This is a genomic window from Gracilibacillus oryzae (assembly GCF_009498735.1).
Classification (GTDB): Bacteria; Bacillota; Bacilli; order Bacillales; family Amphibacillaceae; genus Gracilibacillus; species Gracilibacillus oryzae.
Genome location: NZ_ML762439.1, coordinates 1 through 57671, shown reverse-complemented (window position 1 = coordinate 57671; position 57671 = coordinate 1). Strand labels below are relative to the sequence as shown.

53 protein-coding genes, 1 tRNA gene and 1 pseudogene (1 of these 55 running past the window's edge) are annotated in these 57671 nt (G+C 36.6%); 39 read left to right on the top strand and 16 right to left on the bottom strand.

What is annotated here, in order from left to right; all coding sequences use genetic code 11:
• From F9U64_RS16480 to F9U64_RS16460, 5 genes are all read right to left on the bottom strand, one after another.
• On the bottom strand, positions 1-274 hold the 5' portion of the coding sequence (locus F9U64_RS16480; protein WP_153406009.1) for a DUF2269 family protein. The gene continues 182 nt to the left of window position 1, outside the view; 274 of the gene's 456 nt are visible here — the first part of the coding sequence; the start codon lies at positions 272-274; the stop codon falls past the left edge of the window.
• Between the two features lie 142 nt (positions 275-416).
• Positions 417-860: a flavodoxin domain-containing protein gene (locus F9U64_RS16475; RefSeq protein ID WP_153406008.1), complete on the bottom strand. Its 444-nt coding sequence runs from the start codon at positions 858-860 to the stop codon at positions 417-419.
• Between the two features lie 109 nt (positions 861-969).
• Positions 970-2019, bottom strand: a complete 1050-nt coding sequence (locus F9U64_RS16470) for a ribonucleotide-diphosphate reductase subunit beta (protein WP_153406007.1) — start codon at positions 2017-2019, stop codon at positions 970-972.
• An 81-nt stretch (positions 2020-2100) separates the two neighbouring features.
• Positions 2101-4389 carry a ribonucleoside-diphosphate reductase subunit alpha gene (locus F9U64_RS16465; protein ID WP_153406006.1) on the bottom strand — a complete coding sequence of 763 codons (2289 nt, stop codon included), beginning with the start codon at positions 4387-4389 and terminating at the stop codon, positions 2101-2103.
• A 332-nt stretch (positions 4390-4721) separates the two neighbouring features.
• On the bottom strand, positions 4722-6437 hold the full coding sequence (locus tag F9U64_RS16460) for an ABC transporter ATP-binding protein (protein WP_153406005.1): 1716 nt from the start codon (positions 6435-6437) through the stop codon (positions 4722-4724).
• Between the two features lie 173 nt (positions 6438-6610).
• Here F9U64_RS16460 and F9U64_RS16455 point away from each other — a divergent pair, with 173 nt between their 5' ends.
• The 3 genes from F9U64_RS16455 (at position 6611) to F9U64_RS16445 (ending at position 10588) form a co-directional block, all read left to right on the top strand.
• Positions 6611-7597 (top strand): LacI family DNA-binding transcriptional regulator, encoded by a 987-nt coding sequence (locus F9U64_RS16455; RefSeq protein ID WP_153406004.1) that lies wholly within the window; start codon positions 6611-6613, stop codon positions 7595-7597.
• A 180-nt stretch (positions 7598-7777) separates the two neighbouring features.
• Positions 7778-9169, top strand: coding sequence for a sucrose-specific PTS transporter subunit IIBC (locus tag F9U64_RS16450; RefSeq protein WP_153406003.1), 1392 nt, complete (start codon positions 7778-7780; stop codon positions 9167-9169).
• 24 nt (positions 9170-9193) lie between these two features.
• On the top strand, positions 9194-10588 hold the full coding sequence (locus F9U64_RS16445) for a glycoside hydrolase family 32 protein (protein ID WP_153406002.1): 1395 nt from the start codon (positions 9194-9196) through the stop codon (positions 10586-10588).
• 30 nt (positions 10589-10618) lie between these two features.
• Here F9U64_RS16445 and F9U64_RS16440 read toward each other — a convergent pair whose 3' ends face one another.
• A complete protein-coding gene (locus tag F9U64_RS16440) occupies positions 10619-10915 on the bottom strand; it encodes a hypothetical protein (protein ID WP_153406001.1) in 297 nt (98 codons plus the stop codon).
• A 143-nt stretch (positions 10916-11058) separates the two neighbouring features.
• Between F9U64_RS16440 and F9U64_RS16435 the strand changes: the two genes are divergently transcribed.
• The 3 genes from F9U64_RS16435 (at position 11059) to F9U64_RS16425 (ending at position 13828) form a co-directional block, all read left to right on the top strand.
• Positions 11059-11928 (top strand): ROK family protein, encoded by an 870-nt coding sequence (locus F9U64_RS16435; protein WP_153406000.1) that lies wholly within the window; start codon positions 11059-11061, stop codon positions 11926-11928.
• Between the two features lie 164 nt (positions 11929-12092).
• Positions 12093-13010 carry an aldo/keto reductase gene (locus tag F9U64_RS16430; RefSeq protein ID WP_153405999.1) on the top strand — a complete coding sequence of 306 codons (918 nt, stop codon included), beginning with the start codon at positions 12093-12095 and terminating at the stop codon, positions 13008-13010.
• 146 nt (positions 13011-13156) lie between these two features.
• Complete coding sequence (locus tag F9U64_RS16425) at positions 13157-13828, top strand: NAD(P)H-dependent oxidoreductase (RefSeq protein WP_153405998.1); 672 nt, start codon at positions 13157-13159, stop codon at positions 13826-13828.
• A gap of 61 nt (positions 13829-13889) precedes the next feature.
• Here the strand turns inward: F9U64_RS16425 and F9U64_RS16420 are convergent, their stop codons facing one another.
• The gene (locus F9U64_RS16420; RefSeq protein ID WP_153405997.1) at positions 13890-15080 is read right to left on the bottom strand and encodes a M14 family metallopeptidase; all 1191 of its coding nucleotides are present in this window, start codon (positions 15078-15080) and stop codon (positions 13890-13892) included.
• Positions 15081-15222: 142 nt separating this feature from the next.
• Here F9U64_RS16420 and map point away from each other — a divergent pair, with 142 nt between their 5' ends.
• The gene (gene map / locus F9U64_RS16415) at positions 15223-15963 is read left to right on the top strand and encodes a type I methionyl aminopeptidase (RefSeq protein ID WP_153405996.1); all 741 of its coding nucleotides are present in this window, start codon (positions 15223-15225) and stop codon (positions 15961-15963) included.
• Positions 15964-16027: 64 nt separating this feature from the next.
• On the opposite strand, the gene F9U64_RS16410 is transcribed toward map, so the two are convergent.
• Both F9U64_RS16410 and F9U64_RS16405 read right to left on the bottom strand, forming a co-directional pair.
• On the bottom strand, positions 16028-16636 hold the full coding sequence (locus F9U64_RS16410) for a TetR/AcrR family transcriptional regulator (protein ID WP_194287414.1): 609 nt from the start codon (positions 16634-16636) through the stop codon (positions 16028-16030).
• A 9-nt stretch (positions 16637-16645) separates the two neighbouring features.
• Positions 16646-17380: a GTP pyrophosphokinase gene (locus F9U64_RS16405; RefSeq protein WP_153405994.1), complete on the bottom strand. Its 735-nt coding sequence runs from the start codon at positions 17378-17380 to the stop codon at positions 16646-16648.
• Positions 17381-17541: 161 nt separating this feature from the next.
• Between F9U64_RS16405 and F9U64_RS16400 the strand changes: the two genes are divergently transcribed.
• Both F9U64_RS16400 and gndA read left to right on the top strand, forming a co-directional pair.
• Entirely contained in the window at positions 17542-18237 is a 696-nt protein-coding gene (locus F9U64_RS16400; protein WP_228275768.1) for a carboxylesterase family protein, read from the top strand.
• A gap of 151 nt (positions 18238-18388) precedes the next feature.
• Positions 18389-19798, top strand: coding sequence for an NADP-dependent phosphogluconate dehydrogenase (gndA, locus tag F9U64_RS16395; protein ID WP_153405992.1), 1410 nt, complete (start codon positions 18389-18391; stop codon positions 19796-19798).
• A gap of 377 nt (positions 19799-20175) precedes the next feature.
• Here gndA and F9U64_RS16390 read toward each other — a convergent pair whose 3' ends face one another.
• On the bottom strand, positions 20176-21396 hold the full coding sequence (locus F9U64_RS16390; protein ID WP_228275767.1) for an ROK family transcriptional regulator: 1221 nt from the start codon (positions 21394-21396) through the stop codon (positions 20176-20178).
• A 281-nt stretch (positions 21397-21677) separates the two neighbouring features.
• Here F9U64_RS16390 and F9U64_RS16385 point away from each other — a divergent pair, with 281 nt between their 5' ends.
• The 9 genes from F9U64_RS16385 (at position 21678) to zupT (ending at position 31215) form a co-directional block, all read left to right on the top strand.
• Complete coding sequence (locus tag F9U64_RS16385) at positions 21678-22601, top strand: AEC family transporter (protein ID WP_153405991.1); 924 nt, start codon at positions 21678-21680, stop codon at positions 22599-22601.
• A gap of 70 nt (positions 22602-22671) precedes the next feature.
• The gene (locus tag F9U64_RS16380; protein WP_153405990.1) at positions 22672-23940 is read left to right on the top strand and encodes a nickel pincer cofactor-dependent isomerase, group 22; all 1269 of its coding nucleotides are present in this window, start codon (positions 22672-22674) and stop codon (positions 23938-23940) included.
• Positions 23941-23959: 19 nt separating this feature from the next.
• Entirely contained in the window at positions 23960-24730 is a 771-nt protein-coding gene (locus tag F9U64_RS16375) for a glucose 1-dehydrogenase (protein WP_153405989.1), read from the top strand.
• Between the two features lie 36 nt (positions 24731-24766).
• Positions 24767-25576: an ATP-dependent sacrificial sulfur transferase LarE gene (larE, locus tag F9U64_RS16370; RefSeq protein ID WP_153405988.1), complete on the top strand. Its 810-nt coding sequence runs from the start codon at positions 24767-24769 to the stop codon at positions 25574-25576.
• 90 nt (positions 25577-25666) lie between these two features.
• Positions 25667-27130: a gluconokinase gene (locus F9U64_RS16365; protein WP_153405987.1), complete on the top strand. Its 1464-nt coding sequence runs from the start codon at positions 25667-25669 to the stop codon at positions 27128-27130.
• A gap of 16 nt (positions 27131-27146) precedes the next feature.
• Positions 27147-27893, top strand: coding sequence for a nickel pincer cofactor biosynthesis protein LarB (gene larB, locus F9U64_RS16360; protein ID WP_153405986.1), 747 nt, complete (start codon positions 27147-27149; stop codon positions 27891-27893).
• A gap of 341 nt (positions 27894-28234) precedes the next feature.
• On the top strand, positions 28235-28717 hold the full coding sequence (locus F9U64_RS16355) for a PH domain-containing protein (RefSeq protein ID WP_153405985.1): 483 nt from the start codon (positions 28235-28237) through the stop codon (positions 28715-28717).
• Entirely contained in the window at positions 28710-30155 is a 1446-nt protein-coding gene (locus tag F9U64_RS16350; protein ID WP_228275766.1) for a PH domain-containing protein, read from the top strand. Before F9U64_RS16355 ends, F9U64_RS16350 begins: the two co-directional genes overlap by 8 nt.
• Positions 30156-30399: 244 nt before the next feature.
• Entirely contained in the window at positions 30400-31215 is an 816-nt protein-coding gene (zupT, locus tag F9U64_RS16345; protein ID WP_153405983.1) for a zinc transporter ZupT, read from the top strand.
• Positions 31216-31243: 28 nt separating this feature from the next.
• Here the strand turns inward: zupT and F9U64_RS16340 are convergent, their stop codons facing one another.
• On the bottom strand, positions 31244-31378 hold the full coding sequence (locus F9U64_RS16340) for a lmo0937 family membrane protein (protein ID WP_153405982.1): 135 nt from the start codon (positions 31376-31378) through the stop codon (positions 31244-31246).
• Positions 31379-31671: 293 nt separating this feature from the next.
• Between F9U64_RS16340 and F9U64_RS16335 the strand changes: the two genes are divergently transcribed.
• From F9U64_RS16335 to F9U64_RS16320, 4 genes are all read left to right on the top strand, one after another.
• Positions 31672-31745 (top strand) — tRNA-Gly (locus F9U64_RS16335).
• 118 nt (positions 31746-31863) lie between these two features.
• Positions 31864-33567, top strand: coding sequence for an ABC-ATPase domain-containing protein (locus tag F9U64_RS16330; RefSeq protein WP_153405981.1), 1704 nt, complete (start codon positions 31864-31866; stop codon positions 33565-33567).
• 14 nt (positions 33568-33581) lie between these two features.
• Complete coding sequence (gene queG / locus F9U64_RS16325) at positions 33582-34724, top strand: tRNA epoxyqueuosine(34) reductase QueG (RefSeq protein ID WP_153405980.1); 1143 nt, start codon at positions 33582-33584, stop codon at positions 34722-34724.
• Positions 34725-35237, top strand: a complete 513-nt coding sequence (locus tag F9U64_RS16320; RefSeq protein WP_228275765.1) for a methylated-DNA--[protein]-cysteine S-methyltransferase — start codon at positions 34725-34727, stop codon at positions 35235-35237.
• 40 nt (positions 35238-35277) lie between these two features.
• Here F9U64_RS16320 and F9U64_RS22660 read toward each other — a convergent pair whose 3' ends face one another.
• Together F9U64_RS22660 and F9U64_RS16315 are read right to left on the bottom strand one after the other, a co-directional pair.
• On the bottom strand, positions 35278-35433 hold the full coding sequence (locus F9U64_RS22660) for a hypothetical protein (RefSeq protein ID WP_194287413.1): 156 nt from the start codon (positions 35431-35433) through the stop codon (positions 35278-35280).
• A 142-nt stretch (positions 35434-35575) separates the two neighbouring features.
• Positions 35576-35923 carry an ICP22 family protein gene (locus tag F9U64_RS16315; RefSeq protein WP_228275764.1) on the bottom strand — a complete coding sequence of 116 codons (348 nt, stop codon included), beginning with the start codon at positions 35921-35923 and terminating at the stop codon, positions 35576-35578.
• A gap of 204 nt (positions 35924-36127) precedes the next feature.
• Here F9U64_RS16315 and F9U64_RS16310 point away from each other — a divergent pair, with 204 nt between their 5' ends.
• From F9U64_RS16310 to F9U64_RS16295, 4 genes are all read left to right on the top strand, one after another.
• Positions 36128-36970: an amidase domain-containing protein gene (locus tag F9U64_RS16310; protein ID WP_153405979.1), complete on the top strand. Its 843-nt coding sequence runs from the start codon at positions 36128-36130 to the stop codon at positions 36968-36970.
• Between the two features lie 98 nt (positions 36971-37068).
• Positions 37069-37542 (top strand): tRNA (uridine(34)/cytosine(34)/5-carboxymethylaminomethyluridine(34)-2'-O)-methyltransferase TrmL, encoded by a 474-nt coding sequence (gene trmL, locus F9U64_RS16305; protein WP_153405978.1) that lies wholly within the window; start codon positions 37069-37071, stop codon positions 37540-37542.
• Between the two features lie 279 nt (positions 37543-37821).
• Entirely contained in the window at positions 37822-38898 is a 1077-nt protein-coding gene (locus tag F9U64_RS16300) for a Gfo/Idh/MocA family protein (RefSeq protein WP_153405977.1), read from the top strand.
• A gap of 112 nt (positions 38899-39010) precedes the next feature.
• A complete protein-coding gene (locus tag F9U64_RS16295) occupies positions 39011-39604 on the top strand; it encodes a hypothetical protein (RefSeq protein ID WP_153405976.1) in 594 nt (197 codons plus the stop codon).
• A 202-nt stretch (positions 39605-39806) separates the two neighbouring features.
• On the opposite strand, the gene F9U64_RS16290 is transcribed toward F9U64_RS16295, so the two are convergent.
• On the bottom strand, positions 39807-40529 hold the full coding sequence (locus F9U64_RS16290; RefSeq protein WP_153405975.1) for a metallophosphoesterase family protein: 723 nt from the start codon (positions 40527-40529) through the stop codon (positions 39807-39809).
• A gap of 125 nt (positions 40530-40654) precedes the next feature.
• Between F9U64_RS16290 and F9U64_RS16285 the strand changes: the two are divergent.
• The 5 genes and pseudogenes from F9U64_RS16285 (at position 40655) to F9U64_RS16265 (ending at position 44723) form a co-directional block, all read left to right on the top strand.
• Positions 40655-41131, top strand: a pseudogene (locus F9U64_RS16285) (DUF5392 family protein).
• Positions 41132-41329: 198 nt separating this feature from the next.
• Positions 41330-42448 (top strand): glycosyltransferase, encoded by a 1119-nt coding sequence (locus F9U64_RS16280; RefSeq protein WP_153405974.1) that lies wholly within the window; start codon positions 41330-41332, stop codon positions 42446-42448.
• 52 nt (positions 42449-42500) lie between these two features.
• The gene (locus F9U64_RS16275; RefSeq protein WP_153405973.1) at positions 42501-42860 is read left to right on the top strand and encodes a helix-turn-helix domain-containing protein; all 360 of its coding nucleotides are present in this window, start codon (positions 42501-42503) and stop codon (positions 42858-42860) included.
• Entirely contained in the window at positions 42853-43875 is a 1023-nt protein-coding gene (locus F9U64_RS16270) for a hypothetical protein (protein ID WP_153405972.1), read from the top strand. The genes F9U64_RS16275 and F9U64_RS16270 overlap by 8 nt, the downstream gene beginning before the upstream one ends.
• Before the next feature lie 170 nt (positions 43876-44045).
• On the top strand, positions 44046-44723 hold the full coding sequence (locus F9U64_RS16265) for a response regulator transcription factor (RefSeq protein WP_153405971.1): 678 nt from the start codon (positions 44046-44048) through the stop codon (positions 44721-44723).
• A gap of 6 nt (positions 44724-44729) precedes the next feature.
• Here F9U64_RS16265 and F9U64_RS16260 read toward each other — a convergent pair whose 3' ends face one another.
• A complete protein-coding gene (locus tag F9U64_RS16260) occupies positions 44730-45494 on the bottom strand; it encodes a helix-turn-helix domain-containing protein (RefSeq protein ID WP_153405970.1) in 765 nt (254 codons plus the stop codon).
• A 689-nt stretch (positions 45495-46183) separates the two neighbouring features.
• Between F9U64_RS16260 and F9U64_RS16255 the strand changes: the two genes are divergently transcribed.
• From F9U64_RS16255 to F9U64_RS16230, 6 genes are all read left to right on the top strand, one after another.
• On the top strand, positions 46184-46903 hold the full coding sequence (locus F9U64_RS16255; RefSeq protein WP_153405969.1) for a ThuA domain-containing protein: 720 nt from the start codon (positions 46184-46186) through the stop codon (positions 46901-46903).
• Between the two features lie 15 nt (positions 46904-46918).
• Entirely contained in the window at positions 46919-47944 is a 1026-nt protein-coding gene (locus F9U64_RS16250; protein WP_153405968.1) for a Gfo/Idh/MocA family protein, read from the top strand.
• Positions 47945-47956: 12 nt separating this feature from the next.
• Complete coding sequence (locus F9U64_RS16245; RefSeq protein ID WP_153405967.1) at positions 47957-48925, top strand: sugar phosphate isomerase/epimerase family protein; 969 nt, start codon at positions 47957-47959, stop codon at positions 48923-48925.
• Between the two features lie 15 nt (positions 48926-48940).
• Positions 48941-49981: a Gfo/Idh/MocA family protein gene (locus tag F9U64_RS16240; protein WP_153405966.1), complete on the top strand. Its 1041-nt coding sequence runs from the start codon at positions 48941-48943 to the stop codon at positions 49979-49981.
• Between the two features lie 19 nt (positions 49982-50000).
• Entirely contained in the window at positions 50001-50771 is a 771-nt protein-coding gene (locus tag F9U64_RS16235; RefSeq protein WP_153405965.1) for a sugar phosphate isomerase/epimerase family protein, read from the top strand.
• Between the two features lie 84 nt (positions 50772-50855).
• Positions 50856-51347, top strand: coding sequence for a PTS sugar transporter subunit IIA (locus F9U64_RS16230; protein ID WP_153405964.1), 492 nt, complete (start codon positions 50856-50858; stop codon positions 51345-51347).
• A 74-nt stretch (positions 51348-51421) separates the two neighbouring features.
• On the opposite strand, the gene F9U64_RS16225 is transcribed toward F9U64_RS16230, so the two are convergent.
• Positions 51422-53647, bottom strand: a complete 2226-nt coding sequence (locus tag F9U64_RS16225) for an alpha-galactosidase (RefSeq protein WP_153405963.1) — start codon at positions 53645-53647, stop codon at positions 51422-51424.
• Positions 53648-53823: 176 nt separating this feature from the next.
• On the opposite strand from F9U64_RS16225, the gene F9U64_RS16220 reads away from it, so the two are divergent.
• A complete protein-coding gene (locus tag F9U64_RS16220; protein ID WP_153405962.1) occupies positions 53824-55626 on the top strand; it encodes an ABC transporter ATP-binding protein in 1803 nt (600 codons plus the stop codon).
• A 135-nt stretch (positions 55627-55761) separates the two neighbouring features.
• Positions 55762-57543: a methyl-accepting chemotaxis protein gene (locus tag F9U64_RS16215; RefSeq protein ID WP_153405961.1), complete on the top strand. Its 1782-nt coding sequence runs from the start codon at positions 55762-55764 to the stop codon at positions 57541-57543.
• Positions 57544-57671: the final 128 nt, after the last annotated feature.

Genomic DNA, 57671 nt, shown 5'->3' with positions numbered 1-57671 from the left:
TCAGTGCTGTTAAGTAGATGATCATACTTGTAATGTACCAGCCTTGCTGAAACAGATATGGTCTAATGAGTCCCATGGAAAGACCTGTAATGAGAACTAAGATTCCGCCGATCATGGCAAACAGGTGGACTTTTTTCTTTAATGCAAAGGCATGGCGGATTTCATCAATGGTGTGTGATGATTTAACAATCGTTGTTAGAATAAATCCAGGTCCAATACCAACAATTGCGGAAAAGATATGAATCACTACTAAGAAAGTATAGAGTGATTGCATGATATCACCTTCTAGTTTTTATTATTGTTACCTAGTATTCTTTATTTCTATCATTATAATATACTGTAAAAGTTTTAACCAACTATAAAAAAAGAATGATGCACAAAGTCTACTATGCATCATTCTTTCTCTTTATAGTCCATTAAGACATTACTGCAACTTGATGGATTAATCTATCACAGAACTTTTCACATTTAGCGATATCCTCATCTTGCGGTGTTAATTCTACTTTTAGAGTGACAGCCAGATTAGTGTGCACAAAGAGCATATCACGAAATAAATCAACAGCTCCGCAAAAATATGGATAAAAGCTGTCTCCTGTTCCGAAAACACCTGTTGATAAATGCTTTACATTTTCTGTTTCAAATGCTTCATATACATCTTCCATTTCAAGCGGAATTTCACCATTATCCCACGAATACGTCCCAACAGTCACAATATCATAATCGTACAGATCATGATTCTGAAATTCATCAACAGGAATAAGGTCTGTCTCGATTCCTTTTGCCTCCATATTGTCATGAATAACTTCAGCTAGTAAAGATGTATTTCCAGTAATCGATGTATAGATAATGGCTGCTTTCATCACTTGAACCTCCAATGTATTTTATCGCGTTGTAATTACAACTGATCAAGACTCACTTTATAACAGACTAGGCACCCTGATAAGTTTCGCTAATGATCCGTGGGGAACTTTATAATTCGTCAAATCCATTTGATGATGATACTTTTGTGTAGGTACGTGACTTTTGCTCAAAGAAGTCTGATTTTGTTTCATTCATCATTTCGTCACTGAATACATGAATCCATGCCATTGGATTTTCACGTTCAGGGTAGTAATTGTCCATTCCAATCTGGCGGAAGCGTTTATTTGCTAAATACTCTACATAACCATGGAATTCTTCCAAGTCGATTCCATCAATATCTTTCAGAATATAATCTGCCCATTCTTTTTCTAATTGGACCGCATGATCAATCGTTTTATATGCATATTGAATATTTTCTTCTGTATTTAATTCCGGATTTTCTGTTAATAAAATACGGACAAATTGTGATACGAAATATGCATGCTGCATCTCGTCACGTTGAATATAGCTGATCATTGTACTGGTTTTCACCATTTTTTGCTGACGAGCCAAATGATAGAAAAAGGCAAACCCTGCATAGAAGTAGATTCCTTCTAAGTTAATCGAATTGATTGCTAATTCAAATAAACGCTGAGGTGTTGGATTCTCACGGAATGCTTCATAGCTGTCGAGAATTAACTGATTACGTTTGCGGACAATTGGATCATCTTTTGCCTGGTCAAAACGCTCATTTTGTTCACGTAATGGGACAAGTGAGCTTAAAATATAGGAATAAGACTCATTATGGACTGCTTCCTGCTGGGCAATAACCGCAAATATGGCTTTAAAGCTCGAATCTGTCACATAATCCATGACATGTGTCAGTGTTGGTGTCTGCAGACTGTCTAATGACGCTAATTGTGTATTGATTCTTAAGAAGACATCTTTTTCTGTTTCTGTTAAGTCATCCCATTGTTTTATATCATCCTGCATATTGATCTCTTGGGCTTTCCAGAAATTCGCAAGCAATGTTTGATATAAATCATACATTTGCGGATAAGCAATATCATTCCAGTTTAATAGCCCGGATGACTGTCCATTAATAAGACCTGTTGCTTTATTAGGATAAGTTGGATTTAATAATTTTATTTTTGAGAGCGGTTGGTTGATACCTGACATAATTGTTTCCTCCTTGACTTGATCTTCGTGAAAAATGTAGGCAGATGATCTGTTATCATAGGAAACGCAATGCCATAACAATTAGCTATGGCATGCTTCACATTCTTCAATCTCGGTTTGTGATGTACTGCGAACATAATAAGTTGTTTTTAAACGATTCTCCCATGCAGCAAAGTGCAGGTTAAGCAGATCCTTCGCCTTAATATCATGGCGAACATAAAAGTTAAAGCTGATTGCCTGATCTATATGACGTTGTCTTTTCGCGTTCTGTTTGATACTCCATACCTGATCAAGCTCGTGACGGGCACGGCGGTAATAGTTATACGTAACATGGTCTAAGTCTGGTGCGGTAACTTTGAATTTAAAGTTTTTCTTTTCTTCTGCAAATTCAACTGCATATAACGGATCAATACCATCAGTTGAACCACCAATTTTCGCAGTTGATGAGTTTGGTGCAACAGCCATTAACCAGCCATTACGTATACCGCTAGTTTTTACTTCTTCTTTCAGATCATTCCATCGATCAGTTGTGTAGTCTCTGCGTTCAAAGTACTTTCCTGTTTGCCATTCTGATCCTTCGAATTCAGAATAAGCACCTTTTTCTTTGGCAAGTTCCATTGATGCTTTAATTGTATAATAAGCAATATCCTCATATACTTTGTCAGCAAATTCAACTGCTTCTTCTGATTCCCAATGGATGCTTTCCAGGGCTAATAGGTGATGCCAGCCGAATGTACCTAAACCAACTGCACGATATTTTTTGTTGGTAATCTGCGCTTGTCCAACACTAATTGTATTAAGGTCAATAACATTATCAAGCATACGTACCTGAATGCTGATCAGACGATCTAATACTTCGGCACGAACTGCATTTGGCAGGTTAATAGATGATAGATTACAAACAACAAAATCACCTGGTTTACGGACGATTATAATATTGCCATCTTCATCTTGGTATTCTTTTGAAATCGTTGTTGGTGACATATTTTGAGCAATCTCCGTACATAAGTTACTGCAATAAATCGATGTTTTTCCGATTCCGCGTTTGTGCTTATTCGGGTTTTGGCGGTTAACTTCATCACGGTAGAACATATAAGGTGTGCCTGTTTCTAACTGGGCAATCATAATACGTGCCATAACATCCATTGCACGGTATGTTTTTCTAGGAAGTAATGGATGATTTACAGCTTCCCAATATTTTTCTGTGAAGTATTTCTCATTTTCTTCATCGTAGAAGTCTTCTAAACCTAATGGATTGCCAGCTTCATCTGTCCAGCCCATCATTTGCTTCACTTGGTGTGGACAGAATGTATGCCATTCTCCAATGCTCTTTCCGCTTGCATCCGTTTCTTTCAATTGCTCCATAAACAAGTCAGGGATAGAAACCCCAGTGAAAATATCATGAGCTTTACGACGCTCATCACCATTATTTGTTTTTAAATCAAGGAATCCGTTCATAATGTCTTTATGGAAGACATCCAGATAAATGGCAACAGCCCCTTGGCGCTGACCAAGCTGATCAACACTTACAGCTGTATCATTAATTAAACGGATCCATGGTACAACTCCAGATGAGTTTCCTTTAAATTTCTTAATATCTGAGCCTAGTGCGCGGACTTTTCCGTAGTAGATTCCAATACCGCCACCGTCTTTGCTTAATCTTGCTATATCCCAGTTATTTAAGTATATTCCATCTAATGAGTCATCTACTGTATCGATGAAACATGATGATAATTGACCATAACTTTTTCCGGAATTTGATAAGGTAGGTGTAGCAACAGTCATATATAAATGGCTTAATGCCCAATAAGCTTCTGTAACAAGCTCTACTCGTTTTTCTTTCGTTTCATTCTGCATTAAGGTCATTGCGATAATCATAAAACGCTCTTGAGGTAATTCATATAAGTTGCGGTCATGATCTCGCGCAAGGTATCTGTCTGCAAGCAGGAACAGTCCAATGTAGTTAAATAGTTCATCACGTTCAGGTGCAATGACTTTTTCCAGTTGATCAATTTCTTCTTTTGAATAATTTGCTAAAAGGTCAGTACTGTAGATCCCTTTTTCTGTCAGGGTATGAAGTAATTGATATAAGTTACCATATTTATTATTTGCGTCATAGTTGCGATTCTTCGCTGCTTCTTCGTAAAGTTGTGTTAAGTGGAAGTGAGCTGCAACGAATGTCCATTTTGGCTGGTCCATGGAGATACGATTAAGTGCATAAAATAATGCTTCCTGTGTTGCTTCATTTTGTGCTTTTGTCGAAGAGTCTATTTTGGTTTGAATTTCGGCAGTGTCAAGGCCGTATTTTTCTCCAGCATCTTTTAACGCTTCGATAACACTTTGTTTTATTGATTCTACTTCTGTTGCCATGTAAAAAAACCTCCATATACAAAATAAAAGCGCCCTTGTTACTAGAGCGATAAGTGTTAAGTTCATTACGGTGAATACCATATATTGATGCGTTGTTCGTATGTTTAACTATATATTGTATTGTAACTTAATTTAATTATTATTACAACAAAAAGATATGAGCTGATTTTATCGACAAATAAATCAACTCTATCTATTACTTATTGATGTAGAGCAATATTTATTATACTTATGTGTATCTATTGAAACAAGTTTTATTTTCTAAAAATGAATAAAAAGTATGATACTAATTTATTTACAAGAAAAGAGCAGAGGACAGATAGTTTGCCCTCTTATCTTTTATATTGTATTTCATGTAATCTTGCGAAAACGCCTTTCTTCTCTAGTAACTCATCGTAGGAGCCTTCTTCTTCAATCCCGTTTTTCGTAACGACAATCACTCTGTCGGCATCACGGATCGTTGCAAGTCTGTGAGCGATCACTAACGTTGTCCGGTTTTCTGAAAGTTCATCTAATGATTGCTGGATAAGGCGCTCTGTTTCTGTATCAAGTGCAGAAGTAGCTTCATCTAGAATCAGTATCGGCGGATTTTTTAAAAATGTCCGGGCAATCGCAAGTCGCTGCTTTTGACCACCTGACAGTTTTAAGCCCCGTTCGCCAATTTGTGTTTCATAACCATCTGGCAGGTTGGCGATAACTTCATCCAAGTGTGCTTTTTTCGCAGCATTTATAATCTCTTCATCAGTCGCATGCTGTCTGCCATAGGCAATATTCTCTTTAATCGTCCCTGTAAAAAGAAATACATCTTGTTGAACGATTCCGATCTGAGATCTTAACGATTGTTTTGTCATATCTCGGATATCCATTTGATCAATAGTTATCTTCCCGCCATTCACATCATAAAAACGTGGAATTAATGAACAAATCGTCGTTTTGCCGGCACCAGATGGCCCTACAAATGCCACTGTTTCTCCTGGATTAATTTTCAGATCAATATTATTTAAAACTGAATGATAACGATCATAAGAGAAATCCACTTGGTGGAATTCGATATCACCATGCAGCTTGTCTACTTTCACTGCATCAGGTTTATCTTTAATTTCGGGTTCCTGAGCGATTAATTCGCGAAAACGTCTGAAACCTGCCATTCCTTTTGGATAAAGCTCAAGCAGTGCACTGATTTTCTCAATTGGCCGGATTAATACATTCGTGTATAAAACAAAGCTGACTAATTCACCATATTGCAGCTCATTGTTAAAGACGAGCCATGCTCCAACAACTAGTACGATAAGTGTCAGTAATCTTGTCATCATATAAATACTGGAATGAGTACCTGACATGACACGATAAGCGCCGATCTTTTCTTTACGGAATAAGCCATTGTCTTTGCGGAATCTTTTGATTTCAAACTCTTCATTCGTAAAAGATTGAACGACACGGACACCAGAAACAGCATCCTCCACCCGTGCATTCACATCAGCAATTTTGCCATACATATTACGCCATGCCCGATTCATGGCATAATTACAATAGGTAATAAGTGCAATAAGAAATGGGACCATTACTAATGCAATAAGTGCCAGTGTTGGATTAACGGTGAACATAATCCAAAAGGCGCCGGTGAATGTCATCAAGACGATAAAAGCATCCTCTGGTCCATGGTGGGCAAGCTCTCCGATATCGAACAAGTCATTCGTAATCCGGCTCATAATGTGGCCTGTTTTTGTATTATCAAAGAAACGAAAGGATTGACGCTGTACATGTGTAAACAATTGTTCACGCATATCTGTTTCAATGTTAATACCAAGCTTATGTCCAAGATAACTGACAATATATTGGAGAAAAGTACTTAGTATATATACTGCAAATAATGTAATACATACAATAATAATGATATTCCAATCTCTACCTGGTAAAAGATCATCAATTAACCACTGTACTGCTAGCGGAAAGGCAAGTTCTAATATTGCAACAAAGACAGCACTGGAAAAATCGATGATAAATAATCGTTTGTGCGGTTTATAATAAGAGAAGAAATCCTTTATCATATACAAAATAGCTCCTTTATTTTAGTTTGACCAACATATTATAGCAGAAAACTAAACACAATTACCAAGAAACAAATAGAGAAAGTTTGTTCGGTAAAGTTGTTATATTGGTTTATTATTTATTTAGAATCCGCTACAATAAGTAAAGAGTATGGTGAGAGAGGATTTGATCAATGACCACAATAAATGATATAGCCAAATTAGCAGAAGTTTCCCGTTCGACTGTTTCCAGATATTTGAACGATAATGGTTATGTAAGTGAAGATGCCAAAAAAAGAATTATGAAAGTTATTGAAGAAACTGGATATATACCTAGCCAGTCCGCAAAATCTTTACGCACAAAGAAGACGGGTGTCATTGGTGTGATTCTGCCAAAAATCAGTACAGAAACAGCAAGTCGAGTTGTCGGAGGAATTAATCAAATCTTACAGCAAAATGACTACCAGATGCTTTTGACAACAACATCAATGGAAAGTGAGAAAGAAATTGAGTTTATAAGATTATTACAGTCAAGAAATGTAGATGGTATTCTTTTACTTGCAACCAATACAGAAAAACCGCTAATCAACGCAATTGAAAAAGCAGCACTTCCAATTGTAGCCTTAGGTCAGGAATTCCCCAACATTTCATCAGTAATATATCCTGACTATAATGCAACAAGAGAGATAATCGCATACCTGATCCAAAAAGGATATCAAAATATTGCATTTATTGGAGTGGGAGAAGATGATCCGGCAGTGGGAATAGAGAGAAAAAGAGGATTTGTAGATACATTGAATCAACATCAGTTAATGATTAATGAGGACTGGATTGTTCAAGGAGACTTCAGTATCGATTCAGGTTACGATTCAATTAAGGAAATTTGGAATAAGAATAACAAAAAACCGGATGCAGTATTTGCAGTTACTGATCAAATAGCTGTCGGAGCCATGCAATTTTTAAAAGAACAACAATTACAAATCCCAAAAGATATTGCAGTTGCAGCAACTGGTGCGTCAAGGTTATCCCAATTTATTGAGCCGAGTTTAACAGTAATCGATTTTCTTAATAAAGAAGCAGGTGTTATTGCTGCCGAATTATTAATAGAAGAAATAACAGGAGAAAAAGCAATCAAAAAAATTATTCACGACTATAGACTTCTCAAAAGAAATAGTGTATGATACAAAACATAAATGAGTTGGGAACGATTCCACAAATCATTTATGTTTTTTATTATGAAATGTGGGAACGATACCACAAATGAGTTATAGAAACTCTTTCATCCAACAATTGAAATAGAAAGATGAAGCTCATAAATATACAAAACATGGAATCGATCTCACAAAAAAGGAGGAATTATTGTGGCAAGTAATGAAGAAATTGCAAAACAGGTCATTGAATCAATTGGCGGATCAGAAAATGTCCAATCGATCGCTCATTGTGCAACTCGGCTTAGAATTGTTGTAAACGATCGTGAAAAAATTGATGACGAAAAAGTGGAACAAATCGATAAAGTGAAAGGAGCGTTCTTCAATTCTGGACAATACCAGATAATTTTTGGTACAGGCACTGTTAACCGGATCTATGAGGCAATCGAAGGCATTGGAGTATCTGGCAGCAAGGAAACAGAAGTGAAAGAAGATGCAAAAAAAGAAGGAACCGCATTTCAGCGAGCAATCCGTACATTTGGTGATGTATTTGTTCCAATAATTCCAGTTCTCGTTGCAACAGGGTTATTCATGGGGTTAAGGGGACTGGTAACACAAGAACAAATACTGGCTTTATTTGGATTAACACCAGACAGTATTTCAGATAATTTCCTTTTATTCACCGAAGTATTGACAGATACCGCATTTGTCTTCCTGCCTGCACTTGTTGCATGGTCAACCTTCAGAGTTTTTGGCGGAACTCCTGTCAGTGGTTTAGTGCTTGGTTTAATGCTGGTTTCTCCATCATTTCCAAATGCATGGAATGTCGCAGGCGGCGGTGTTGAACCAATCTACTTCTTTGATTTCATCCCTGTGATTGGATACCAGGGATCAGTATTACCAGCCTTCTTTGCAGGTTTAGTTGGAGCTAAAGTAGAAAAGTTTTTCCGTAAGCGTGTCCCTGAAGCATTGGATCTTATTTTAACTCCTTTTCTAGTATTACTAGTAATGATCATTCTATCATTATTCGCGTTAGGACCAATTCTACATGTTGTGGAAAATTGGATTTTTGAAGGGACAATTGCCGTATTAGAACTGCCATTTGGTTTAAGTGGATTGATTATCGGTTTCTTGCACCAGATCATTGTTATAACAGGTGTGCATCATATATTTAATTTGCTGGAAATTCAATTATTAGAGAATTTAAGTTTTAACCCATTTAATCCACTTATCTCGGCAGCCATTGCTGCACAGGGTGGCGCTACACTTGCAGTCGGCTTAAAAGCAAAATCAAAGAAAGTAAAAGCACTAGCTTTGCCTTCCTCTTTGTCCGCATTTTTAGGTATTACAGAACCGGCAATATTCGGTGTGAACTTGCGTTATGGAAAACCATTTATTATGGGACTGATCGGTGGGGGCGTCGGCGGTTTCCTCGCATCACTTCTGCAGCTTAAAGCAACAGGGATGGCAGTAACCGCAATTCCAGGTATATTACTTTATTTAAATGATCAATTATTGCTGTATCTGCTAGTTAATATTGCAGCAATTGCGACAGCATTTCTTCTAACTTATTTCTTTGGCTATAAAGAAGAACAATCAAAATAACTCCAGGTGAAGGGATGGCACAGAATGAGTCTAGATCAGCAACTAAAGAAAAAAGCATCAGATCAAGTGAATGAGAAAGGATCCATTGTCAAAAAAGATCCATTCTATCCACTTTATCATATTGCACCACCAGTAGGGTTAATTAATGATCCGAATGGATGGATTCAGTGGAATGGAACTTATCATTTATTTTATCAGTGGATGCCATTTAAAGCTGGACATGGTGCAAAGTTTTGGGGACATGTTTCTTCTGAAGATATGATTAATTGGAAGGAAGAACCAATAGCACTTGCACCAAGTGACTGGTTTGATAAAGATGGGTGTTATTCAGGCAGTGCCATCTCTTTCAATGAAGAGCTGTTATTATATTATACAGGTAATGTAAAAAATAATAACATTAGAGAAGCGTATCAGTGTCTTGCTGTATCGAAAGACGGCAGGAATTTTGAAAAACTGGGAGTTCAAATTGAAGTGCCTGGTGGATATACTGCCCATTTCCGTGACCCGAAGGTATGGCAGGAACATGATCGTTATTACATGGTGGTAGGAGCACAAACGGAAAAGGAAGAAGGCAGTGTTGTGTGGTTTTCTTCTGAAGATTTAAAAAAATGGCAGTTCGGTGGTATGTTAGCAGATGGTTTTGGATATATGTGGGAATGTCCAGATTTCTTTTCATTAAATGGTACAGATATTTTATTATTTTCTCCTCAGGGACTGTCTGCTTCCGGGATTGATTACCGCAATATTCATCAGACAGGTTATATAGCAGGGAAATGGAATAAAGGAACCAATCAATTTTTACATGAAGAGTTTGTCGAATTAGATCATGGGTTTGAGTTTTATGCACCACAGACGACAATGGATGATCAAGGCAGAAGACTGTTAATTGGCTGGATGGGAGTGCCGGACCAAGATGAGCAATTACACCCGACAATCGAAAATGGATGGGTACATCAATTGACAATTCCGAGAGAACTAACATATAAAAATGGACGTATTCTCCAGAAGCCTGTTGAAGAATTAAAACAGCTACGCAAACAACAGAAGTATCACTTAGAATTAAATACTCAGAAAATCATTATGAAAGATATCCCTAAAGCAAGTGAAATTAAATTGGATATCCAGGCAAATGAAAATGTTAAAATTGATTTTTTCGAACATTTAAAACTGCATTTTGACACCAGTACCCACTATGTCCAGTTGTTACGCCCAAAATTAGACGGAACTGGGACAGAAGAACGTGTAGCAGTCGCAGAACAGCTTACAGATATACAATGTCTGATCGATCATTCTTCTATAGAAATTTTCATCAATGATGGGGAAATTGTCTTTACATCAAGAATCTTTGCAGAACCTTCCAACAATAAGCTCACCATTCAGGCAAATGGAGAACTGACTGTTTGGGAATTAGCTAAATAAGAAATGAAAAGAGTCGAAAAAGCATTTCTATTAAAAAAGGAAATGCTTTTTCTGACCTAATCTGCCGCCTTTTGTATATTTTTGCGGGATACGTTCAATCTGATCCAGCTCCAATGTGTAAAAATAGTCAATTGCCCGAATCGTGCGATAGAAAATCCATAAACCAAATAGTATTTGAATAAAAACCAACAAATGGAAAACAAGATCTGGTGTATTTATTGCAACAATTTGATAGATAACCTGAACAAGTAATAACAGCCAATGTTTTAATAAGATGATTAAACTTCCTGTAAGTATTCCAATTATCATAAAGAATTCAACAGTCATATACAAAGCTCTCCTTTTTAAGTAGTAGGGAATCAAAATCTCACTTTATAGTAATTTGCCCAATTAACTGTTTTTTAGTTAGTAAAATCTGAATTATGCTACAATAAAAGAATACGCTTTATCCATAAGAGGAGGTCATAGAATTGAAGTTAGGTGCAATAGAAGCTGGTGGAACGAAATTCGTTCTGGGAGTTGGAAATGATCAAGGCGAGATACTGGAAAAAGTGGTAATTCCAACCGAACATCCAGAGATTACGGTGCCCAAGATCCTGGATTTTTTTAAAGGCAAAGGCATTGAAAAGCTTGGTTTAGGAGGATTTGGCCCAATCGATATTAATGAAAATAGTGAGACATATGGCCAATTGCAGAAAACTCCGAAAACCGATTGGATAGACTATCCTTTGGGCGACACTTTGAAGCAAGAGCTCGGTGTCCCAATTATCATTGACACGGATGTGAATGTTGCTGCAATGTCAGAGTCTAAGTGGGGAAATGCAACAGATGTAAACAGCTGCTTATATATTACCGTAGGAACAGGTATTGGTGCGGGTGCTTACTTCCAAGGAAAAACATTAAAAGGACTTTCCCATTCAGAAATGGGTCACATAAAAGTAAGACGACATCCAGAAGATACATATGAAGGCACATGTCCATACCATAAAGACTGTCTGGAGGGGATTGCTGCAGGGCCGTCACTGGAAAAACGATGGGGCAAAAAAGGTCATGAACTCGCTGAAGACCAGAAAGTCTGGGAAATGGAAGCATATTACTTAGCGCAGGCTTTGACTAATTATATTTATATTTTGTCACCTGAAAGAATTATTATGGGTGGCGGTGTGATGAAACAGCAGCAATTGTTCCCATTAATAAGAAAGAATGTCTTAAAGATGCTCAATGGTTATGTAAGTTCGCCATATCTAACAGAAAACGAAATAGACCGATATATTGTGCCGCCAGGACTTACAGATGAAGCTGGGGTAAAAGGCGCTCTATATCTGGCAATGGGTGAATAAATCAAAACGACCATCTTCCTTAAACCCAAAAGGAAGAATGGTTGTTTTTTTATAAAATCGTTTATCAAGCAATAGAAAAACATTAGGATTACAGAACTGATTAATCGCTTACAATAATCATTTATGATAAAATGAGTCTAAATTTTAGAGTAGAGGTGACAACAATGAAAAAATTAGAGCTAGGGAAAAGTGGTTTACTTGCAAGTGAAATTTCGCTTGGTTGTATGCGAATCGATCAATTGTCTACTCTGGAAGCTAACAAAGTGATTGAAAATGCGCTGGAACTTGGCATTGATTTTTTCGACCATGCAGATATTTATGGTGGTGGGAAGTCTGAAGAAATATTTGCAGATGCAATAAATATGACTCCTGCAGTACGAGAAAAAATGGTTATTCAAACAAAATGCGGGATACGAAAAGGCTTCTTTGATTTTTCAAAAGAACATATTATTGATTCGGTTGAAGGAAGCTTGAAACGTCTGAAAACAGAGTATATAGATGTATTATTACTTCATAGACCAGATACACTTGTGGAGCCGGAAGAGGTTGCTGAAGCATTTAACCAATTAAAACGTGACGGTAAGGTGCGACATTTTGGTGTAAGTAATCATAACCCGATGCAAGTAGAACTATTGAAAAAATATGTTGATCAAGATTTAATTGCGAATCAATTACAGTTAAGTATGATGTTTACACCGATGATTGATGCTGGTCTAAATGTCAATATGCTGCATGAACCAGCTATCGTTCGAGACGGGAGTATCCTGGACTACAGTAGAGTTCATGATATGACTATCCAGGCATGGTCACCGTTTCAACATGGATTCTTTGAGGGTGTTTTTGTTGATAATGATCAATTTCCTGACCTAAACCAAAAATTAGCTGAATATGCTGTAACAAAAGGTGTAACAAAATCAGCGATTGCTATTGCATGGATCCTGCGTCATCCGGCGCGTATCCAGCCGGTTGTCGGGACAATGAATGTCGAGCGGTTGAAGGATATAGCCAAAGCATCAGAAGTTACTTTAACACGGGAAGAATGGTACGAATTATATCGGGCAGCAGGAAATAAATTACCATAAAAAGGATACAAACTCAGATAAGCGAGAGTATCCTATCCAATCTCCATACTAGACACATCGAGATCATTATGAGATGGAAAGCAAATTAATAGTTCATCCCAGAATGCCGATGTATAATGAAAGTGTGATTATTTGGAGGTGGAAATATGGATAAGAAGCAAAAAAAGAGCGAGATAGTTGAAGCTTTTCATTTTCGACATGCTACTAAAAAATTTGACCCGAACCAAAAGATCTCTACAAATGACTTTCGCTTTATTTTAGAAGCAGGATACCTGTCACCCAGCTCTTTTGGGATTGAACCATGGCGTTTTCTCATAGTACAAAATGAAACACTCCGTCGTAAGATAAAAGATATCTCCTGGGGTGCCAAAGGAAAAATAATGGATGCAAGTCATTTTGTTATCTATTTATCCAGAACGCAAAAGGACTTAAAGTATGACGCTGATTACTTAAAAGATCATTTTCTAACTATTCACGAATATCCCGGTGATCGAGTAGAAGGTTTACTATCCATGATTGAAAACTTCCAAAAAAGTGATTTTGAACTAACTGATGAAAGAAGAATATCTGATTGGGCAAGTAAGCAAACGTATATAGCCTTAGCTAATACGATGACAGCCGCCGCGCAAATCGGGATTGATTCATGTCCGATTGAAGGATTTTCGATCAGGGAAATGAACGAATTTTTGAGAGAAGAGGGACTGTTAGAGGATGATTCATTCTCCATTTCAGTCATGGCTGCATTTGGTTACCGTGAAGCAGAACCAGCTGCCAAAAAAAGAAGACCATTACATGATGTGATTAAATGGATAGAATAGAAGCAGGTAAATAGATTTTCTCTATTTATCTGCTTTTTTCTTATTATCACAAAGTCTTATCTTATAAATATAAAGTAGCTAACATGATTCCTAACGTTTCTTCATAGATTTCATTAAATTGGCCAATAGGTAATGGGTTAGTTCCTTCACCTAATTCCACGGTAAAACCTGGTTTTCGGAACTGTTGAATAAACCAGTCTTTATATCCCGCATAGCTATCAACATACTGTACAGGCAAATAGCCGCTAACTCGCTGATATTCATTTACGATCGTCTCAGATTCAGGTGGTTCTAATCCTTCAAAACCCCAAAAAATCACTTCTCCCTGGGTGTGAAAGGCATTCATTATATCAAAATTCCTCTCTCCGGCGAGTTGAGCCATTGCAATTGCTTCTGGCTCTGTTAATGGCTGGTATCCCGGAAAATCTCTTGGACTTGGAGAAGTTGGTTTTCTAGCAGCTTCTGTCTCCCATAATGCTGGATATTGATTATTGAGATCAACTCCATTGATATTAGCTTTCCAATTACTGAAATCAGCATTTTGCCCATTTATTTGTAAAACATTCTCGCGTAAATTACCGGCAGCTTCTGCACCATTTAATACAAGGTTTACACCATCTGGATTCACCATTGGAACGAAAGATAACCGTACTGTATCAAAAAAAGGGAGAAGATTAAGTCCTCTGATTGGCTGGTAGTTAGTTAGTGCCAGTGCATATTGATTAATAAACCGCATGATAACAGGTGTTGTAATCCACTCATTAGCATGAAAAGATCCATTTATGTTACGAATACTCTGCCCATTCCCTATTTCTAATTCGACAAGATCTTTATTTAAGACGGAATTTCCAATAGACCTCCTGCGGATAAATGGATAGATGGAAATAAGTTGATTAATATCCTTGATCATTTTTTCATATGTATACTGATTGATATCTGTGACGATGAGATTGGTAACTCGTACAGGTATAAGTATTTGTTGCCCGATTTGAAGATAAGAAGCTTGAACAGCTGGATTCAGTAAAAATAAGCTATCTACAGGAATGTTAGTATTTTGCGCAATAGTCCAAAGTGTATCATTTGCTTGTATTGTATAGGATTGAGTAACATACCCAGGAATATCAAGCTGCTGTCCAATATAAAGCTGAGCAGGTGATACAGATGGGTTAGATGCAATAATCAGTGATAATGGAACATTAAATAATTGACTGTAATACCATAATGAATCCCCTTGTCTTACACTAATTCTCATTATTGCCCTCCTCGTATGGAACTGTATTACAGCATATGAGCAAATAGAGGTTCTCATTACTTTTTTGACTTAATTGAATATTTTAGCAAGATGGTAGATAATAAATGAATAAAGAAAAAGAATATGCAGAGGAAGGTTTACAATGATTGCAAAAACGGAAGAAGACATTAAAGGTTTAAAGGAAATAGGAAAGATAGTAGCACTGATAAGAGATGAAATGGTACAAAGAACTGTTCCGGGAATTACTACAAAAGAACTTGATCTAATCGCTAAAGAGCTCTTTGAGCAAAATGAGGCACTATCTGCGCCAAAGGGAGAATATGATTTTCCAGGATTTACTTGTATCAGTGTAAATGAAGAAGTAGCACATGGCATTCCAGGTGATCGGGTTATTGAAGATGGTGATTTGGTTAATATAGACGTTTCTGCATCTAAAAATGGTTATTTCGCTGATACAGGAATTTCTTTTGTCGCAGGAACAGGTACTGCATTACAACACAAACTGTGTGAAGTGGCACAGAAAGCATTCGATGAAGGTCTGAAACATGCTAATCCAGGATCAAAAATAAGTGACATAGGTCATGCAGTACATGAAACGGCAAAGCAAAATGGACTAACAGTTATTAAAAACTTGACAGGGCACGGGATAGGGAGAAAAATCCATGAAGCACCAGACCATATTTATAACTTCAAAAATACTTGGGATGATGAGGTTCTAAAAGAAGGAATGGTTATTGCATTTGAACCATTTATTTCTTCATTAGAAGAAGAGGTATTTCAGGATGAAGACGGATGGACCATTGCAACAGAACAAAGTCTTGTAGCACAAGTTGAGCATACACTTATCCTTACGAAAAATGGACCGATTATTACTACGCGATAAATGGAAGATTTGAAGATTGGTCTCCTCCTGTTAAGGGGGAGGCCATCATTTTAATTCGCCAACCTTACCTTCGTTCAATTACCCCATTTTTGACTAATTCAAGCTGTGCACGGTAATTTTTTAATGCCAGCTCTAATGGCAGATCCTTGGCATATTTTTGAGTCATCGCATGAACCGTAATGGTTGATAATAATTTCATTAATTGACTAAATTCATTTTGAGCTGCTGATTTTAATTGTTTGAAGTCAACAATTTTAGTGATCTGATCAAAATGGCCTTTCTTTTTCTCATCCGTAAAAATATTTGTGAATGAATCTTCCATGCGGTGATTCATATTTAATAGCACATTTTTAAAGAAGCGGTAGTTTTCTTCATCAGAAATGATGACTTGAAAAAAATCAACCATTGCTTCAAAAAGGTTACCATCATGCTTCTTCAATATCCATAAAAAAGTCTCAATAGTAATACTGATATGTTGATCAAACAGATAATAAAATGCATCTTCTTTATTATGAAAGTACTGATAAAAGCTGCCTCTCGGTATATTTGCATATTGAATAATATTGCTAATTGACGCATCTGTTAAAGGTACGTGCGAAAACTCTTTTTGCAATGCTTCTATCAGAGTATGTTTCTTCCCTGAAGGTAAATTGAAAAATGTAGTCTTTGGCAATTCGGTCACTTACTCCTTTCCATGATCTGAATCATTTAATAAAGGCAGGATAAGATCTGCCGGAAACGGAAAGGCTTCTTCATTTGTCAATGTTTGACCATCTGCTTCTTTTAATACATTAATCTCACGGTGAATTCTTTCCATCTTCTCATCTAATTGATTGGCAGAAACAGCGGCATCTTTTAATTCCTTTCTCAAGTGTGCAGGAATTTCCTTATTATATTTATAATAGATTTTATGTTCCAGACTTGCCCAGAAATCCATTGCAATAGTACGAATCTGGATTTCCGTATATATATTTTCCACACGGTCTGACATAAAGATCGGTATTTGAATGATTAAATGGAGACTTTTGTAACCATTAGGCTTCGGATTTTGGATATAATCTTTTTTCTCAATAACAGTAATGTCTTTTTGTTTTTCTAACATCTGGGCTATTTTATAAATATCATTTACGAACGAGCAGGTTATGCGAATTCCAGCTATATCTCTAATATTTTCTTGAATAGACGGAATGTTTAATGTAAGTTTCTTCTTTTTCACTTTGTTAATAATGCTTTCAGGTGATTTCACACGTGATTTTACATGTTCAATCGGATTATAATCATGTACATATTCAAATTCCTGTTTCAATATATTAATCTTTGTATTTATTTCTTCCAAGGCAAATTCATAAGCCATCATAAATCTCATTAACTCTGTTCTGATTTGTTTGAAATCGATGTTAGTCGGATTAATTTGCATGAGTTACGGACCCCTCTCCTATAAGTGACACTGTGTCATATATTTAATGATAGATGACAGACTGTCATAAGTCAAATGGCAGAAATGTAACTGAGAAGTTCTGTTTCTGCAATTAATTGATATAATACAATTATTAAATACTCTTAGCGAGGTGAAACATCTTGCAACTTCAGAAGGAATTTAGACAGGATCATTTTTATTTTCCCTATCTTTTACACATTCCTGACCAGCCAAGAAAATCAGAAGAACAAAAACTGCCATTAATTTTCTTTTTACATGGAGCAGGTGAAAGAGGTACTGACCTTGAATTGGTAAAAAATATAGGGATCCTAAAATTTATAGATGATAAAGATGACTTTCCATTTATTGTTGTGGCACCGCAATGTCAAGATGGTTCTTATTGGACCGAAGCATTGGATGGACTTGTTGCATTGTTAAAGAAGATAGTGATGGACTACTCAGTAGATACAAACCGAATATATTTGACAGGGCTTAGTATGGGAGGTATTGGTGCATGGAATCTCGCACTAAAGCACCCTCATTTATTCGCAGCATTAGTGCCAGTTTGCGGTTCTGTATTGTTGCCGGAACATAGACGATCAGAATTTAAACAATTAGTAGCACCAGAGAATTTATGGAGCAGTATGGATGTACTGAAAGATATGCCGGTTTGGGCTTTCCATGGAGACAGAGATGAAGTTGTTCCGATGGATGAAACTGTGCAATTAATAGAATATTTAAAAAAATGTAATAATAATGTCCATTTAACCATTTATCCGGGAGTAGGTCATGATTCCTGGACACCTGCCTATCAGACTGAGCATTTATATACTTGGTTAGGAAAACAAGCAAGGTGAAAATATAGATACTAAATGGACTGATAACCGGGCAAGCATCTGCCCGGTTTTTCATTATACTACTTGAAAATAATCCAGAAAAAGATTAGTATAGAAAATATAATTTGTTTACCAAACAAACTCAAATGCAAATACAAGGAGGATGAAGGACTTGGCAAAACAACAAGTAGGTGTAATAGGCCTTGCCGTAATGGGGAAGAACTTAGCGATGAATATTGAAAGCAGAGGATATTCAGTAGCTGTTTTTAACAGATCCTATGACAAAACGGAAGCGTTTTTACAGAATGAAGCAAGTGGAAAGAATTTTACAGGAGCGAAAACAATTGAAGAGTTTGTTCAATCATTAGAAACTCCTCGTAAAATATTGCTGATGGTCAAAGCTGGACCAGCAACTGATGCAACGATCGAATCATTAAAACCATATCTTGAAAAAGGTGATATCATCATTGATGGAGGGAATACGCTATTTACTGACACCATTCGCCGGAATAAGGAATTGGATGATACTGGTATTCACTTTATTGGAACAGGTGTATCAGGTGGAGAAGAAGGCGCGTTGAAAGGACCTTCGATCATGCCTGGAGGTCAAAAAGAAGCCTATGACTTAGTTGCTCCAATCCTTGAAGCAATTTCTGCAAAAGTGGATGGAGATCCATGTGTAACATATATTGGACCAAATGGTGCAGGACACTTTGTTAAAATGGTACATAATGGAATCGAGTATGGCGATATGCAATTAATAGCTGAAGCTTACTATATCTTGCAAAATGTAGCAGGATTAACTACTGATGAACTGCACGAAGTATTTACAGAGTGGAATAAAGGCGAATTAGACAGTTATCTAATTGAGATCACTGCTGACATTTTTACGAAGAAAGACGATGAGACTGGCAAACCATTAGTTGATGTGATCTTAGATACTGCTGGTCAAAAAGGTACTGGTAAATGGACAAGCAAGAATGCTCTTGATCTAGGTGTTCCCTTACCATTAATTACTGAATCAGTATTTGCTCGTTTCATTTCGGCATTAAAAGAAGAGCGAGTTGCAGCAAGTAAACAATTAAGCGGACCGTCTATTCAGTATAATGGTGACAAAAAAGCACTTATTGAGTCCGTTCGAAAAGCATTATATATGAGTAAGATTACTTCATATGCGCAAGGTTTTGCCCAGATGCGTCAAGCTTCTGAAGAAAATGGCTGGGATTTAAACTATGGCGAAATTGCGATGATCTGGCGTGGCGGATGTATCATTAGAGCACACTTCCTGCAAAAAATCAAAGAAGCTTATGATCATGATCCTAAACTTGCCAATTTAATGCTGGATCCATACTTTAAAGAGATTGTGGAAGGTTACCAGTCAGCACTTCGTGAAGTAGTATCTGTAGCAATTGCAAATGGTATTGCTGTACCAACATTTGCTAGTGCAATTGCTTATTATGACAGTTACCGTTCCGAAAACCTTCCGGCAAATCTAATTCAGGCCCAACGTGACTATTTCGGAGCGCATACGTATCAAAGAAAAGACAAAGAAGGCGTCTTCCACACAGAGTGGATGAAATAATAAACAGAAATAAAAAGAGACTGCGACAAAACTATTTTATGGCGATAAAACCCGAACTTTAAACTAAAAGTTCGGGTTTTTGTTCATGTAAAAAGTTAGCTCATATGTCGCTCCGTCAAAACACTTCGCTTTCACCACAGGGCACAAGTGCAACATCTACTCAAGCACAAACCGCTTTCCTAGTGTTTTCTTTGCCGCGGGCATCGCTTCTACTTCCTCAAAAAAGCAAAAACCGCTTTTTCTGCGGGATTTTCAGCTGATGATATTCCCGCAGGAGTCTCTGTGTTTTACTGCGCTTAGTATGTGCGTTCATCTCTTGATTATAGTATCGTTCGTATTTTGGGTTAACATTATTAGTTATGTCCCGGCCTCTTTTATTATGCACTTATACTGTTATTAGTGTCCGATAATGATAAACTCGGTAAATCAAGGAATTTCTGAATACCAAAAGCACAAGCACCGACAACTGCCGATTTTGCTCCTAACCCTGAAATTACAATCTCCCGGAAATAGGAAACAGAGGAAGTTAGTTGTTTGTTAATTTCCTCCAAAGAACCATTATAAGACTTTAATATTGGACTATTCAACACAATCATTTCGGGATTATAAAGATTAATAATATTATTGATACCTATTGAAATATCCGTAATCCATGACTGCAGTGCAGTCATAATTTGAGGATTTTCCTTATCGATTAACCTTTTTACATCTGAATGGGTATCTACTCTCCTGTCTAATATACGATTAGCACATTCGAAAAAAGCAGGTTCCGAAGCGTATCTTTCCCAACACCCTTCATTTCCGCAGCGACATGGTTTCCCTTTCGGATATACAATCATATGGCCCATCTCTCCAGCATACCCATGAAAGCCCCGGTGCAATTCTCCATTTATGATAATTCCCGCCCCTATTCCTGAGGCAAGATTAAGCAGCATGATATTATCACTATTATGATAGTGAAACACCTTTTCAGCATATACTGCTAAATTTGCATTGTTTTCAATTCTGATATTTTTAATCCCTCTAGTATTTAAATCATGTTTAAGATTTTTATCCCTCCATTGATAACTTGGTATAAAATGAATCATTTCATCATTGGATACCGTTCCATGGATGGCAATACAGGTTTGGGCCAAGCCAAACTTAGCATGACTGAATTCTTGTTCATACCGCTTAATCCTATTAGCAACTATATTAACAATGTCCTCATATATATCTGTCTGCAAATCAACCTTCTCATATTTAACAGTATCTCCTTTAAGATTTGTAATATTAAATAAAATCTGGTTATAGTCCAAATCTATCCCAAGAAAAAATGCAGCGCTTTCATTGATGGAAAGCATAATAGGCCTTCTACCGACTGCGTTGTGCTCTTCTCTCGTTTCATATATTAACTCATCATGAAGAAGGTCATTTACTTGAACAGAGATAGTGGCTTTATTTAAACCAGTAACTTTTGCTAAGTTTGCACGTGAAATTTTCGATTTTTCAAAAATTACGTTTAATATGTATTGACGATTTATTTTTTTTATATACGCTCCATCACCCGTTAACATAACAACCCCCAAAAAAACATTATTTATTTGTTTATAAAACAAATTAAAACTGCAATCTTTTTAATCAGTATAACAAATAACTGATTGTATTACCATAGCATAATAATTTGTTAATAGAAGATGTTAATTATTTGTTAGTATTGCCATAACATGTAATTGTATATACGGCATATTGCATAAAAGGTTATATTCTATGAGCAGATCTATGCAAATATTGTCGAGTTAAACTTATAGGAAGATTAGTATTTTCTTTTTATAATTAGTATGCTAATATATTTATAACAACGTTGTTATTCTCTTTTTTTATGAGAAGGGAGGCTGTTATGTCAGAGTTCTTAATCATCTTCAAAGATATTATACTCCCCGTTTTTTTACTAATGGCAATAGGATATGTTTTATACAAGAAATTTAGATTAGATGTATCCACCTTAGCAAAATTAAATATATATTTTGTTGTACCTGGCTTTATATTTGTTAGGTTATATGAAGCGACATTTGGGTTGGAATTATTTATGAAGGTACTTGGCTTCTTCATCTTACTTGTTATACTCTTGTATGTAATAGCATTTATCATTGCGAAAATCATGCAGATTACCGGCAGTAAACGGAATACGTTTGCAAACAGTGTGATGTTTTTTAACTCGGGGAATTATGGGGTGCCAGTGAATGACCTGGTATTTAAGAGCGATCCTTTTGCAATGTCCATTCAGGTAATTATGTTAACTTTGCAAAATATCTTTTTATTTTCTTACGGTATATTTACATTAAGAGCAGGGAATGAGGGGAAACTTCAGGCAGCACTCGGTTACTTTAAAATGCCAGTATTATATGCTATGTTAGCAGGTGTTTTATTAAATGCATGGAATATAAAAGTTCCTGATCCTGTATGGGTATCTGCTAATTATATCGCTGATGCCATGATAGCGCTGGCTCTATTGACTTTAGGGGCACAGGTGGCAAAGCTGGAATTCAAAAAAGGCTTGATTTCTGTTTATATCAGTATCCTTATACGGTTAATTGGCGGCCCTGCCGTTGCTTTAATTATTATTTGGATATTCCAATTAGACGGTATAATGGCTCAAGCATTATTTATTGCTTCAGCAATGCCTACATCAGTTAATAGTGCAGTTATTGCAGAGGAATATAAAAGTCATCCAGATTTTGCAGCGCAAACTGTATTATTTTCCACTGTTTTTAGTATGATAACAGTAACAATAGTAATATATTTATCACGTATCTTTTTCTGAAATGATTAATTTGAGCGATAAACAAATTAATGCTATACTATTTTATAGATTTAGTGGAGGAGTGAAACTAATGAGTATACTGGATGAGCTAGTTCAAGATATACCTATTCCCAAAATGGTCAAGGTGAAGCAGAGTTTTGATAATAAGCAAATTAATGATTTAAGTAAAGAATTGAATAAGCAGTTTGATCATAAAAACTTAGAAAGTCAGATTAAACCGGGAATGGAAGTTGCTGTAGCAGTTGGATCAAGAGGGTTGGACCGGTTAGTCGAGTTGACGAAAGTAACCATTGACTTTTTGAAAAAGCATGGTGCGAAGCCATTTATTGTTCCATGTATGGGAAGTCACGGCGGTGCTACAGGACCTGGGCAGAAAGCTGTATTAGAACATCTGGGTGTGAAAGAAGAAGTAGTTGGTGCAGAGATTCGCTCCTCAATGGAAGTAATTCAAATCGACCAACTTGAAAACGGTTTACCTGTATATGTTGATAAGATTGCTTCAGAAGCTGATGGTATTGTTGTAATAAATCGAGTAAAACCACATACAGCATTCCGAGGACCTGTTGAGAGTGGCATTATGAAAATGATCAGCATTGGTCTTGGAAAGCAAAAAGGAGCAGAAGCTTGTCACCAATTAGGCTTTAAACATATGGCAGAACATGTTCCTGCAATGGCGAAGATTATTATTGATAAAATGCCAATTATGTTTGCAGTTGCGACTGTAGAAAATGCATTTGATAAGATAGCAAAAGTTGAAGTGTTATTACCTGAAGAGATCGAAGAGAGAGAGCCGGATTTACAAAAGTTATCAAAAGCCACTTTACCTAAGCTGTTCTTTGATCAAATTGATGTTTTGGTTATAGATGAGATCGGAAAAAATATTAGCGGGGACGGAATGGATCCTAATATTACCGGGCGTTATCCAACGCCATATGCGTATGGCGGTCCTGAAGTAAGCAAAATGATTGTATTAGATTTAACGGAAGAAACAGAAGGAAATGCGAATGGTGTAGGAACTGCGGATTTTACTACACAAAAATTAGTTGACAAGATGGATACTACCACAACATATGCGAATGGTTTAACATCAACGGTTGTAGGACCGACACATATTTCTACAGCTATGCCTTCTGATAAAGCCGCTATTCAAGCAGCAATTAAAACATGCAATATTCTGGATTTTACTAAAGTAAGAATTGTAAGAATTAAAAACACTTTGGAGATCGGCGAGATTGAAGTGTCAGAGAATATGTTAGCAGATGTTGAAAATAATGAGAACTTAACAAAGATCTCTGAATTGTATGATTTTAACTTTAATGGAGATGGAGATTTAGTCTAATTAGAGAGGGGAAAAGTATATGAGTAAATTATTTGATTTAACAGGGAAAGTAGCAGTAGCACTAGGGGGAAACAGTACGTTAGGAGCTTCGATTGCAAAAGGTTTAGCAGAGCATGGTGCTAAAGTGGCCATAGTAGGTCGTAATCTTGACACAGCAAATGAAGTGGCACAAGAGATTAATAAGGATGGAGGACAAGCAAAAGCATTTCAGGCAGATGTTAGTGATTTATCTACAGTAGAGAAAGTTGCTTCTGAAATTGAAGCATGGTCAGGCGGCTGGGATATTCTGTTGAATGCACCTGGTATGAACAGTACAACTCCATTCCTGGATTTAGCAACAGAAGAATGGGATAAAATAATGGATGTCAACTTAAAAGGAATCGTTTTTGCTACTCAAATTTTTGCCAAAAAAATGGTGGAACAGGATCGTGGAGGAAGTATTATTAATATTTCATCCGTTTCATCCACTACGCCTTTATCAAAAGTATTCACATATTCAACATCCAAGGCTGCTATGAATAGTGTGACTCAATACTTAGCGCGTGAATTTGCGCCAAACAATATTCGCGTTAATGCAATCATCCCCGGCTTCTTCCCGGCAGAGCAAAACCGCAAGATCTTAAGCGAAGAACGTGTTAATTCTATTATGAACCATACACCAATGAATCGATTCGGTGAACCAGAAGAATTGCAAGGTGCGGCTGTTTATTTAGCGTCAGATAAAGCGAGCGGTTTTGTGACTGGAACATTTATCAGAGTTGATGGCGGTTTTGGTTCGATGACTATATAATGGGAATTACAGAAAGAAAAGTAAGGAGGAGATAGAATGGATAGTAAGAGAAAATACGAAACATTGACTTCTATTCTCCAAGATATGAGGAAAGTTGTTGTTGCCTTTTCAGGTGGTGTTGACAGTACTTTCTTATTAAAAGTTGCGGTAGACACACTAGGTGTTGAAAATGTATTGGCTGTAACGGCTGATTCAGAGACATATCCAACAAGTGAGTTAGAAGAAGCCAGAAAGCTTGCAGAACATATTGGTGCCAGACACCAAGTAATCGAAACGAGTGAATTAGCCATCCCTGGCTATACAGAAAACAACTTAAATCGCTGCTATTTTTGCAAAAACAGTTTATTCGATCATTTAGTACCGATAATGCAGGAAAAAGGATTTACTAATATTGTGTACGGTGTGATTGCTGATGATATGAATGAATTCAGACCAGGGATGAAAGCAGCAAAAGAACAAGGGGTACGCGGACCGCTTCAGGAAGCGGATCTGTTTAAAGATGAGATTAGGGAATTATCGAAGGAAATGGATTTACCAACATGGGATAAACCATCATTTGCTTGCTTATCCTCCAGAATTGCGTACGGTGAAAAAATAACACAAGCAAAATTAACCAAGGTAGATCGTTCGGAAGCATTCTTAAAAAAAATTGGGTTACGTCAAGTCCGTGTGAGAACTCATGGTGATATTGCCAGAATTGAAGTTGAACCACAAGATATGGAATTGTTACTTGCTAATCATCAAAGAGTAACAGAGACTTTACAAAGTTATGGATATAAGTTTGTGACGATGGATCTTGTTGGATATAAAAGCGGTAGTATGAATCAAGCACTAAAAAAAGCCTAAACTGTTGAAAAGCTTTGGATCATTCCAAAGCTTTTCGTGTTAATATAGTTGTAAAGATTCATTTGCGTATTTACAATGGAGGGAATTGGAATGAGGGAATTAGTAATAGGGTTAGACTTAGGCACAACAAGTGTTAAAGCAGTTGCATTTGACTTGAAGGGTAATGTGATGGAAGAAGCAGAACAATTAATTGAAACTATTTATCCTGAAGATTCTTATGTGGAACAAAACCCTGATATAATTGAAAAACATACACGTGAAGTACTTACAGATATATTTAAGAAAACGAAGAACGAAAAAGTACTGTCAATCGGTATATCTTGCGCCATGCACTCCCTGATCTGTGTTGACGGAAACGGTGAGGCATTATCCAATATGCTGATATGGTCTGATGGTAGAAGCAGTGAATTAGTTGAAAATATGGATGAAGATTTAAAAAGAAGCATCTATTCCAAAACTGGCACACCAATTCACCCAATGTCTCCATTACTAAAGTTAATGTGGATGAAGGAGAAGAATTATGAAGCCTATCAAAAGGCAGATTATTTCATGTCTATGAAGGAGTACTTTATTTACAAATGGTATGGAAAACGAGTAATTGACTATTCAATGGCTTCAGCAACAGGTTTAATGAATATAAAGTCATTAAACTGGGATGAAGAAGTTTTACATTTAGCTGGAGTGAAAAATGAGCAGCTTTCTGAAATCGTTGCCCCAACATTTATTATGGATGGTCTGAAACCAGAATTAGCTGCTGAAATGAAATGGCCGACTGGCGTAAACTTAGTAATTGGTGCTGCTGACGGGCAACTTGCCAATTTAGGGAATGGCGCAATCAAACCAGGAGAAGTTGCTGTGTCGGTGGGGACCAGTGGTGCCATTAGACAACTGATTGAAGGGCAGCATGTTAATGAAAATGGTGAAACATTCAGTTACGCATTTACAGAAAATACATCAATCATTGGCGGTCCGACAAACAATGGCGGGATTGCTTTACAATGGTTAAAAGATATCATGGAATTCACAGGTACCCATGAAGAATTTCTCAGCGGTGCAGAGCATGCATCAATAGGTTCAGCTGGCCTGCTGTTTGTACCTTATGTAAATGGTGAGCGTGCACCAGTATGGAATCAAAAAGCACGTGGAAATTTTTATGGCTTAAATATTACCCATCGCAGACCACACCTTGTAAGAGCTGTTCTTGAAGGAATTGTATTTAATCTCTATCAAATTGGACAATCTTTAGAAGCAATTGCAGGTAAGCCAACAACTATCTCTGTTAATGGCGGGTTATCGAAATCACCATTATGGGTCCAGATAATGGCGGATGTTTTTGGAAAAGAAATTCAGTTAGCAGATACTCATCATGGCGCTGCATGGGGGGCAGGATGGACAGCACTTGTTGCGATCAACAAAGTAGCTTCCTTTGAGCAAATTAAAGAAAATATACCAATTGACCAAGTGATTCAGCCGAATATGGAGAATCACGAAGAATATCAAAAGATTTTTGCTCGCTATCAACAAATAGCAAAAGATATTGAAAAATATTTCTAAATTAGGTTGTGACGAAATGTTAGAAGAGATATTAAAACAAGTAGCATTAGGTGAAATGAGTGCAGAAGAAGCCAAAGAACAGCTGGCGACATTTGAAAATCTTGGTTTTGCCAAAGTAGATCACCACCGAAAAAAACGTCAGGGCTCTCCTGAAGTTATTTTTGGAGAAGGGAAAACTTCGACACAAATTATCGATATTTCCCGGGCAATGATTACAAAAAAAGAAGACATTTTGGTAACCAGAGTAAATAAAGAAAAAGTGGAAGAGATTCGTCGAGAATTGCCAGAATTCCAGTATCATGAGATTGCTAATCTTCTTTTTATGAAGAACACAAAGGATACAGTTAGTTCGAAAGGGTATATTGCAATAGTCTGTGCAGGGACATCGGATTTAGCTGTTGCCGAAGAAGCCGCATTGACTGCTGAAGCGTATGGAATAGAGGTCAGAAGGTTTTACGATGTAGGAGTAGCTGGCATCCATCGTCTTTTCGCCCATATTGATGAGATCAGGCAAGCGACTGTTTCTGTTGTTATTGCAGGTATGGAAGGCGCACTGCCAAGTGTTGTAGGGGGACTTGTATCACATCCAATTATTGCTGTACCAACAAGTGTAGGGTATGGAGCGAATTTCCAAGGATTATCAGCATTATTAACAATGTTAAACTCTTGTGCTTCTGGGATTAGTGTAGTGAATATAGACAACGGCTTTGGTGGTGCCTATAACGCTGTACTAATTCATCGCTTGGCGAATAACAGCAAATAAATCTAAAAACCGAATGTAGAAACAATGGATATACTTCATTTTACTTATAAGTTCTTAAATAACTAATAATGTTACCCCAAGATACGAACGATGCCATAACCAAGAGATGAGCGACATATGAACCAACCTTTTACATGAACAAAAACCCGAACTTTTAGCTGAAGTTCGGGTTTTATCGCGGAAAGATAGTGTTGTCTCAGCCTCTTTTTCGCATATAATAAAATTTTCGTTATGCTGGTGTTCGAAATAAAAATATTAGAAACAGTAATTCTCTTATAAATGAAACATTTTCTCGAGTTTTTCGTATAAAAAGAAAAGGTGTAAAAGGAAGGAGTTTTTTGATGAGAGAACAACCATCTGAGAGAATAGCAGGAGATGCCATTAAAGCTTGGCAGTTAACCGCCCATCTAGTTGCACTTATTCCATTAGTATTAGGAATTGCTGCAATTATTGCTTCCAATTATTTCGATTTCATCTCTTATTGGATTGGTATCGGTTTGCTAATATTTACTGTAATAGAATGGATAATCACAGCTTTTGTTATTCCTAACTTACGCTGGAAACGTTGGCGTTATCAAATATATGATCAGGAAATATATATTCAGCATGGGATAATTATTGTTACGAGAACGGTTGTGCCGATGATCAGAGTTCAGCATGTAGATACAGAACAAGGACCGATATTAAAGAAATATCGCCTCTCCACATTGCAAATATCTACAGCAGCTACGAAACACGAAATTCCAGCATTGTTAGAAGAAGAAGCTGCGAATTTGCGTGACCAAATCTCAGAATTAGCGAGGGTGGAGCAAGATGATGTCTGAGCCAAAACGATTACATCCTGTATCAGTGGTATTCTCCATCATTCAAACTATTCGAAAATCAATTTTTAGTTTTTTGCCAATCATCATTTTAGCGCTTGGTAATGGTGAATGGCTCTATATAGCTATTGGTGCAGTTATTTTTGCTGCCATCATTATCATTGTCAGTATATTATCATGGTTCCGCTATACCTACCAGTTAGAGGAAGACCAGATTAGAATTGAACAAGGTATTTTAGTAAGAAAGAAAAGAACGATATCCAAACATAGAATTCAGTCAATCGACTTGACACAGAATATCATTCATCGAATTTTCGGACTGACCAAGGTACAAATTGAAACAGCTGGCAGTGATCATAAAATTGATGCATCACTTCACGCGGTAACAATGGAAGAAGGGAAAATTGTACATGATCAATTAAAGTACAATAAGAAGATAATTAGTCAGGATATGGATACAGAAGAAGAGGAATCTCAAACAGTCACAGAGAAAGTCTATCCATATGAAAAAATCTCCCCTAAAGCATTGTTTATCGCAGGTTCGACCTCAGGAGGATTTGGGATAATCTTAGGGTTGTTCGGCTTGGCTTTTTCAGAGTTAGAAACATTCATTCCTGATCATCTCTATACTCAAGCTTCTGATTGGATTTTTTCACAAGCTTTGCAAGTCCTGATTATATTGGCTGTTATTACATTAATCATTCTGTGGGGTCTTGGCATACTTGCTACAATTATCCAGCATTGGGATTTTACGATTACAAGATATGAAAAAGAATTATTTATAACAAGAGGTTTACTAGAGAAGAAACAATCAACCATTCCACTAAAAAGAATTCAAGCAGTTGGGATGAAAGAATCTATTATCCGCCAACCACTAGGCTATGCAACAATGTATGTAGAAATTGCCAGTGGGGAAATTGGTCAAAATGCGGAAACTCATACCTTGTTATATCCACTTATAAAAAAGAACCAAGCTAGAGAGTTTCTGGCAAAACTTTTACCAGAATATGAATACACGCAGGAAAAATGGACAAAGTTGCCTAAACGTGCATTGCCATATTATTTACTTCGAAATACCATTTTTCCATTACTTGCCACAATAGCTGTTTTCATTTTCTTCAGGGAATGGATAATTGTTCCATTAGCTGCTGTTGTTTTAGCTGGTATACTTGGATATTTTCAATATAAGACAATTGGCTACCGACTGGAAGGTGAGAATCTTCTTATTCGAAATCGATTGCTAGGTCGCGACACCGTATTAGTGAAACATAAACGTTTGCAGTCATTTCAGAAAAAACAGCATATATTACACAAAAAACAGCATCTGGCAACACTGGATACAGCTATACTAAGTAAATTTGTTGGTCGGCATCTTGTGATAAGAGAGTTAGAATTAAAAGACTTGGACACAATTGCTGACTGGTATTCATACAGAGATTAGAAAAAACGCTCATAATCACATGAGCGTTTTTTACACGTCTCCTGGGAATAGGTGCAGGAATTATTAGAAAAAACGAGTGTCTTCCTTATTAGTATATGATTAGAAAATGATGAATTATGTTGTAAAAGATTGACGGATTTTTAGATGAGGGGTAATATGTTTCGTATGTGAAACTTTTTACTGAAACTGCATATATTACGTTAACTGGTTATCTCACTACACAGGAAGAGGTGTATATTCTCTTATGACAGAAGTAGATGGTATTTTAATAGCGTTTGGATTAACATTAATGGCAGGGCTTGCAACAGGTGTTGGCAGTTTACTAGCTTTTTTTACATCCACTACAAATACAAAGTTCTTATCATGGTCGTTAGGTTTCTCGGCTGGTGTAATGATTTATGTCTCCATGGTGGAAATCTTCTTCAAAGCACAGGATGCATTAGTAGCAGCAAAAGGGGATGTATTAGGACAATGGCTGACAGTGATAGGTTTCTTTGGCGGTATGTTGTTAATTGCCCTTATTGATAAATTTATTCCTTCTCATGGCAATCCTCATAATTTGAAAAAAGTTGAAGAAATGAATGATAAAAATGCACATAAAGGTGATGCAGCATTAATAAAGATGGGGACATTTACTGCATTAGCGATTGCTATTCACAATTTCCCTGAAGGGATTGCAACATTTACAGCTGCTCTTCAGGATCCGGCATTAGGCTTTGCGATTGCTGTTGCGATTGCTATTCATAATATCCCAGAGGGAATCGCTGTATCTGTTCCCATTTATTTTGCTACAGGGGATAAAAAACGGGCATTTAGACTTTCGTTTTTGTCCGGTTTGGCAGAACCAATAGGTGCCTTAATCGCCTTTTTATTTTTAATGCCATTTTTGAATGATTTAATGTTTGGTATTATTTTTGCGGCTGTCGCGGGTATTATGGTTTTTATATCACTGGATGAACTGCTTCCGGCAGCGAAGAAATATGATGAGACCCATAAATCTATTTATGGATTAATTACAGGTATGGCCGTAATGGCAGTTAGTCTCTTACTATTTATTTAAATAAGAAAAGCGGCCAAAGCCGCTTTTCTTATCTTCGGATCATTTTGTAGATGAATACGATTAGAGCGACAACTAGCAAGATATGAATTAGTCCGCCTGCGAAATCTAATAAAAACCCTACAATCCAAATTAAAAGTAAAATACCAATAATTGTCCAAAACATTCTGTTTCGCCTCCTGTCATAACTAATATTTCTTTTATGATACCCTTAATAAATTCATTTAAACTTTTTTAAAAAATCACTTGCAATAAATATTCTTGATTGTTATAATAATAAACGTGGTTTTGTTAAGAAATTGTAAAAAAATGATGAATACTTAGTAAAAATGTAGATTTATATAACGCATCCACCGAATATTCTTCGAGTTGCCCCGAAGAATTGACTTCTTAGAATAAGCTGGCAGATGCAGGGGTATGAATTGCGTGCAGTAGATGATGATATAATATTTTTAACATGCGGGTGTAGTTTAGTGGTAAAACCTCAGCCTTCCAAGCTGATGTCGAGGGTTCGATTCCCTTCACCCGCTCCATACATAGGTGTGAACGTAGTGTTTCGTTTTAAATGAAGCATTACGTTTTTTATTTGCCTGAAATACATCCTAAAAGGTATCCTGTAAAAAGAAACAATAAATAAGGAGATTTGATAGTATGGAGAAATTACAAAAGCTGTTACGTAACATCGATGGAAAAGGTTATAAGGCATATAAATCTATCCAAGGAAATTATAAGTTTTCTAACTATCGATTATCCATTGATTATGTGCAAGGAGACCCATTTGCTTCTCCATCTAAAATTAGAATAATTGTGCCAGACACTGCTCGGCCGATCAGAGATACTTGGAAGGCTACAAATAAGCGAAAAGTCTATATTTGTGACCGGATAACCAGAAAAGTAGCAGAAGCCATTCAGAAAGAATCGAATAATGCAAGAGGTTCCGGGAAGAGTGGATTAATCTTTATAGATGATCCCGGCCAGGAGATATTAGAAAGAACGGCTGTCATAGCGGGTGAGAGTGATCTTACAATCTGCCTTTCTATCGGATTACCTGCGAATGGCAGAAGAATAAATGGAAAAGAGGCAGAGAAGCTGTTGATGAAAATGATCCCATCCATCATGCAAAGATCTGTCTTTGCCATTTCGGATAAGGAATTGATCGACACTGTTCAATTAGCTGACCAACATACAGAAATCAGGAAAAAAATGAAAGAAAATGGCTGGATCGCATTTATTGCAGATGGATCAATATTGCCTAGACAGAGCGGCATTAATAACAAACCATTAAAAGGTGCTATTCCATTCAAAAGTCCTGAAGAGAATAAAGTAGAAATAACAGTTCCACACAATGATAAACCATTAACAGGCATGGCATTAAAACAAGGCATCAGCCTAATTGTAGGTGGTGGCTACCATGGGAAAAGTACTTTGTTACAGGCAATAGAAAGAGGTGTTTATCATCATATTGCTGGTGATGGACGAGAATATGTGTTAACTGATCCACATGCGGTAAAAATCAGGGCAGAAGATGGGAGACAAATCACTTCTGTGAATATATCACCATTTATCAATGATTTGCCTCATGGACAGGATACAAGACAATTTACAACAGCAAATGCCAGTGGGAGTACCTCACAGGCTGCCAATGTTGCAGAAGCGATAGAGGCAGGTGCATCCACTTTATTAATTGATGAAGATACGAGTGCAACTAATTTCATGATACGTGATGCCAGGATGAATGCACTGGTAAATAAAAAGAATGAACCAATAACTCCTTTTATTGATAGAATTCAGCAATTGTATGATCAGCTAAATATCTCAACCATCATGGTAATGGGAGGATCAGGAGACTATTTTGATGTCAGCGATGATGTCATAATGATGGATCAGTACTTGCCGTACAATGTGACACAAGAAACGCAATTAATCATACGCGAGTATCCCTTGTTCAGACAAGCTGATTCAGTAAACATCAATTATAGATGGAATGAACGAATTTTTTTGCCTAATAGTTTAGAGTTAAAAAAAGGAAACAAAAAGAAAGTGCAGGCAAGAGGGCTGAATAATATACAGATGGGAACAACAACAATAGAACTGAGTAATTTGGAACAGCTTGTGAATAGCTCTCAGACTAATGCCTTAGCAGAAGTGATTCGTTATTTAGATGATAATCATATTCTTAATATGGGAATGACTTTAAAGGAAATATTAGATTTTTTAGACAAGAAAATCAGTGAAACAGGTCTGCAGGGATTGGCGCAGTATCCAGATCAACATCCAGGTGATCTGGCTAGACCAAGAAGATTTGAAGTCGCGGCATGCCTTAACCGGATACGCACAGCAAAAGTGAAAAATTAGAGGAGGTGAGTGTAATGGCATATGAGAAGTTGAAAGAGGAAATCATTACATTTAGTAAAGAGATAGGGATTGATAAAATAGGTTTTGCAAGTGCAGCACCATTTTCCCAGTTAAAGGCTAGATTAGAAGAACAGCAGTCACTGGGTTATGCATCAGGTTTTGAAAAAGGAACGATCGAAGAACGAACAGAGCCGGCACGTCTAATGCCTGGGGCAGAGTCCATTATTGCTATTGCACTCGCATATCCAACAAGAATTAAAAATGGGCCAAAAAGTGTAAAAGGTGACAGGCGTGGAATGTTTTGTCGTGCCTCATGGGGAACAGATTACCATATTGTCCTTCAAGACAAATTAACAAAACTTGCCGAGTTTATCAGCGGAAAAGTAGAAGGTTTTGTTTGTAGATCCATGGTAGATACAGGGGAATTGTCAGACAGAGCGGTTGCTGAAAGAGCAGGGATTGGATTTAGTGGTAAGAATACACTCATGATTGCTCCTGAACTAGGATCATACATTTACCTGGGAGAAATGATCACAAATATTCCAATTCCCCCCGACCAGCCTCTAGAAGATGGCTGCGGAGATTGTACGAAATGCCTAGATGCTTGTCCAACAGGGGCACTCGTTGAACCGGGAAGATTGAATTCTCAACAATGTCTCGCCTTTTTAACTCAAACAAAAGGTTTTCTGCCTGAGGAACATCGTGACAAGCTGGGAAACTTAATTTATGGATATGAAACCTGTCAAGTTGTCTGCCCCTATAATAAAGGAATTGATTTACATTATCATGAAGAATTCGAACCAGATCCTGAATTAGTTAAACCTCGCCTTGTTGATTTATTAACTATCTCCAATCGTGAATTTAAGGAGAAGTTTGGCAAAATGTCAGGTTCATGGCGAGGAAAAAAGCCGATTCAGAGAAATGCAATACTGGCACTTGCTCATTACAAAGAGACTAGTGCACTGGAAGAGCTGTTTCACTTAATGGAAAATGACCCAAGACCGGTGATACGCGGTACTGCTGCATGGGCAATTGGAAAAATAGGAGAAGAAAAAGGTTTTGAAAAAATTAAAAAAGCGTTACAAACCGAAGAGGACGAAGAAGTAGTAGAGGAAATGAAAAAAGGTTTGGCATTTCAGAAGCAGGGAGTGAAATAAGTGGATCAACTTTATTACATGGAGATGAAATCACCGATTGGGCAGTTAACAATTGTAGGGGAAAATGAGACAATTTTTGCTCTTGAGTTTGGATCTTTTGCTGAGAAAAAAGAGAAATTGCTGAAATGGTGCCAAAAACATGAACTCCCTACAATAATAAAGGATGACCAACAGCAGTTGGCCAGTGTCCAAGAACAAATAACCGAATACTTTAAAGGAGAGAGAGTTAACTTCTCCTTAAAATATGTGTTATTCGGTACAGAATTCCAAAAAAAAGTCTGGAATGCATTATTGCAAGTCCCATATGGGCAAACACGGTCGTATAAGCAAATTGCTGAAAGTTTACAATCACCTAAAGCTGTAAGGGCAGTTGGAGGTGCCAATAATAAGAACCCGATTTCCATCATTATTCCTTGTCACCGTGTAATTGGCGCAAATGGCAACCTTGTTGGTTATGGTGGCGGTTTAGACAAAAAAACATATTTACTTGAGTTTGAAAATAGGAAGGGGTAAGGATTCATACAATCCTTACCCCTTATTATGTTAATTTTAATTACTCAGCAGCTGGATCTTCTGTTGTTTGTTCTTCATTTGTTTGTTGTTCTTCATTTGCTGGATCTTCTGTATTATCACTTTCTCCCCCACATGCTGTAAGTATACCTGCTGAAAAAATCGCTGCTAATAACAAAGATAACCATTTTTTCTTCATTGTCCACCCCTCCTTTCTATCAATCTATAATACCCGAAATCGATAGAAAAAATTATCAATTAATCAATTTTTAACAAATTTAACCTTATATTTACAAAAGAAAAGAGTAAGCAATATTATTGCTTACTCTTCCGATTAGTAATTATTGTTCTGTATCCTCTTCCATTCCAGCACCGTCAGTAGCTGCTCCATCTTCTTCCATTCCAGCACCATCAGTAGCTGCTCCATCTTCTCCCATTGCAGGATCTTCAGTAGCTGGAGCATCTTCTCCCATTGCAGGGTCTTCAGTAGCTGGAGCATCTTCTCCCATTGCAGGATCTTCAGTAGCTGGAGCATCTTCTCCTGTTGCAGGTTCTTCAGTGACTGGAGCATCTTCCCCTGCTGGCGTTTCGTCCACGGGTGCTTCTTCCCCTTCACCACAAGCAGCTAGTAAACCTAGCGATAATACGGAAACACCAAACATTGAGATCATTTTTTTACTAATATTCATATTTATTTTCCTCCTCTAATTTTTATTCACAATACATTTACCCATTGTGAGAGAATTAAATCTTAAATTTTATGTATTTAATCTTTCTATAATAAAACTTAAATATCTGACATTGTTTAGTAAAGAAGGTGTAATGTTATCCGACTGCTGTATTATTCTTTTCTTCTTAGCAAGTGAATATATATTAGAAAAGGGGAGATGGAAATGAATGAAATGAAAATACTTCAACGACTATGGCAGGAAAAATATGAAGATGATAAGGATCCAGTATACCGAAAGAAACAATTACATGATAAACATAATAAAAAAATAAAGTGGACAGAAGTGAAAGGAGGCATTATAGATCGAAGGCAAAATGGGAATGAAACGGAAATCTATTATTTTGTACACATCAAATGCATGATAGAAGACTACAACACATTTTACCATGAAGAAGAAATACTAAACAGGTGTGCCACTTTTATTGGCGACAGTTTACATACAGAAAATTCGATTAACAAAATACCAGAAAAAAAACCATTAACAGAGCAACATATGCAATTAGGAGATACAGACCAGAGATATTTCTATGACAGAAGAGCAGCTGTTCAATATGCTGAGAGATGGTGGAATGGCGCCAATCCAGCTTATCGATATTTTGAAGTCAATGATTGTACTAATTATATTTCACAATGTCTTAGAGCGGGAGGAATTCCGATGACTGGTGCACCTGATCGGTCAAGAGGCTGGTGGTACAGTGCCGGCAACTGGAGTTACAGCTGGTCTGTTGCCCATTCTCTCCGCTGGTATATGAGCAGTAATGGGAATATATTTCAGGCTAAATTAGTAGATGATCCAACTGAGTTACTTCTAGGTGATGTGATCTGTTATGATTTTCAAGGTGATGGAAGATGGGATCATAATACAATTGTGACTTCAAAGGACAGTGAAAACATGCCACTAGTGAACGCACATACAAATAACAGTCGCCATCGTTATTGGACCTATGAAGACTCTGCTGCCTGGACCCCGCAGTGCCAATACCGTTTTTTCCGGATTGGAGAATAATATGTTATTTATCATCTTAAATTAATGAAGGAAGTGCCCAGATTGGAATAGGTATATGGTATAATGATTTAGGCAATTAATAATTTGAGGTGAATAAATTGGCAGTACATGTAGTATTATTTCAACCAGAGATTCCTGCAAATACCGGGAACATTGCAAGAACATGCCTAGCTACAAATGTTCATTTACATTTAATCCGCCCATTAGGATTCTCAACAGATGATAAAATGCTGAGACGGGCAGGACTGGATTATTGGCATGATGTAAAAATTCATTACTATGATTCTTTGGATGAATTATATTCAGCATATAACGAAGCAGAGTTTTATTATATAGAGAATTTCGGGACAAAATACTATTCTGATTTTGATTTTAGTGATCAGGAAAATGATCTGTTCTTCGTTTTTGGCAGAGAAACAAATGGTATTCCAAAAGAGCTGCTGGTTGGGAAAGAAGAACAGTGTTTACGTATCCAAATGACAGATAAAGTCCGGTCATTAAATTTATCCAATACCGCAGCAATTATCATATATGATGTCATGAAACAACAAGGATTTCCAGGGCTTGAGTAACCACAGTTTAACGGACTGTGGTTCTTTCATTTTCTAAATCACCAATCCAGAAAACACTTTCAGTCAATAAAGGTAAAAAACAAAACAATATTAGCTATTTAATTATTATGGCGTATCAAATACAAACGAATGTGTGGGCAAGCGCACATAGGTGAAAGTTTCATTTAATATTTAATCTGCTGCCGATCTTCCGGAAATAGATTATGCAAATATGTTTTATTTCTGTATGAAAACACTTACAATAAGAGTGGAATATTTATGTTAAAGGAGAGAGAGCAAATGAGTAGTGCTGATGGAATGAATTATGCTCCAAAAGGGAAACCAAATCCAGTTGTCCAGCCAGGTGAATTTGTCTTTGCTGCAGTTGGTTTAGATCATGGCCATATATTTGGACAATGTAATGGTCTTATCGAAGCTGGAGCAACACTGAAATGGGTTTATGACAATGATCAGGCAAAGGTAGATAACTTTCTTGAGAAATTCCCTCAGGCGAAACAAGCAGCCACCCTTGATCAGATTTTGGAAGACAGTGAAGTGAAATTAGTAGCAGCTGCTGCTATCCCTTCGGAAAGAAGCGCACTTGGTATCCGTGTAATGAGAGCTGGTAAAGACTATTTTACAGATAAGACCCCTTTAACATCAATAGACCAGTTAGAAGAAGCAAAAAAAGTTGTTGAAGAAACAGGAAAAAAATATATGGTTTACTATAGTGAAAGAATCCATGTAGAAAGCGCAGTATTTGCTGGTGATTTAGTTAAACAAGGGGCGATTGGGAAAGTAATTCAAGTCACAGGATTTGGTCCCCATCGCTTAAATGCACCAAGCAGGCCTGATTGGTTCTTCAAAAAAGAAAAGTATGGCGGTATATTATGTGACATTGGCAGTCATCAGATTGAACAGTTTTTATTTTATGCAGGATGTGAAGATGCAGAAATATTACATAGTAAAATTGGGAACTATGCCCATCCGGAATATCCTGAATTAGATGATTATGGTGATGCAACGTTAAGAGGAGATAATGGGGCGACTCAATTTTTTCGAGTAGACTGGTTTACATCTGATGGCCTAAGTACGTGGGGTGATGGCAGAACCTTTATAGTCGGCACAGAAGGAACAATTGAGGTGCGAAAATATGTAGAGCTGGCAAAAGGAACTGGCGGCAATCAAGTTTATTTAGTGAATAAAGATGGAGAACAGCATTTTGATGTGAATGGAAAAGTTGGCTATCCATTCTTCGGGGAACTGATTAAAGATTGTATTCACCGGACAGAGAATGCAATGACTCAAAAGCATGCCTTTAAAGCAGCAGAGTTGTGTGTACTCGCACAGCAAAAGGCGATTGATGTGACCAAATAAAAAAGCAGACTGTCTTTCGCTGCAATGCGCGAGACAGTTTTTTCTTTTTGTCGAATGAAACTTTTAATCGATTGCAGTCGTAAATTATAAAAAGCATTATGGAGGATGAAAGATGTTTGAACAATTTGATCAATTGGTATTACAAAGAGAGCCTTCCTTGAAAACCTTTAAAAAAAGCTATCATATTATGGCTGACAGAGAGATTATTGGTAAATTAGAAGAACATGATAATACTGCTCGTGACTGGTTCAATCATATTATCTTGCTTACATCGATGCATCATGTTCCGAGTATCTTAATGGAACTAAAAGATGCGGAGAATAATGTCCAAGCTATCATAAAGAAAGAGCGGGGTTTCAACCAGTCATTTCAACTTTTCTTGAAAAATGGGTCACTAGTTGCAACAATCGAAATAAAAGATGGTTTTCATTCACCCAAAATCTATATCAAGAATGGAAACAATAACGATTGGTTAGAGGCTGCAGGAAGAAATGGCGCAATTGATTTTTCTGTTGTAACTAAGGAAGATAATGAAAATGTATCCAGCATAAGTAGAAGATCATTAATATATGAAAAAGTAAAAGATAATCTTATCAATGATGAGGGTTATTTTATCGATACCAAAACGCATGATCCCATGACAGCAGTCACATTACTATCATTAGCCTTTATTATCGATTTTCATTTTTTCCATTATAATAGATAAATAAAATATTTTATTATTAAGAGTAATGCAATGCAGTATAGCGTTCTAACCAAGTAAATTAGCAATCTGCAAACTGCTTAATAGAGAATGGGATGGCAATACCAATAATTAAGACTGAGCTGATTTTAAAGCCAAAACGGGAAAAACAGGCTGGAAATAACTAAACCATAAAAAAAAGCAACGAATAAAATCGCTGCTTTCGTTAGTTTCTGCCTGTTCGTATAATCTTTTGCATCATTTCTTTATTTGGATAGCTATTGTTTTCATACTGACTGCAAACTTTTTCCACATCATATTTGACTCTAATATTGCTTGTGGTATAAGAATCTTCATTAATTTCAACAATAGCATAGGAAGCTCGGTTTATACCATCAAATGGCAAACCGACACTGCCTAAGTTCATAATGGTTTTTCCATCAACTACTCTTTGATATGCTTTATGGATATGCCCATAAATATATATATCAGCATCTTCTTTTTTAGCGGTAAGTTTACTAGTTAATTCTTCATTTGTTACATCTGGTAAGACAACATCAAATAAACTATCTGGTGTTGCGTGAAATGCATGGATGACTACATTACCATAAATTAATGATAACTCACTTGGTAATTGTTCTAGGTACTTTATATCTCCTTCACTAAGCTTTTGACGAATCCACTGTTGTTCCTCGTTCATCAAGGTTAAAGCTTTGTCAGGGACTTCCCCTTTATCCACACCTCTAATTACCCACTCATCTGCGTTACCCTTTACTACTTTGGCATGTAATGCACGAACTAAGTCAAGAGCTTGCTTTGGTTCTGGCCCCCTGTAACAGAGGTCTCCAAGTATGATAATTTCATCAACATGCCGAGTTTTGATATCTGCTAATACTGCTTCTAATGCGACACTATTTCCATGAATATCCGATATAAAAGCAAGTTTCATTTTTATCACCTCCATTTAATAATAAGCTATTAATCTTAATTAATTCAAGGTAAAGCATAGTCTTTGACTGAACGAAATAGTATACATTATAATAGTTATAAAATAAGAATGTTTAATATAGTTCAATGTTAGGGTATATTGTAGATAAGAGGAGGTATAAAATGTTTTCCTTTACAAGCGAGATACCGTTATTTATAAAGTCAGAGTTAGAGAAGCTATTTGCAAAAATTGGACCTTTAATGAAAAAAAATACAAAATATATGATGTTTGCAACACCTTTAATTTTTATATCCTTTTTTAATTTGATCTTTTTCCTGTTTTTTGGCGGTTTCCAAAATGATATGCTTGCAGCGATATTGATCTATGCCTTAATGGCATCAGTTGGTCTAGCTCTATACAAAGAAAGCAAACGGATAAAGAAAAAGATTAAAGAGCTGGAAATGGAGCATATTGTTAACAGGATCGAGAAAAGTGATGTTCTCAATTAATATAAGAAGAAAGATTATATTGCATTAATTAAGAATCAGCCAAGAATTGGAATCCAGACATTCATGAATTTTTTAACGGAAGAGAATGAACGGAAGAGAATGATGCAAGATTAACCACTAGTATCCTAGTGGTTTTTTTTGTATCCAATAATAAGGAATTGAGATGAAGGGATTAATAAAAACAGCATACTTTTTCGTGTCGAAAATGATCGTTATAAAGAAAAAAAGTTGACAGCTACCATCAATCATGAGACTATAACATTATGTTCTTTATAGAGAATTAATTGTTCTTTATATTAAAGGAGGATGAACATGGAAAGTGCATTAAGAATATTACATATAGTAGATTGTATGAACCATAGTGGTGTTCCAACATTACTAATGAATATGTACCGGAATATTGACCGGAAGAAGGTTCAATTTGATTTTTTAACGACAAAAGAAGGTGCCTTTGATACGGAGATTAAAACCTTGGGAGGTCACTTATATTATATACCATCATTGAAGAGTGGTGGATATTTATCATATAAACGTTCGTTAAAAAGTTTTTTTAAGCGTCATGCATCCTACATAATCGTTCATAGTCATATTGACCAATTAAGTGCGATTGCACTGAGCGAAGCAAGACGAGTCCGTATTCCAGTAAGGATCGCCCACAGTTACAACACTGCAATTGAAGGCAATTTATTCACAAAACTCTCAAGGTCCCTGATTGGTTTGTTTGTGCCAATTCATGCTACCGACTATTTTTCTTGTTCCACCGAGTCTGCAGATTGGTTATTCAAATGGAAAGCAAAACAAGCGGAGTATTTTCAGCATGCTCTAGATCTTGAGAAATTTCTTTATTCTACCAAGACGAGAGAACTATACCGTGAAAAGCTCGGATTAACAGATGATCATTTTTTAATTGGACATGTTGGTGGTTATACGATTCAAAAAAATCACTCCTTTCTTCTAGATTCGTTCAGAGCGTTAAGAAGAAAAATTCCACAGGCGAAACTCGCATTAATTGGGGATGGCCCTTTAAAAGAACAAATAGAGGAAGCGGTCGTCCAATACAAATTACAAGATCATGTATTTATCCTTGGTGAAAAACAGGATGTGGAGAATTGGATGCAATCCTTTGATTTATATGTTTTCCCATCGCTTCATGAAGGTTATCCAGTCAGTTTAATTGAAGCTCAGTGTGCGGGACTACCTGCATTAGTCTCTGATTCGATTACGAAAGAAATAGATTTAGGCTCCGGATTTCTACAATTTCTACCTCTAGAGGACAAAAACAAATGGGTAAGTGAAATGGAAAAACTATACGATCTTAGACCAAGAGCCCCAATTGAAAGTGTCGGGATATTTCAAAAAGGTTTCAATGTTGATGAAATTGCAAAGAAAACAGAAGAGAAATACTTGTATTTAAGGGATGAAGGGATTTAGGTTTAGTTAGATCAAATGTTAAGATAATAATTTTGATTAGAGGGTTATTCAAATGATAGGTACAAATATAAGTAAAATAAGAAAACAAAGAGGGTTAACATTATCAGAACTTGCAGAGAAGTCCAAAATCTCAAAGTCCTATCTAAGCAATTTAGAAAGAAATCTGAATGATAACCCTTCCATACAAGTTGTAGAAAAATTGGCAGAAGTACTAAATACTGATTTAGCTACTTTACTTCAAACAGAAGGAGAAATATTAGTAAGTGATAAAGAATGGCTGGACTTTGTCAATGAGTTAAAAGCGATAGGATTGGAAAGATACAATCTCGATGAATACAAAATAGTATTTGAATTCATCAGATGGAAAAATAGTGAGAAGGAAAAAGGGCCAAAGGCGAGAGAAAATGAGTAGGAAGACAATATTGTGGATAATTGATCCATATGACCCTATCCTTTCATACGATCAGATATATTCCATGTGTCAATCCCATTATAATGACCAATCTCAAATTTATATACAACTATTAGAATATCATCCTCATCTTTATCGAAAGCTAAGTGAATTCGGCACGATGCTGCCGCCATTTTCCTGGAACAGTGAAACGAATCGAAGCCATAAGAATATACGATACCAATTCGGAGCATTTTCCATTCCAAATAATATTCGGATCGCAACATATAACTATCCTTCATTAGTAAAAATATACTGGCAGCATGTGAAAGATTATATTTTGAAAGATAGCCGCATATATGATGAAGCGACAACTTTTTCACAAGGCTTGCCTCAGTACTACGTAAAAGATAAAATCTGTGCGAAGAAAATAAACACATACTTGCATGTATTTCAACCAGAGTATGAAGAGCTTTTCTATGGACGAAGTCATTTGAATTTAACCAATTCAGCATCCATTCAATTTCATCTTCACCTAAAAAAAATGCCAGTTAAGTTTGTGAATAATAAATTCGCTAAAATTAATCGGGAAGCAGCATGTGAAATTGGCAGCAGCTTTATGGACAGGTTTTCTGGCATTAGAATACTTGTACCTAACGATTGGAATAACTTGAGTCAATTATCCGCTTTCTTCGCAATTTGCAAAATACTGAATAATCAAAACCATTTAAAGGTAAAATTTTATTTATTTGGGGAAGGTAAATATTCCAAACATGTAAATGATTTGATTACTGATCATCAATTATACAAAAATATAAATCTGCTAAGGAATATTCATAATCTTTATCGTTATGTGAAAGACGCAGATATGTACCTGGAATGGGATAATACACGTTCATTTATAAAAGAAGCGATTTGGTTTGATAAGCCTGTTTACTCATATAAATATAATGACCATTGTAATACTTACTTAGATCATAAGTTATGGAATAAAGGGATAGCAGAATTATTAAAGATAATTAGAAATACAAAATAAAAATACAAAATAGGAATATAAAACTAAAATGTTCTTTTAAAAGAACGAAATATACGTTATAATATAAAGTATCGATCGAAAGAATATCATCAAGAGAAACTTTCACTATACCGTACATCACGTAGATCAATGTATATACCTGTTTATTATAAAAAGTGGGGGATTTAGTTATGACAAAACATACAGTTGTAGTAGCAGAGGCTCAAACATTATTCCGCGATATGATCACTAGTTTTGTTGAAGATATGAGCGAATTTCGTGTGATTGGCAAGTTAAAAAACGGCCAGGAAGTGATTGATTTTATTAGACAAAAAGAAGTAAGACCTTTTTTATGTCTGTTAGATATACATATGCCTGTAATGGATGGGATTGAATGTGCAAAAAAGTTAAAAGAAATATATCCGAATATTAAGATTGTTTTACTTTCGGCATATGATGATGAAAAGTCAATTGAAAGGGTATTATCAGTGTGTGCTGACGGATATATCCTGAAAAGTTCTAGTTTAGATGAATTTAAAGAGACGCTTAGATTCATTGTTGATGGAAAGTTTGTCGCACCACAGAAAATGGTCCATTACTTCTCGAAGAGGCTGGACATTTTATTGAAACTTGAACGTGAAAGCTCTCTTCATTATATTAAAGAACACTTTAATCATCGCCAGGACTTTAATAAACGGGAATGGCAAATTATTCAGCTTATGAAAAAAGGCTGGACAAACCGAATGATTGCAGAGAATTTAGGGATTAGTGAAGGAACAGTCAAAAACTACTTATCTATTATATACAAAAAACTGGAAATTAAGAATCGTGTTGAATTACTGCAAATGCTCTCCGAGATGACAGGATAAATGTTATTATGTCTTTTCCCGATATTTTCGTGGGGAAAGCTGGTACTTTTTCTTAAATACGCGATGAAAATAAGAATAAGAACTGAATCCGCAATTCTGTGCAATATTCTCTAATGTCATTGTTGTATATTTCATTTGATTGATGGCAGTTGATAACCGGATAGATTGAGCGTAATCAATTATTGTTACTCCAACATGCTCTTTAAATAAATGGACACAACGTGAAACACTCAGATTACATTGACTGGCGACATCATGGACTTGAAACCCTTGCTTTGTCGCATATTCTTCAACGTAACGCATCATTTTCGTCACAATATACGGTCTCTGAATTTCATTACTTTTGCGGTCTAATATCCTTTCTAAAGAAACGCACAGTGCGCTTAAAAGGTAATGCGTAAGTTCACTGTTTCTTTCTTTTAAAGGTCTTCTTTCTTCAATTATTAAATGATGCCACAAATCCAGCAATGTATCATCTACTTGAATCTTTGATAAGCTGGGTGCATTGTTAAATCGCTGGCCAATCCAGTCCCCTTCGCAATACAGATGAAAATCCCCGCTGCTCTGCTCTTCTGATATAAACAGTTCATAATCCTCATTAGGCTTCACGATTAGTAAGTGTCCTTTCTCAATATCATGGGTGATATCATTAACCTTTACCTTAGCAACGCCGTCCATTTGTAACCGGAAAAGATAAGAACCAAACCGTGATCTGTGTGAAGTATGGAATTTCTGCTTGTGATAAGAATACCCGCAAAACTCAATTTTCATTAATAACACCAGCCTTTTGTAAATATACTACTTATACCTGCCGATTTAGCATGTACTCATAAGACATATCATGTAGAATACGAGTATCTTTCTAATTAATATAATGCTAGGATACGTTCCGTAAATAAACTCCGCTTTCCGCGGGCGTCTGCCGAGCCTCCTCGTTCGCCCAAACCGCTCACTGCGGGGTCTCGTCTAGGCCTCCGATCCCGCAGGAGTCTACGTTTATTTACTACACTTAAGTTCAATCCCTATATTTTGATAATGCAGATCTTACAGGAGATAATGTACGTGCCTCAACTTAATAATTATCGATGCTGGATACTTGCAATATATTCGTTTCTCTCATTGGTTTAGGACATGATAACAAGCTGGGGGAAAATGGGAGACTCCTATGGGAACAGCGCGAGCTGAAGATCCCGCAGGAAAGCGATTTTGGCTTTCCGAGGAAGCTGAAGCCGTGCCCATGGAAAGCGACTGTTTTCCCCCAGCGACGAATCAGCAGTTGCAAAGTTAGTACATGAGAATGCTAACCTAAAGCTACATAATATGTCTTATCATCACGATAGTTTTTTTTATCCGGCAGTTTCGCAATTAATAGCAAAATAGTTCATGTTTTGATTATATCATTTATGTTCAGAAAATAAAGATTATTATAATATAAGGTTACTAAGATTGGAGGGATTCAGGTGAAGGTACTTGTATGGAATGAAAACAGACATGAACAGAAAAATGAAGAGGTTGCAAAAATATATCCAGATGGTATCCACGGAGCAATAAAGCAATTTCTTACAGAAGATAAAATTGAAGTAGATACAGCAACTTTAGATGAACCTGACCATGGAATAACTGATGAAAAATTAGCGGAAACAGATGTATTAATCTGGTGGGGGCATTTAGCACATCATGAAGTAAAAGATGAAATTGTTGCTAAGATCCATCAGCGCGTTTTAGAAGGGATGGGCTTAATTGTCCTGCATTCCGGCCATTTCTCAAAGATTTTCAAGAAACTGATGGGAACAAGCTGTGATTTGAAATGGCGTGAAGCTGATGATAAAGAAAGAATGTGGGTAGTTGATCCAGCACATCCAATTGTGGAAGGAATTGGAGAATACATTGAAATAGAAAAAGAAGAAATGTATGGTGAGCATTTTGATATACCTGCTCCTGATGAGTTAGTATTGGTCAGCTGGTTTGAAGGCGGCGAAGTTTTCCGCTCTGGTTGTACATACAAAAGAGGGCATGGCCGTATTTTCTATTTCCGCCCAGGACACGAAACTTATCCAACCTACTATCATGAAGATGTTCAAAAAGTAATAAAAAATGCAGTGAAATGGGCAAATCCTGTAAAGCGTACCTACTCTTCCTATGGAAATGCCAAACCTTTGGAAAAAATTGAATCAAAATAAAAAGGAGCGATTAATGTGAGTAAATTAAAAGTAGCAGTTATTGGTTGTGGCAGTATTGCCATTCATCGCCATTTACCGGAGTATGCCTCTAATGACAGCGTTGACATTGTGGCGGTTTGCGATATTGTTGAAGAAAGAGCCCAAAAGTCAGCCGAGAAATATGGAGCACAAGCATATACCGATTATAAACAGGCAATTACAGAGAGCGGCGCTGATTTAGTAAGTGTCTGCTTACCAAATTATTTGCATGCACCTGTATCAATTTTTGCAGCAGAGAATGGGAAGCACGTTCTTTGTGAAAAACCTATGGCAACATCAGATGAGGAAGCGCAGCAGATGATTGCAGCAAGTGAAAGAGCTGGAAAAAAATTAATGGTTGCCCATAATCAACGTTTTGTAGCAAGTCACCAAAAAGCGCGTGAAATTATTGCAAATGGTGAGCTTGGCAATATTTACAGCTTTCGGACAACATTTGGCCATGGAGGACCAGAAGGCTGGAGTATTGATGGAGCAAACAGCTGGTTTTTCCGCAAAAAAGAAGCTTTCATTGGTGCACTTGGCGATTTAGGTGTACATAAAGCTGATGTTATCCGATATGTTTTAGGCACAGAGTTTGTTGAAGTTGCGTCGATGATTGAGTCGTCAGCAAAGGAAAACAGTGATGTAGATGATCAGGCAGTTACTATTTTACGCAGTGAGAATGGAGTAATTGGTACGTTAACAGCAAGCTGGGCTTATAAAAGAGGAGAAGATAATTCTACCGTAATTTACGGGGAGAAAGGGAACCTGCGCTTAGAGGATGACCCTGACTACAGCCTTATTGCAACGTTTACAGATGGATCTAGAGTAAACTATGAGCTAGGTAAAATTCAGACAAATGATAATGGCGGGCAAAATTCTTCAGGTGTTGTCGATCATTTTGTTGATTGTGTGTTGAATGATAAACAGCCATTAATTGATGGAGAAGAAGGTTATAAATCATTAAAAATTATACTAGCTGCATTAGAATCAAATGAAACCAAAAAAAATGTTTCGTTATAAGGAGGAGATACAATGAAGTTAGGAGTATTCACAGTACTTTTTGCAGAGAAAAGCTTTGAAGAGATGTTAGATCATGTCCGTGATAGTGGATTAGAAGCTGTGGAAATTGGCACTGGAGGCTACCCGGGTAATGCACATTGTAAAATTGATGAACTTTTGGAGGATCAAAGCAAAAGAGAAGAATTTTTAAAGGCAGTTAAAGATCGTGGATTAGTAATTAGTGCACTCAGCTGTCATGGAAATCCTTTGACTCCTGATCAAGCATTCGCCGATGAATGTGATTCTGTTTTACGAAAAACTATTGAGCTTGCAGGTTTAATGGATGTGCCTGTTGTGAACACTTTCTCAGGTACCCCAGGGGACCATGAAAATGCAAAGGCACCGAACTGGCCAGTTGCACCATGGCCACCTGAATTTGCAAATGTGCTTGAATGGCAATGGAAAGAAAAACTGATTCCATATTGGAAAGAGATCGGAGCATTGGCAGAAAAGCACAATGTCAAAATTGGTCTTGAACTGCATGCTGGGTTCCTTGTTCATACACCTTATACGATGCTGAAATTACGGGAAGAAACAAGTCCGGCGATCGGTGCTAACCTTGATCCAAGTCACTTATGGTGGCAAGGAATAGATCCAGTTGCTGCAATAAAAATCCTTGGCAAGGAAAATGCGATCCATCATTTTCATGCAAAGGACACGTATATTGACCAGGATAACGTAAATATGTACGGTTTAACCGATATGCAGCCATATGGGAATATTCAAACAAGAGCATGGAATTTCCGGTCGGTAGGCTGTGGCCATAGTCTTCAGGATTGGTCTGATATGATTAGTGCATTACGAACTTTCGGATATGATTATGTAGTTAGTATCGAGCACGAAGACCCGATAATGTCAATTGAGGAAGGTTTCCAAAGAGCGGTGGATAATCTTAAAGCAGTTAACATTAAAGAAAGTCCCGCAGATATGTGGTGGGCTTAAGGAAGGAATGGGAAAATGGCTAAATTGCGTGTTGGCTTAATTGGTGCAGGGGGAATTGCTACAAGTGTTCACATTCCTGCATATAAAAAACTGGCAGATCAAGTGGAGATTGTGGCAATTGCAGATGTTGCCTATTCACGAGCAAAAGAAGTGGCAGAGAAAGAAGATATACCTCATGTTTTTGAACAATATGAGAAGATGCTAGAAGAAGTGGAATTAGATGCTGTGAGTGTATGTGTTCCGAATAAATTTCATCGTGATGCTGCAATTGCTGCACTTAATGCAGGTTGTCACGTGCTCTGTGAAAAGCCGCAGGGAATGAACCAGCAAGAAGCAAAGGAAATGGAAGATGCTCAAGCAGCTTCAGGCAAATTGTTGATGTATGGTTTTCATTACCGCTTCCAAGCAGAGACTCAGGCAGCAAAAAGATTTATTGATGCTGGAGAGTTTGGAGAGATTTACGCGGGCCGTGTTCAGGCGATCAGACGTCGCGGAATCCCGGGCTGGGGAGTTTTTACCAATAAAGAATTACAAGGTGGCGGCCCGCTGATTGATATTGGGGTCCATATGTTAGATACTGCATTATATCTGATGGGCTATCCAGAACCTAAAGCAGTTTTGGGGAAAACTCATCAGCACCTGGGAATAAGAAAAGGTGTTGGTCTGCTTGGGTCATGGGATTACGAAAACTATACTGTTGAAGATATGGCTGTCGGGATGATCACATTTAAAAATGGTGCATCTATCGTTTTAGAGTCAGCTTTCGCAGCAAATGTTGAAAAAAGAGATTCCATGCAGGTTTCGTTGATGGGCAATAATGGTGGGGCTGATATTTTTCCGCTGAAAATGTATCAGGAAAAACATGATACCCTTCTTGATATCACGCCAGCCTATTTACCTGACGTTAACGCTCATGAAACAGAGATCCATGTTTTTGCAGCAGATTGTATCGCTGGGAATGTCACAGACCGTTATGCGAAACAAGGAACAAATATCCAAAAAATTATTGACGCATTATACGAATCAGCTGAAACTGGAAAGGCAGTTAATTTATAATGAGAAGTGAGGTTTTATAATGGGGAAGATTGCAATCCAATTATATTCAGTTCGTGAGCATACAGCAAACGACTTTTTAGGTACATTAAGAAAACTAGGAGAAATGGGTTATGAAGCAGTCCAGTTTGCCGGATTCTTCGATACGCCTGCAAATGAATTAAAGCAAGTAATGGATGAAGCAGGATTAGTCGCTGCAGGAAGTCATATGCCATTCGAAACATTGATAGGCGATCAGTTAGAGGCATCGCTTGAATATAATCGTACAATTGGTAATGACCTGATTATTTGTCCAATCTTGCCACAGGAATACCTGAAAGATGAAGCAGCTTATTATCGTGCAGCAGAAGAGCTAAATGAAATAGGACGCAGATGTAAGGAAGCCGGATTTACCTTTGCTTATCATAATCATAATATGGAATTCTTTGATTTAGGGAATGGAAAAAGAGGATTTGATATTATTTTTGAAGAAACAGATAAGGAAAATGTTAAAGTTGAACTTGATTGCTATTGGGCAACTCATGCTGATAATGAGCCAATCCAAGTAATTCAAGCTTATGATGATCAAGTGGTATCTCTTCATATTAAAGATATGACGATAGAGAATGGTGAAAAAAGAAGTATAGAAATCGGCAAAGGTACATTGGATATCAGTTCGTTATGGCAGGCAGGAGAAAAAGCCGGTGTAAACTGGTATGTGATTGAACAGGAGAAGTTTGATGGGGATCCTTTAGATAGTGCAAGAGTAAATGTGGAAGAACTGAAAGAGCTAATTGCAAACACTCGGTCTTAATGATCGGGTGTTTTCCCGTGATTAATAAAGTTGAAATAAGGGTATGAGTAATGTAACATCATACATGAAAATGGAGGGGTAAACATGTTAAAAAATTTATTTAAGAAACAAGAAAAGAACGTTGATCTCGTCTCCCCTTTAACGGGTAATGTAGTTCAGCTCGAAGATGTACCTGACCAAGTATTCTCTCAAAAAATGATGGGAGATGGAATTGCAATTGAACCGCTAAGTAATGAGGTAGTATCACCTGTTAAAGGGGAAGTTGTGGATGTATTCAAAACAAAGCATGCGATCAGTTTGCGTACAGAAGGCGGAGCGGAAATACTTATTCATATGGGTTTAGAAACCGTAAAATTAGATGGCAAAGGCTTTGACATAAAGGTAAGTAATGGAGATAAAGTAGAACCTGGTGATCATTTAGCAACATTTGATATAGAAGCTGTAGCTAATAAAAACTATAAAACAATTACACCAATTATACTTTTGAATGGTGAGGATTTTAGTTTGTCTAATATCTTTACTAACGACGAAGCAAAAGCGGGTAAAGATGTATTATTTCATATTAAGGAAAAATAAGCTAACAGATATTATAGTTGTTACTGTAAAGAACTTGTTTCTTTTAAAAAAAGAAACAAGTTCTTTACTTATGTTTATAAACTTTTTAAAACAAATAATTTGGCTTGATAGTCCCCTGGGTGTTCACGTCCCCAATATTCACTAGCACGATTAATGTAATTGCCTGCTAGAATAATACCGATATTCATCAGTTCATCTCCATAATGAGTCGTAGTCCCATTCACTTGATATAAACGATTAGGGTCAAGGCCTGTTAATTTTATTCGCTGATACGCTTCGTTCGGTCTAGCTAAAACTTTATAATAACCAACTAAAGCCTCTGTTTTATCTTGACTTACTACCATCCATGATGTTTCGTTTCCTTCGAACGGACTTAGAAGTCTGTGGAATTTACCATTTCTAATCAAGTTTCGATAGTTTTTAAAGAATGCTACTTGCTCTCTAACTTTACCTTTTTCTGCATCAGAAAGCTTCGTTATATCCAATTCATAGCCAAAGGTGCCGAAGTAAGCAACTGCAGCTCTTGTTTCAATTGGTGCCAAACGCCCAACTTGATGATTAGGTACAGCAGAAACATGACTGCCAATTGAACTTAATGGATAAACCATTGAAGTACCATATTGGATTTTCAAACGTTCCACTGCATCGGTATCATCACTTATCCAAGTCTGAGGTGCATAATATAACATGCCTGGATCAAAGCGAGCTCCTCCTCCAGCACAGGATTCAAATAATACTTCTGGGTATTTTTTAATTAATCTTTCGTATAAATCATAGACACCTAAAATATATCGATGGAATACTTCTCCTTGCTGATCAGATGGAAGTTTCTGCGAATAAGCTTCGGTTATGTGACGGTTCATATCCCATTTAATATAGGTGATTTTAGATTTAGAAAGGATTTTATCCATCATTTCAAAAATATAATCTACCACTTCTGAACGGGAAAAATCTAGTACAAACTGATTTCTGCCATGTGAAGCCCTTCGATCTGGTGTTGAAATAATCCAGTCTGGGTGCTCTTCAAATAATTTTGTATCTTTACATACCATCTCAGGTTCGAACCAAAGCCCGAAGCGCATGTCGAGTTCTTCTACTTTCTCAGCCAGCCCATCAATCCCATTAGGCAGTTTTTCGTCATATTCAAACCAATCTCCCAGTGAACTTGTATCATCGTCTCTTTTACCAAACCAACCGTCATCTAAGACAAATAATTCAATTCCTAAATCCTTTGCAGTTTTAGCTATTTGTAATATTTTCTCTTCATTAAAGTCGAAATAGGTAGCTTCCCAATTATTGATAAGAATCGGGCGAACCTTATCTCTCCAAGATCCTCGGACCAATCGTTCGCGATATAGATCGTGGAAGTTTTGACTCATTCCGTTTAATCCTTGATCGGAATACACCATTACACATTCTGGTGTTTGAAAGCTCATACCAGCTTTTAGCTTCCATTTGAAACGGAATGGATTTATCCCCATAGAAACCCTGCTGACATTATAACTGTCAACTTCCACTTGTGCTAAAAAGTTTCCACTGTAAACAAGGCTAAATCCATACACTTCTCCATAATTTTCACCTGCATTTAATCGCTTTAGTGCAAAAAAGGGATTAAATACATGACTGCTTGCGCCGCGATTACTAAAGATTGATTGAATGCCTTTTGTAAGAGTTTTCTTTTCAACATGTCCTTCTCTTGCCCAAGCACCTTGTAAATGAATCATTTCAAACTGATCATCAGGTAAATCTACATTCATGCTCAGTGCTCGATCGAGATAATAATTTTCTGCACCCTCGTTGATAAATGTAGCATTTCTAGTAATGATATTACGATCTTGATAGATAGTATAGGAAAGTGTTAAGCGACATTTTATTACTTCATCGTATAAATCGATTTCTAATGTCTGAGCTTCCTCTTCTGTTTCTATATAGGTAGCAGGCAGGTTTTCTAATTTTTTCTTTCCTTTCAGTATTCGATAGTCCTTATAAATAAAGTTAGTAATATGACTTCCATCTTCCCTTAAAATCTCATGGGCTGGAAAGCGAAAGTCTGTTGAACCGTAACTGGGATATTCTTGTCTAATATGTTCCATAGAAGATGTGTGGTCACCTTCAAACATGTTACAAGATGGACGGATTTCGCGCTCAATTAAATGTTGGAAAGATGCGCGATGATGTATTCGCTTTCCATAATATAAATGTTCTAGTTGTTTACTTTTTTCTAATACACGAAAAATATAACTTACTTGATCATTATGAAGATGAAATTCTAATTCTGTTTCGTTGATTGAAATTGGCAAATGAATACCTCCTTGAAAAGTTAACGTTTACTTATTAAATATAGTAAAAACATTACGTTGTGTCAAAGTATAAATTAATTAATTTAATTAATCATAGACAAATATATAAAAAAAGTTTTAATATATTACTTAATGGATTAAGTAATTATCCGATATTACATTAAAGGAGGGATAGAGTGTCAAAAGATAAAGGCATTTCATTAGACTTCGAAAAAAGGTTTGAAGAACAGCAAGAAATAAAAGGCAGATTATTTCGGACTATGCAAGTTATGTACCGTGGACACTATATGAGGTTATTTATTTCCTTTATATTTTTTCTTTTAAAGCATTCACCAGTATGGATTTTACCAATCGTAACAGCAAACTTAATCAATTTTGCTGCAAATCCAGATGAATATGAGATGAGTGCACTTTGGTTAAATATAAGTATTTTAACGATTGTGATTATTCAAAATCTGCCTAGTCAAATGCTTCATATTAGCTTTATGAGTAAGGCAATACGTCATGTGGAGGCTAGCTTAAGGAGTACGTTAATTCGAAAATTGCAGCATCTCTCGATTTCTTTCCATGGAGAACTGCGCTCAGGTAAACTGCAGGCGAAAGTTTTGCGAGATGTAGAAATGATTGAAATTATGTCCAAACAAACAATGTTAGGTGTGCTGCCTGCATTCATGAATGTTATTGTAGCGATTGTTGTTACAGCTAATAGAAGCTGGACAGTAACTTCTTTTTTTCTTGTAGCGATTCCAATATCTATTGTTATTGTTTACTTTTTTCGCGGCAAATTAAACAAAAGAAATCGGGAGTTTCGGGAACAAGTGGAAGAGATGTCTGGACAGGTAGCAGAAACTGTTGAGATGATACCTGTTACCAGAGCGCATGGATTAGAAAAAGTAGAAATTAATAAAATGGATACACTGCTTCATCATGTAAGGGGGAAGGGGTATAAGCTTGATATCACAGAGGCCTTTTTTGGTGCGAGTAATTGGGTAGTATTTCAATTATTTCAGGTGTTATGTTTATTATTCACTGTTTATTTAGCCTATCTTGGGCGTATCCCGATTGGCGATGTTGTGTTATATCAAACCTATTTTACTCAAATATTAATGTCAATCTCAGGTGTTATCAACATTTATCCACAGCTTGCGAAAGGTTTTGAGTCGGTTCACTCTATATCAGAGATACTTTTCGCAAAAGAAACCCAAGAATATCAGGGCAAAACAAAGCTTAAACAATTATCAGGAGAAGTTAAATTTGAGCATGTGTATTTTATGTATCGTGATTCTAATAAACATGTGTTAACAAATTTTGATTTAAAGGTAAAGCCAGGTGAAACTATTGCATTCGTAGGTGAATCAGGTGCTGGGAAATCAACTATTTTAAATTTAGTGACTGGTTTTTACCGACCGACGTCTGGAAGAGTGCTTATTGACGACCTGCCTATGGATGATGTTAGTATGAGAAGTTTCCGTAAGAAAATTGCAGTAGTTCCACAAAACACAATTCTTTTCTCTGGTTCCATTCGAGAGAATATTACGTATGGTTTAGCAGAGGTTTCAGAACATGAAGTGCAACAAGCAATACGAATGGCCAATCTATCCGATATTATCAAGGAGTTACCAGATGGGTTGGAAACGAAAATAGGAGAGCATGGGGACAGATTGTCTGGTGGTCAACGGCAACGAATTGCTATAGCTCGTGCTTTTATTCGTAATCCTCAAATGGTTATTTTAGACGAGGCAACTTCAGCACTTGATAATGTTTCTGAGAAATTAATCCAGGATGCCATGAAAGAGTTAATAAAAGGAAAGACAACTTTTATAGTAGCCCATCGTTTATCCACTATTCAGGATGCTGATCGCATTGTTGTAATGAAAAATGGTAACTGTGTAGAAATGGGGACCTACAAACAATTAGTACAACAAAGAGGAGAATTCTATAACATGAAAATGGCATCTGAAGCTGTGCGAAGTTCATAAATTAAATGCTGTAATAAAGGGGCTGATGTCTATTAGTCCCTAATAATTTGTGGATATTTTATAAATTAGTGAATTGGAGGATTAAGTTATTGGAAAGAAAGAGTTTTAATTAATTGAAAATGAAAGGGGATTCAAATGAAGAGGATTTTCAACAAACTATCATTACCAAATCTTAAATTACCAAGGTGGAGGTTAACTTTTCTGAAGGATAAGAAAATCACCCAGAAATACACTCTCTTGTTTAGTGTAGTTCTTGCTCTATTTATGATTTCTTCAATTATATCTATTGTTTCTTTAAATATTGTATTAAAAAAAGCTGATGATGTTGATCGAAAAAGTGATGCATCGATAGATATAGGGGAGATGGTTTCCATCTTTAAGCAAAAATCTATCATTATTTCAGACATATTAACAGAACAAAATCCGACAACTTCAGTAGAGGATTATGAAATAGAAAATGAAACATTTTTAAGTCTAATGAATGCAATTGAGAAAGAACTCGAGACAGAAGAGGAAAAAGATATTTTTATTAAAGTTCAAGATTACAATAAACAAATGGACGAGCTTTTCATTGATGAGATCATACCAGAAACGGCAAAGTTTCGTGATAATGGAGAACGTGTGGACATTTTCGTTCAAACAGATTTACATAACAAAACAACAACTTTAAGAAATTACACCATTCAAGAACTAATGGCATTGAAGGACATGATACTTAAAAACAGAGATGTTCTACAAGATGATATGCAAAGTCAATCAACTAATTCCATGATTCTTGTTATCTTTATCGTCGTTCTGGTTTTTGGTAGTTCTATTATTATTCTCTATCTAGTGAATAAAAGAATGACTGTTCGTTTCCGAAACTTAGAAACATTTGCGACACAATTAGGAGCTGGAGATTTAACAGCAGAACGAGTAAAGGTTGAAGGAAATGATGAAATTGCGATCATTCAGAATACGCTGAACAATATGGCTAACCATCTACAGGTATCAATTACTCGCTTATTAGATACCACGGAGACAGTCACTAAAATGTCGCAAGTATTAAGGCAAAATGCAGAGGAGACTACAGATGTTAATACACAGATCACCTCGGTAATGGTGGATTTAGCAAATGGTTCAGAAGATCAATTAAAATCTGTAAATGAAACAGGATTAATTATGAATGAAATGAAGGAGTCATGGCAAGAAGTAACAACAACAATGGATGAAGCTATACGTCTAAGTGAAGAAACACAGCAAGAAATAGAAGATGGTACTACTGATGTTAAGGACACTGTCAACCAAATGAATTTAGTCAAAGATCATGTAGATAAGATAGGAGACATTATTGATTCGTTAAATGAACATTCGGCTAAAATAAGTAGTATTGTAGATATGATTCATTCTATTTCTTCCCAAACGAATTTATTAGCGTTAAATGCAGCGATTGAAGCTGCTAGAGCAGGAGAGTATGGAAAAGGCTTTGCTGTTGTAGCTGACGAAGTAAGAAAGCTGGCTGAGCAAACAGCTGATGCAACTGATAATATTCAAACGTTAATTGCTGCATCTATTAAGGATACAGATAAAGCAGTAGATGTTATGTCATCAAGTAGAGATTCAGTAAACGGTGGAGTCAATAAAGTGAAAAAGGTTGGAATGGTTTTTACTAGAATACTGCAGTCCATTCAATCACTTAATAGCCATAATCAACAGGTAAGTAACACGATTGATGTTACAAATAGTAAAATAGATCATGTTGGTAAATCAACCGGTGATATTTATAGGATATCAAAGACTTCATCAGAAAGTGTGGAACAGATAGCGGCAAGTTCTGAGCAACAAAATGCGGCGATGCAACAACTCCTCGCATCATCACAAGAATTAGCAGCGATGGCAAACGAACTCGAGTCAGCATTTTCAAAATTTAAAGTTTAAAATAAAGAGGCTGAGACAAAACTATTTATACGCAACAAAACCCGAACAATTTGAACTGCCCCCTGTCAAGTAGACAGTGGAAATAATAAAAATGATCTAGGCGGCCTTTGTCCTGTATTCCATCGGAC

Coding starts and splice junctions, on each gene's coding strand:
- F9U64_RS16475 (WP_153406008.1), bottom strand. CDS start 860: ATGAAAGCAGCCATTATCTATACATCGATTACTGGAAATACATCTTTA.
- F9U64_RS16470 (WP_153406007.1), bottom strand. CDS start 2,019: ATGTCAGGTATCAACCAACCGCTCTCAAAAATAAAATTATTAAATCCA.
- F9U64_RS16465 (WP_153406006.1), bottom strand. CDS start 4,389: ATGGCAACAGAAGTAGAATCAATAAAACAAAGTGTTATCGAAGCGTTA.
- F9U64_RS16460 (WP_153406005.1), bottom strand. CDS start 6,437: ATGATAAAGGATTTCTTCTCTTATTATAAACCGCACAAACGATTATTT.
- F9U64_RS16455 (WP_153406004.1), top strand. CDS start 6,611: ATGACCACAATAAATGATATAGCCAAATTAGCAGAAGTTTCCCGTTCG.
- F9U64_RS16445 (WP_153406002.1), top strand. CDS start 9,194: ATGAGTCTAGATCAGCAACTAAAGAAAAAAGCATCAGATCAAGTGAAT.
- F9U64_RS16440 (WP_153406001.1), bottom strand. CDS start 10,915: ATGACTGTTGAATTCTTTATGATAATTGGAATACTTACAGGAAGTTTA.
- F9U64_RS16430 (WP_153405999.1), top strand. CDS start 12,093: ATGAAAAAATTAGAGCTAGGGAAAAGTGGTTTACTTGCAAGTGAAATT.
- F9U64_RS16425 (WP_153405998.1), top strand. CDS start 13,157: ATGGATAAGAAGCAAAAAAAGAGCGAGATAGTTGAAGCTTTTCATTTT.
- F9U64_RS16420 (WP_153405997.1), bottom strand. CDS start 15,080: ATGAGAATTAGTGTAAGACAAGGGGATTCATTATGGTATTACAGTCAA.
- map (WP_153405996.1), top strand. CDS start 15,223: ATGATTGCAAAAACGGAAGAAGACATTAAAGGTTTAAAGGAAATAGGA.
- F9U64_RS16405 (WP_153405994.1), bottom strand. CDS start 17,380: ATGCAAATTAATCCGACTAACATCGATTTCAAACAAATCAGAACAGAG.
- F9U64_RS16385 (WP_153405991.1), top strand. CDS start 21,678: ATGTCAGAGTTCTTAATCATCTTCAAAGATATTATACTCCCCGTTTTT.
- F9U64_RS16380 (WP_153405990.1), top strand. CDS start 22,672: ATGAGTATACTGGATGAGCTAGTTCAAGATATACCTATTCCCAAAATG.
- F9U64_RS16375 (WP_153405989.1), top strand. CDS start 23,960: ATGAGTAAATTATTTGATTTAACAGGGAAAGTAGCAGTAGCACTAGGG.
- larE (WP_153405988.1), top strand. CDS start 24,767: ATGGATAGTAAGAGAAAATACGAAACATTGACTTCTATTCTCCAAGAT.
- F9U64_RS16365 (WP_153405987.1), top strand. CDS start 25,667: ATGAGGGAATTAGTAATAGGGTTAGACTTAGGCACAACAAGTGTTAAA.
- larB (WP_153405986.1), top strand. CDS start 27,147: ATGTTAGAAGAGATATTAAAACAAGTAGCATTAGGTGAAATGAGTGCA.
- F9U64_RS16355 (WP_153405985.1), top strand. CDS start 28,235: ATGAGAGAACAACCATCTGAGAGAATAGCAGGAGATGCCATTAAAGCT.
- F9U64_RS16350 (WP_228275766.1), top strand. CDS start 28,710: ATGTCTGAGCCAAAACGATTACATCCTGTATCAGTGGTATTCTCCATC.
- zupT (WP_153405983.1), top strand. CDS start 30,400: ATGACAGAAGTAGATGGTATTTTAATAGCGTTTGGATTAACATTAATG.
- F9U64_RS16340 (WP_153405982.1), bottom strand. CDS start 31,378: ATGTTTTGGACAATTATTGGTATTTTACTTTTAATTTGGATTGTAGGG.
- F9U64_RS16330 (WP_153405981.1), top strand. CDS start 31,864: ATGGAGAAATTACAAAAGCTGTTACGTAACATCGATGGAAAAGGTTAT.
- queG (WP_153405980.1), top strand. CDS start 33,582: ATGGCATATGAGAAGTTGAAAGAGGAAATCATTACATTTAGTAAAGAG.
- F9U64_RS22660 (WP_194287413.1), bottom strand. CDS start 35,433: ATGAAGAAAAAATGGTTATCTTTGTTATTAGCAGCGATTTTTTCAGCA.
- F9U64_RS16315 (WP_228275764.1), bottom strand. CDS start 35,923: ATGAATATTAGTAAAAAAATGATCTCAATGTTTGGTGTTTCCGTATTA.
- F9U64_RS16310 (WP_153405979.1), top strand. CDS start 36,128: ATGAATGAAATGAAAATACTTCAACGACTATGGCAGGAAAAATATGAA.
- F9U64_RS16300 (WP_153405977.1), top strand. CDS start 37,822: ATGAGTAGTGCTGATGGAATGAATTATGCTCCAAAAGGGAAACCAAAT.
- F9U64_RS16295 (WP_153405976.1), top strand. CDS start 39,011: ATGTTTGAACAATTTGATCAATTGGTATTACAAAGAGAGCCTTCCTTG.
- F9U64_RS16290 (WP_153405975.1), bottom strand. CDS start 40,529: ATGAAACTTGCTTTTATATCGGATATTCATGGAAATAGTGTCGCATTA.
- F9U64_RS16280 (WP_153405974.1), top strand. CDS start 41,330: ATGGAAAGTGCATTAAGAATATTACATATAGTAGATTGTATGAACCAT.
- F9U64_RS16275 (WP_153405973.1), top strand. CDS start 42,501: ATGATAGGTACAAATATAAGTAAAATAAGAAAACAAAGAGGGTTAACA.
- F9U64_RS16270 (WP_153405972.1), top strand. CDS start 42,853: ATGAGTAGGAAGACAATATTGTGGATAATTGATCCATATGACCCTATC.
- F9U64_RS16265 (WP_153405971.1), top strand. CDS start 44,046: ATGACAAAACATACAGTTGTAGTAGCAGAGGCTCAAACATTATTCCGC.
- F9U64_RS16260 (WP_153405970.1), bottom strand. CDS start 45,494: ATGAAAATTGAGTTTTGCGGGTATTCTTATCACAAGCAGAAATTCCAT.
- F9U64_RS16245 (WP_153405967.1), top strand. CDS start 47,957: ATGAAGTTAGGAGTATTCACAGTACTTTTTGCAGAGAAAAGCTTTGAA.
- F9U64_RS16240 (WP_153405966.1), top strand. CDS start 48,941: ATGGCTAAATTGCGTGTTGGCTTAATTGGTGCAGGGGGAATTGCTACA.
- F9U64_RS16235 (WP_153405965.1), top strand. CDS start 50,001: ATGGGGAAGATTGCAATCCAATTATATTCAGTTCGTGAGCATACAGCA.
- F9U64_RS16230 (WP_153405964.1), top strand. CDS start 50,856: ATGTTAAAAAATTTATTTAAGAAACAAGAAAAGAACGTTGATCTCGTC.
- F9U64_RS16215 (WP_153405961.1), top strand. CDS start 55,762: ATGAAGAGGATTTTCAACAAACTATCATTACCAAATCTTAAATTACCA.